Origin of the sequence: Kitasatospora sp. NPDC088391 (genome assembly GCF_044753345.1) — a bacterium.
Classification (GTDB): Bacteria; Actinomycetota; Actinomycetes; order Streptomycetales; family Streptomycetaceae; genus Kitasatospora.
In genome coordinates this window covers 767,659-822,981 of sequence record NZ_JBIVNB010000003.1, presented here as the reverse complement: position 1 = coordinate 822,981, position 55,323 = coordinate 767,659, and the positions used below count along the sequence as shown (strand labels likewise).

Below are 55,323 nucleotides of genomic sequence, written 5' to 3'. Positions count from 1 at the left end.
TCTTCGCGATCACCAGATGACCAGCCCTCGACCCCTGGTCGAGGGCCACGCGTTGGGTAGCCCTTGGGATATCCAACGCGCTGGCGCGCTCCTCTCAAGGGGCGCGGGACGGGGTAAGGAGTCCTTACCCCACAACTTGCTCCGCGAGGCACGCTGATCAGGTCAGCCCTGAGCGGCCCGCGCGGCTAACGCTCGTCGCCCGTCGTACACCAGCGGCGCTCTGCGAGAGCGAAGAACAGCGCACCTCCTTGTCAATCAAGGTGACCCCGGTGAAGTCCCAAGTGCTCCCGGCCGCGAGCGAGAAGCCGCAGATGGCCAGTTGGACGAGATCTCAACTGGAGGGCCTGACCGAGCGATAGTCTCTAGGCGTATCGGCAGCGCCGACTGGCGCGGTGGGGTGGGTGGGAGAACAGTGCCGGCAAGCATCACTCGGAACAGAAGGATCGAAAGGGCGGGGGTCAACGCGCTCCGCGCGCTCCTGGAAGAACATGATCAGATCGTCCAGGAGATCGATGGCGGCAACGACTTCGGCGAGGATCTATTCGTCATGCTCACTCGGGGAGGTGAGCGAACCGGTGCGTCGATCACCGTTCAGGTGAAGAGCGGCGACAAGTACAAGCGGGCGAACGGCTACGCGATCCCGGTTGACGCACATGCGAGTGACTGGAGGAATGCACTCCTACCCGTTTTCGGGGTGGTCTTCGATGTCGGATCACGACAGCTGTTCTGGGTCAACCTGACAGAAACCTTGGAATCGTCCAAGGATGCGTTGACCTGGATCCCTGTTCCTCGCGATCAGGAACTCCATGCAGGTAACCTCGACTCATTCCTGGAAGTCGCGCATGCCTTCGTCGAGAAGCGCTCGAGTCGGCGCACAGGCGAGACGGCACTCCAGGTCGCACGCGTGTCGGTGACATCCCGGTCAGCCCCGTCATGGTTCGTCGGCCGCGCCCAAGAGCGGCTGGCCATCAAGGCGAAGCTGGCCGAGAACGGTGCACGCAGAGTCCTTGTCTCCGGGATGGCCGGCGTCGGCAAGACGTCCCTTGTCGACTGGGTCACTGGGGAACCAGATACACATGCGGTGTTCCTCGGGGGCGTGATTGTCGCGGACATGCATGGCTTCTCGGTAAACCGCGAGCAATTGGCTCGCGCCGGCGCTGCCTACGCCCCACTTCTATCCGCGCTCGGGGTCACCGCTGGCGAGATTCCCCGAGACATCGAGAGCCAGGCCGCTCTCTACCATCGGATACTCGACACGTCAGGTGCAGCGGGCAGTCCGGTACTTCTGGTGTTCGACAACGTAGCTGAGCTCTCGCAAATCGCCGAGTTGCTTCCCCGAGGGACCGGCCATGGCGTGATCATTACTTCGCGCAGCCGACTAGGCATCATCGAAGGTGTCGAGACGATCAAGCTCGAGTGCCTCGATCCCGCGGAGTCGGAAGTCCTCTTCGGAAAGAGCCTGAGCCCCGACGACGATCGTCTCCGCGACTCGCTCCCGATTCGGGAGATCGCCAAGCTATGTGGTCACCTCCCGTTGGCGCTCAGCGTCTCGGCGGCGATCATGAAGGAAGACCCCGACCTAGCCCCTGCCGAGTTGCTGGCGGATCTGGCAGCTGAGAAGACCCGGCTGGACATCCTGCAGTTTGGAGACACGGCCGTCAGGGCGGCGCTACACGTCTCGCTTATCCGTCTCGACGAGAGCCTGCGGGCCCCGTTCTGCAAGCTGTCCATTCATCCGGGCAGTCAGATGTCAGAGCAGATCGTTGCCGCCGTTCTGGGCGAAGACGGCCCACAGGCGCGCTCAGTCCTCCGCAAGCTCGGCCAGGCCAGTCTGGTTTCGCGCGTGCCTGGAGCGTCTCGATGGAGGATGCACGACCTGGTCCATCTGTTCTCTGCCGAACAGTGCCGCGCGACGATCTCCGAGGCAGAACGCCTACTGGCGTTCGCCCGCGTGGCGGAGCTCTACGGCCAGATCTCGCACGAGGCCGACCTGACCCTGAGAGGAATGCCCGGAAGGAAGCCACCGCGGTTCGATGCCGTGGGCGATGCGCTGAGCTGGTTCGATGTTGATTGTGCGAACCTTCAGGCGACAGCCCGGCAGGCCCGGGAGTTCGGCATGACAGAGCAAGCGTTCGAGCTGTCGATGAACCTCCTCGTGTTTCTCGATCTGAGGGGTCGGGTCGCAGAAGCTCTGCAATCAGCGCAGACAGCACACGAGGCCGCGCGCCACGAGCGCAACGCCGAACGGCAAGTGAGAGCTCTGAACAACATAGGTAACGTCCTGACCAGCCTACGCAGGTTCGAGGACGCCATCCTGGCGCTGACCAAGGCGCTCGCCATTGCGGAGAGAATCGGCTTCCTCGACGGTCAGTGCGACGCCACCATCGCCTTGGGCGCGGCGGTCCGCCAGCAGCGCAGCCCCGCAGAAGCCATTCCAATTCTCGTCGAAGCGGTCCGACTTGCCCGGAAAAACAAGGATGTCAACGACCTAGGAACATCGCTAACGAATCTAGGAAGTGCCTATCGAGAGGCTGGCCTGCTCGGCCCAGCAGCCAGAGCATACGCCGAATCCATCCGGTATCACCGGATGTCAGGGGATCGCCGAAAGGAAGCATCCGGGCACGCTGGTCTCGGCACCGCACTGTTCCAACTGGGCCAGCTAGAACAATCGGTGAAATCGTTCCAAGCGGCCTTTGCTGCCTATCGGGAGGTCCAGGACGAGTTCGGCATCCATCTCAACCACCTGAATTTTGGCCATGCTCAGCTCGCCATGGGCAACCTGCCAGAGGCCCGCCGCTCGCTCCAATTGGCCCGCCACTACTTTCGCGATATCTCAAACGAGTTCCAGGAGGCGGCTGCGCTGACCCTTCTCGGCGCCCTCGAATGGATGTCCACCAATCCGAGCCAGGCACAAGTTCACTACACCGCAGCCCTCCGCATGTTTCGCAAGCTCGGTTCCCATCAACACGTAGCAGCCGTAGAGGGCTCCCTCCGTGAAATGTTGGGGGTGCACACGATCCCCGAGTAACACCTATAAACACTGCTGGTGGCTGCGCGCCCTCGCACGGCCGCCATCGGTTCGGCCTCGCCCTCCTGGGTGCGCCGCATGCGTACGGCGGTCGTAGGACCGTCGCACGCGACAACTTGCTGCGCCTGCGGCCCCTTCTCCCGCCATGGGGCGAGGCAACCCCTCAAGGAGCGGCGGATGGAGGGGACATCGACGACGGGTACGTCACGCTGGTCTGTGACGACGTTCCGTATAGCGTCGTGCTTGCCGATCCCGGCACTCGCACCATGGACGTACTGAAGGAGATCCGCCGGCTCACCGGGCTCAGCCTGTGGCACGGCAAACTCCTCATCGGCCAGCTTCCAGCGACGGTTCTCGAAGACCAACCCGAAGACACAGCGCGGGCAGCTGCCAGCGCTCTTCGCGCCGTAGGCGCTGTCGCCCATGCGGTCGAGCAGACCGACTGAGGATTCGTCCGCTACCCACCGCGTTGCAGCCGTCCCACGCGTTGCAGACCTGGTCAGAGCGGTACGGGTGGCGCTCGCGGGACGACAGGACCCGTTGCGGAGAACGAACCCGTCCCCGCCCTGAGCTGGGCGGGGACGGGTGGTACGACTGGCAGCGAGTCAGCTGCCGGTAGTGACCGGCGGCTCGGCGGGCTCGGGACAGTAGCGGCTCCAGGCGTCGAGGAAGCCGTTGCGGGTGAAGCCCTTGAGCTGCACGCCGTCCGGGAAGCGGATGTTCATCGAGCCGATGCCGTAGTCCTTGAGTAGGAGCTGCAGGCCACGGGCGCTCAGCCCGGTCGGTCCGTGCTCGGCCCACGGCGCCTCGTGGTCGGCCTTCAGGGCGGTCAGGAGGTGCTCGGTGGACAGGGCGTCCGGGTTACCACCGGCGGCGAAGACGCGGCGGATGTCGACCAGGATCCTCGTCTTCAGACCGCCGTCCTCGTCCTGCCCGGACTCGAACGCGGTCATGGCACGGCAGGCCGCGCGAGCCCGCACCGGCCACTCACCTCCGGCAAGGTCCGCGACCGTCACCAAGGGCTCCCAGGTGTCAGCGGCACGGTCGTCGACCGGCATGGGCGGCTCCATGTCGGTCGCCGCGTCGATCAGCGGCACCAGCCAGGTGTGAAGGCCGTCGCGCAGCTCGCGCAGGCCCGGGTTGTCCCGGTCAGAGCGGTACGAGGAGACGCGCTCGCCCGGTGCGCGGCGGCGCATGCGGATGACCACGGACCGGTCCATGATCGTGTCCGGAAGGTCCCCGATCCCGGCCAGGGCCGCCATGGCGAAGGTAGGGAACTTGACCACCTTGTGGTCCGGTCCGACGACCCGCAGGGTGGGGCGATTGCGCTGGTGACCGGCGTTCAGCAGGCCCCGAAGGTCTTCGTTCTTCTCAGCCGCCTTGACGGTGCCGAACATGGTGTCGGCCTCGTCCACGAGCAGGGTCGGCGGCTGGTCGGTGATCGACCGGAAGATGGCCGCCGAGGACGCGTTGACCGTGATGAGCGGGTCGTGCACGGTCTCGGTGACGATGTCGAGCAGCCGAGACTTCCCACAGCGCTTGGCCGGGCCGATCACGGCAAGACGCGGGGCATGCTGCCAAGCGGGCTGTAGATGGGTGGCGGCAACCCACAGCGTCACGGCATCCAGAGCTTGCTCGGATGGGAGGATCACGAAGCGAGCTATGGCGGATCGGAGTTCGCAGAGCAGCTCGGCTCCCGGCGATGACGGAGTGACCGGCAGGTCGCCGCTTCCGGTCATCCCGCCGAAGACGTCCGGGTCACCGACCTGTCCCGCCGGGGCACTGACCGGGTCAGCGGTGACCTGACCGGTCAAGGCACCGGGCTCCCGGTCAGTCCGGTCGGTCAGTACACCGTTCTGACCGACCGCCGGTAGGTAGTGACCGGGTTGACCGGGGACGGCAACGGCGGGCCAGCCCTTCGCCGGGTCTCCCGACGCAGGCTGGCGGGAAGTAGAGTTCACGGTGAAGCTCCTCGCTGGTGCGCACGACCTCGACCGTCGCGCTGCCACCGGTTGAACTGATTCGCTGATCTGGGGACTTCGTCCGGCCCTCGGTGTTGGTAGCACCGAGGGCCGTCGCGTTCCCGGCCTGCCGAGCCGATGAGCCGATGAGCCGATTGGGCCCAACTCGCAGGCGGTTGGAGTGCGTTGCGCCGGTTTGCGACCGGCGGGCGACGCGACGATACGACCGCCCTGGCGGAAGATCCACTGCTCGGCCGGCAGTCCTCTCACGGCAGACAAGCTCGTGGCTCGACCTGCAGCCTTGTCGTCACGCCACTGCACCGTCCGGCACAACGTCGATGCCCAGCAGCCGCAGGAGGTCTGCGGTGATCACCCGGTACTTCTTGCCCAACCGCAGCACGCGGCACGGGTAGACGTCCCGCCGCGCCAGTTCGTAGCCCTTGCTGCGGCCAAGGCCGATCGCGCGGTTGGCGGTGTCCAGGTCGATGGCGGCCGGCAACGCAAGCAGTTCCGCCCGGCTCATGCCCGCGAGCTCCTGGTTGCCCGTCTCAGTTCGCACAGCTGTCTCCATTCACGGGGGGCAAGCCCCGGTCGGCGGCCCCGGCAGGTCCGGGATCGAGGAGCAGCTTGCACCGCAATAAAGTGTCGATATGACACACGACGAAGTGGAATCTTGGTCGGCACAGGTCACGAGAACCGTGATCGCCGAGGTTCGTAGGTGCCGGAAGGAGCTGGGCATGACCGCGCAGGACCTGGCCGACGCCTGTGACGAGCTGGGCCACCCCATCCCGCGCAACGTCATCGCGAACTGGGAGTCCGGGCGTCGGCTGACCCTCACCGTCCCGGAGCTGCTCGTGCTCGCCAAGGCAGTCGACGCGCCGCCGGCCGCCCTGGTCTTCCCGCTCGGCGGGAGCACCAACGTGGACTGCCTCCCGCACGAGAGCCGAGACCCGTGGACGGCGTTCAGCTGGTTCACCGGTGAGGACCTGGACTTCGGCGACGCGGCCGTGTTTCGCGAGTACGCGCGCGTCGAGCACCGCATCCGGACCGGGCACCACGACGCCTGGCAACTCCAGTTCTCCGGTGCGAGGAAGGACTGGCCGCACGGCGCCGAAGCCAAGTTCGGCCGCCTCGTGAAGGCCGTTCGCTCGGAGCTCATGCCGATCCGGCACCGCATGCGCGAGCTGAGGCTGACTCCCCCACTGCTCCCCAGCCACCTCGCATTCCTCGACACCGATCACAAGGACGACCAGATGAAGGAGGGAACCCCGTGAAAGGCTCCACCTACCACCGCTGCTACTGCCGGGACGCCGACACCGGCAAACCGCTCGGCAAGGCCTGCCAGAAGCTCAGCAGCCGCAAGCACGGTTCCTACGCAATCCGCCAGGAACTGCCCAACCGTGAGGACGGCTCACGCCGTTCCTTCAACCGCTCCGGCTATGAGTCCCGGAAGACCGCCCAGGCCGATCTCGACCAGGTGCGCGAGCTGCTGCACATCCCGGACGCGGACGATCCCGAGGGCCTCGCGCAGATAGCCGATCTGTTGGAGAAGGTCGCCCACGAGAAGGCGCCGCTGCCCGACGTCGAGGAGACCCGTCGCCGGCTCGCCTCCGGCCAGGACCTCCAGAACCGGCTGACGGTCGGCGAATGGCTGGACCAATGGCTGGCGGGCAAGCACGGCCGCCAGACCGCGATCAGCCGGGACGAGAGCAGTATCCGGCTCTACCTCAAGCCGCGGATTGGTCACATACGGCTCGACCGCCTCCGGGTCCGGCACCTGGAGGAGATGTTCGCAGCCGTCGAGGAGGAGAACGTCGAGATTGCCGAGGCGAACGCCCAGCGGCGAGCCGCCATCGACGAACTGGCGCAGATCCCATGGAAGGGACGGGAGTTCCGCGCGCAGCGCAAGGCTCTCAAGGCTGCCATCGCCGAGATGGAGCCCTTCCGGCGGACTGTCAGCGCATCTACCTGCCAGCGGATCCGCTCCACGCTCCGGGCGGGCCTCAACGCTGCGATCCGGCGCCAGATCATCACCTTCAACCCGGCCTCCCACGTCGAGCTGGAGTCCGCGAAGCGACCCAAGCCGCTCGTGTGGACCGAGGAGCGGATCGAGCACTGGGAGCTGACCGGCGAGCGGCCGTCCCCGGTGATGGTCTGGACGCCGGAGCAGACGGGCCTGTTCCTCGACCAGGCCGCCGGGGACCGCCTGTACGCGTTGTTCCACCTGATCACCTTCCGAGGGCTCCGGCGCGGCGAGGCGTGCGGTCAGCGCTGGGCTGACACCAACCTGAAGGCCGGGCTCCTCACCGTGGCCAAGCAGCTCGTCGTGGACGGCTGGCAGGTCTACGAGGACGACCCCAAGACCGACGCGGGCGCCCGCACCATCGCCCTCGACTCCGAGACCGTGGCCGTCCTGACGGCGCATCGCGAGCGGCAGCGGGCCGACCGCGAGCAGTGGGGCGACGCCTGGGTCGAGACCGGCCGGGTCTTCACCAAGGAGAACGGCGAGTGGCTGCACCCGACCGCCGTCACAGACCGCTTCCGCGAGTTGGCCGACGAGGCCGGCCTACCGCCGATCCGCCTGCACGACCTCCGCCACGGCGCGGCGAGCCTCGCTCACGCAGCGGGCGCGGACCTCCACACGATCAAGGAGATGCTCGGCCACTCCTCGATCGGCATCACCTCGGATACCTACACGACCCTGCTCCCCCAGGTTGACCGGGCCATCGCCGAGGCAGCAGCGAAGCTCGTCCCCCGATCGAACAAGCCGCGCAAGGTTGCCCAGTCCACGGCGGCCACCCAGCCGACCAGGCCATCCGCTCACGCATCGCTCACGCAAACGGCCTCGGACAAGAAGTCTGAGGCCGGCGATGAAGCCCCCAGAAGGCCGAACCTGCAGCTCATCCGGGGTGGTAAGGAGAGCCCCCTGTCGGGTTCGAACCGACGACCCCCGCTTTACAAGAGCGGTGCTCTGGCCAGCTGAGCTAAGGAGGCGCGGTGACCGTGCGCGGGAGTCCGCGGCGGCACCAGTGGGCAGTGTACCGGGCGGGGGCGCGGCGGTGCGGGGGTATCGGGGTGGGGCCGGCGGGGTGGAGGGGGCGGGTGGTGGGGTCGTGACCGGATCGATGCGGAACTCGGGGGCGGCCGAGGGCTGACAAAAGGATGAACGGCCAGGTAGCGTCACGGGGAGTCGCGCCCGGCACCAGTGGTCCAGACCAGTCGGGGGCGGCGGCACCACATCCACCTTTACTCGGATCGTCCGGCACGTTCCTGCCGGTGAAGGAGCGAAGCACCATGGCTTCTGTGACGTACGACAAGGCCACCCGTGTGTACCCGGGTGCGACCAAGCCCTCGGTCGACGCGCTCGACCTGGAGATCGCGGACGGCGAGTTCCTCGTCCTGGTCGGCCCCTCCGGCTGTGGCAAGTCGACCTCGCTGCGCATGCTGGCGGGCCTGGAGGACGTGAACGACGGCGCCATCCGGATCGGCGACCGCGACGTGACCCACCTGCCGCCGAAGGACCGGGACATCGCGATGGTGTTCCAGAACTACGCGCTGTACCCGCACATGACCGTCGCCGAGAACATGGGCTTCGCCCTGAAGATCGCCGGCGTGAACAAGGCGGACATCCGCACCAAGGTCGAAGAGGCCGCCAAGATCCTCGACCTGACCGAGTACCTGGACCGCAAGCCGAAGGCGCTCTCCGGCGGTCAGCGCCAGCGCGTCGCGATGGGCCGCGCGATTGTCCGCCAGCCGCAGGTCTTCCTGATGGACGAGCCGCTGTCGAACCTCGACGCCAAGCTCCGCGTCTCCACCCGCACCCAGATCGCCTCGCTGCAGCGCCGCCTGGGCATCACCACGGTCTACGTCACCCACGACCAGACCGAGGCCATGACCATGGGTGACCGCGTCGCGGTCCTCAAGGACGGCATCCTGCAGCAGGTCGACGCCCCGCGCGCGATGTACGACCGCCCGGCGAACCTGTTCGTGGCCGGCTTCATCGGCTCCCCCGCGATGAACCTGATCGAGGTTCCGCTGGTCGACGGCGGCGTGAAGTTCGGCGGCTCGGTGATCAACATCGCCCGCGAGGACCTCACCAAGGCCGGCGACGCGAAGAACGTCGTGGTCGGCATCCGCCCCGAGCACTTCCAGGTGGTCCCGGCCGGCGGCCTCGAGGGCGTCGCGGTCACCGTGAACGTGGTCGAGGAGCTCGGCGCCGACGGCTTCGTGTACGGCACCACCCAGGTGTCGGGCGAGGACAAGGACATCGTGGTCCGCGTGCACAGCCGGGAGATCCCGCAGCGCGGCGAGACCATCCACGTCGTCCCGGTCGGCAACGAGCCGCACGTGTTCGCCACCTCCGGCGAGCGCCTCAGCCACTGACCCCCTGACCCCGCAGGCCGGCGCCGTCCCCGACGGCGCCGCCGCCCACGGTCTTCCGGAACCCCCTGCCCACGGCGGTCGGCAGGGGGTTCCGCCGTTCCCGCCCCCGGAGGCCCGCGCGCTCGCACACCCGCCCGCCGCGTCAACCCGTTGGCGGAACAAAACGGGACACCCGTCACTCGTTGGGGTAACGCAGCGCTCACAGCACGGCACGCAGCGCTACGCTCTGGGGCGTGAAACAGCTCGTTCGCCGCATCGGCCAGACCGTTGCCCTCACCCTGCCGGTGATCCTGGTGACCACCGGCACGCTCGCCGTCACCCGCGTCCCGTGGGCCCCGCCGACCGGGCTGGACCAGCAGGTGGTCGCGGCCTCCAGCAGCGGCGGCACCATCGGCCGCACCTCCACGACGCCCAACACCGAGGGCCTCGCCCCGCAGGACGCCCTCCGGGTGGACCTGCTGGAGGAGCTGAAGAACCACACCCCGGGCACGGCGCTCGACCTGCTGGAGCGCACCATGCGGGAGAACCCCAAGCTGACGCCGTACTGCACCTCGCTGGCCGGCGACCTCGGCCGCGCCGCGGTGAAGAAGTACCAGGGCGACCTGCAGCGCGCCCGCTCCTTCGCCCGCCCGGTCTGCGACGGCGCGTTCGCCGCCGGCGTGGTCGGCTGAGGCCCCGGAGGCAGTTCCGCGCCGGTTGACGCACCGTCAACACGCGGCACGCGGCAGGGCCCGTCCCCGGGTGGGGCGGGCCCTATCGTGGCGTCATGACTGCCGACATTCCCGTCCCGCCCGGCTCCGTCCCGTCCGGTCCCGCACCGTCCGGTCCCGCGCCGTCCGGTTCCGTCGCCCCCGGGGCGGTCGCCCCCGCCGTCACCCAGGCGGTGATCCTGGCGGGCGGCCAGGGCTCCCGGCTGCGGCCTTACACCGACGACCGGCCCAAGCCGCTGGTGGAGATCCCCGGCACCGGGACGCCGATCATCGGGCACCAGCTGGAGTGGCTGGCCGCCGAGGGCGTCACCGACGCGGTGATCTCCTGCGGGCACCTGGCCGAGGTGCTGCGCGACTGGCTGGAGAAGGCCGAACTCCCGCTCCGGGTACGGACGGTGGTGGAGAGCGAGCCGCTCGGCCGGGGCGGCGGGCTGAAGTACGCGGCGGCCGCGCTGCCCCGCCCCGAGGAGCCCTGGTACGCCACCAACGGCGACATCTGGACCAGGTTCAGCCTGCGCGAGATGGCCGCCTTCCACCACGAGCGGGCCGCCGTCGCCACGCTGGCCCTGGCCCGGCCGCGCATCCCGTGGGGCGCCGTGGAGACCGACCGGTTCGGCAACGTGCTGGACTTCATCGAGTCCCCGCCGTCCCCGTTCCTGATCAACGCGGGCCTGTACGTCTTCGCGCCGGGCTTCCGCGAGCTGCTGCCCGAGGTCGGCGACCACGAGCGCACCACCTTCCCGCAGCTCGCCCGGGACCGCCGACTGGCCGGCTACCAGCTGCCGCAGGGCTGCTACTGGCGGGCCATCGACACCGCCAAGGACCTCACCGAGGCCGCCAAGGAGCTGGCCGCCGCCCGCGCGGCCGCCCAGTAGCCCGGAGGACGAACAAGAGGGCCCCTCCCGGAGAGAAAGCTCCGGAAGGGGCCCTGCCGCCGTACTGAGGGCCCGTCAGAGCCCGTCAGGCCCCACCCGCCCCCGTCCCGGGGCGCATGCCCAGCTCCAGCAGCGGCGGGCCGCTGCCGAGCAGGCCGCCGATGACGCCGTGCGTGGGCTGCGGCGAGCGCGGGGCGCTGGGCGCCGTCCCACCGGCGCCGGTGCCGCCCGCGGACCCGCCGCCCGTGCCGCCGGCCCCCGTGCCGCCGCCGTGCTGCTGCGTCGGGGTGGACCCCCCGGACGGGGTGGCGCCCGCCTTGGGCGCCTTCCCGCTGCGGCTGGGCGACGGGGACGGCGAGGCCGTCGGCGAGGCCGGGGCCCGGCTCGGGGTCGGCTGGGCGCCGGAGCCGGCCGGGGCGGCCGGTGCCGGGGAGGGGCTGCCGCTGGGCCACACCGGGCTGCCGTAGTCGGTCGGCGGCTTCAGCGGCGCCCGGGTGTCCCCGGTGCGGACCGCCGCGCCGAGCAGCGAGCCGGACAGCATCGTCAGGCCGACCACCACCGCGGTGACCACGGCCCGGCGGCGCAGCATCCGCCGCCGGACCGCGCCGGGCTCGGCGGGCCCGTGCCGGCGGAACGCCTCCAGGGCGATCCGGCCGTCCAGCGAGGCGAACGGGGCGCCCGCCATCAGCAGCGGACTCCAGGCCGCGAGGAAGATCAGGTCGGGGGTGTCGTAGACCGGCACCGCCTTCCAGCTCACGGTGAACAGCAGCGCCGCGGAGAGCAGCATCGCCGCCCCGGCCGCGAGCCGCTGCCACAGGCCCAGGATGGAGAGCACGCCGATCACGATCTCCGCGAAGGAGACCGCGAGCCCGGCGCCCACCGGGTGCGCCATCGCGAAGTCCAGCAGCGGCTGGGCGACCTTCCACGGGTGCAGCGAGGACAGCCAGCGCATCATCGAGCCGCGCTCGCCGCCGTCGAAGTACACCGGGTCGCACAGCTTGCTGAAGCCCGCGTACACCGACAGCGAGCCGAGCAGCAGCCGCAGCGGCAGCAGCACCAGGCCGAGGTCGACCCGGCGGCCGGGGTACCAGGCGTGCTTGGAGCCCTCGACGAGCGACGGCACCTCCGGCAGCTCGCCCTCGGGCTGCCAGCGCCGTCCGGCGCCGAGCCGCACCGACTCGTCCAGCACCTCGGGGACGCCCGCGTGCGGGGTCTCCGCCGGGTCGCCGCCGGGGCCGTGCTGGCGCGGGACGGCCTGCAGCTGCTGGGTCTCCTCGCCCGGGAAGGCTTTCGCCGGGGCGGGCACGGTGCTGAGCCGGACGGCCTCCAGCAGCTGGGTCGCGGCGGTGTCGCCGGGCCCGGCCTGGCCGCTCCAGGCGGTGACCACCCGCGCCTTGCGGCGGGGCGCGGCACCGGTGACCGAGGCGGCGGTGATGCCCGCCAGCGCGGTGACCGAGGCCGCGGGCACCACGACCTGCGGGGTGACCAGCGGCCGGACGCCGTGCAGGCCGTACGGGTCGCCGAAGGCGGCACCGGCCGGGGCGTCGATCATCGGGGCCACCGGGGCGGAGAGCCTGACCCGGAAGCTGGCCTGGGTGCTGCTGAGCTTCGACGGGTCGGACGGCACCCGGACCGTGTTGAGGCCCGGACCGTCGTCTATCCCCGCGGGGCGCTGCCCGAGGCGCCGAGGAGTTCTGGTGTCCACACCCCTCTAACCGGGTGACGGGCCCGGAGGACACTCTCCCGGGTGGATTCCGGGAGAGGATTTGAAGTGATCATGAGAAAACCGACCGGGCCCGACCGGACCCGACCGGTTCGCTCACGAAAACGACGGCACCGCCCGCGGACGGTGACGGAGCGTCAGCGCTTGGCGCGCAGCCGGGCGGCCTCGTACAGCACGATGCCCGCGGCCACACCGGCGTTCAGCGACTCGGTCTGCCCCGGCATCGGAATCCGCACCCGCAGGTCGCAGGTCTCGGCGACCAGGCGGGACAGGCCCTTGCCCTCGGAGCCCGCCACGATCACCACGGGGCCGGTCAGCGCGTCCAGGTCGCCGATCTCGGCCTCGCCGTCGGCGGCCAGGCCGACCACCATCAGGCCGGCCTTCTGGTACGCCTCCAGCGCACGGGTCAGGTTGGTGGCGCGGGCCACGGGCAGCCGGGCCGCCGCACCCGAGGAGGTCTTCCAGGCGCCGGCGGTCATGCCGGCCGCCCGGCGCTCCGGGATCACCACGCCGTGCGCGCCGAACGCGGCGGCGGACCGGACCACGGCGCCCAGGTTGCGCGAGTCGGTGACCCCGTCCAGCGCCATGATCAGCGCGTCCTGGCCGACGTCGGAGGCCGCGTCCAGCAGGTCGTCGGGGTGCGCGTACTCGTACGGCGGGACCTGCAGCACCAGGCCCTGGTGGTTCAGGCCGCCGGTCATCTGGTCGAGCTGCGGGCGCGGGGCCTCCATCAGCGGGATGCCGCGCTCGTTGGCGGCCTGGAAGGCGTCCCGGACCCGGTCGTCGGTGTCGATGAACTGCTGCACGTACAGCGCCGTCGCGGGCACGCCGCCCTGCAGCGCCTCGACCACCGAGTTCCGGCCCACCACCAGCTCGGCCGCGCCCGCGCCGCCCCGGCCGCTGCGCGGGCCGCCGGCCCGGCGCATGCCCGCGCGGGACTTGGCGTCGCGCTCGCGCTTCAGCGCCGCGTTGGCGGCCCGCTGCTTCGGGTGGCCCTTGCGCTCCTCGCCGCGCGGGGTCGGGCCCTTGCCCTGGAGCGCCTTCCGGCTGTGGCCGCCGGTGCCGACACTCGCGCCCTTCTTCGATCCGGGGTTGCGTCGGTTCCTGCGCTGGCTGTTGCCGGCCATGGCTGTACTTCCTGTCTCTGCGTCTGCATTCGTGCGCGGGGGCCGCACCCATACAAAGGTACGGCCCCCGCACGCCCCGAGGGGCTACTGGTTGCTACGGGTTGATCGTCCAGCGCGGGCCGGACGGGGTGTCCTCGATCGCCAGCCCGGACGCGCCGAGCCGGTCGCGGATGGCGTCCGCGGTCGCGAAGTCCTTGCGCCCGCGGGCCGCCTCGCGCTGGTCCAGGACGAGCCGGACCAGTGAGTCGACCACGCCGGTCAACTCCTCGCCCTGCCCGTTCGAACCGGCCCACTGCGGGTCCAGCGGGTCCAGGCCGAGCACGCCGAGCATCGCCCGGACCTCGGCCAGCCGGGCCGCCGTCGACTCCTTGTCGTCCGCGCCGAGCGCGCTGTTGCCCTGCCGGACGGCGGTGTGCACCACCGCCAGCGCCTGCGGCACGCCCAGGTCGTCGTCCATCGCCTCGGCGAACGCCAACGGCACCTCGGGCGCGGCGTCGACGAGGCCGCAGCGCTCCACGGCCCGCTCGATGAAGCCCTCGATCCGGTTGAACCCGGTCTCGGCCTCGCGCAGCGACTCCTCGCTGTACTCGATCATCGAGCGGTAGTGCGGCCCGGCCAGGTAGTAGCGCAGCACGATCGGGCGCCAGCGCCGCACCATCTCGGAGACCAGCACCGAGTTGCCCAGCGACTTCGACATCTTCTCGCCGGCCAGCGTCACCCAGGCGTTGTGCACCCAGAAGTTGGCGAACTCGTCGCCGTACGCCCGGGATTGGGCGATCTCGTTCTCGTGGTGCGGGAAGATCAGGTCCAGCCCGCCGCCGTGGATGTCGAAGGCGCTGCCCAGGTACTTGTGCACCATCGCCGAGCACTCCAGGTGCCAGCCGGGCCGGCCGCGGCCCCACGGCGTCTCCCAGCTCGGCTCGCCGGGCTTGGCGGCCTTCCACATCGCGAAGTCGCGGGCGTCCCGCTTGCCGGTCTCGCCCTCGCCCGAGGGCTGCCGCAGGTTCTCCAACTCCTGGTTGGAGAGCGCCAGGTAGTCCGGGTAGGTGGTGACCGCGAAGTAGACGTTGCCCTCGGCCTCGTACGCGTGGCCGCGCTCGATCAGCCCGCGCATCATCTCGATCATCTCCGGCACGTGGCCGGTGGCCCGCGGCTCCGCGCTCGGCGGCAGGCAGCCGAGCGCGGTGTAACCCTCGTTGAAGGCACGCTCGTTGGCGTGCGCGATCTTCCACCACTCGGTGGACTGCTCGCGCCCCTTGGCGATCACCTTGTCGTCGATGTCGGTGACGTTGCGGACGAAGGTGACGTCGTAGCCGCGGTAGCGGAACCACCGCTGCATCACGTCGAAGTTCAGGCCGGACCGGATGTGCCCGATGTGCGGCGGTGCCTGGACCGTGGCGCCGCACAGGTAGATCGAGACACAGCCCGGCACCAGCGGGACGAAGTCGCGTACCTGGCGGGTCATGGTGTCGTACAGGCGAAGGCTCACAGCGACCAGGGTAGTGGGCGGCGGGGGGTGCCCCGCCACCTTCCGCCGCATTGGCGTGCCCGCGGTCGGCCCGCCGGGGTCAGCCCGCCGCGGGCCGCTCGTACACCAGGGCTGTGGCGATCGCCGCGAGCCCCTCGGCCCGGCCGGTCAGGCCGAGGCCGTCGGTGGTGGTGCCGGAGACCGAGACCGGGGCGCCGACCGCGGCGGAGAGCGCGGCCTGCGCCTCGTCCCGGCGCCTGCCGACCTTCGGGCGGACGCCGATCACCTGGACGGCGACGTTGCCGATCTCGAAGCCCGCGGCCCGGACCAGCCGGGCCGCCTCGGCCAGCAGCGCCACCCCGGCCGCGCCCGCCCACTCGGGGCGGGAGGTGCCGAAGTGCGCGCCCAGGTCGCCGATCCCGGCCGCCGAGAACAGCGCGTCGCAGGCGGCGTGCGCGGCCACGTCGGCGTCCGAGTGCCCGGCCAGGCCGGTCTCGCCGGGCCAGTCCAGGCCGGCCACCCGCAGCGGGCGGCCCTCCTCGAAGGCGTGCACGTCGGTGCCGATGCCGACGCGCGGCAGGATCGGGCGGTCCGTCGGGCGGTCAGTAGCCATCGGTGGCCCTCCGTCGGGCGAGTACGGCCTCGGCGAGCACGAGGTCCAGCGGGCGGGTCACCTTGAACGCCTCCTCGTGGCCGGGCACCACGACGACCCGGCCGCCGAAGCGCTCGATCAGCCCGGCGTCGTCCGTCACCTCGGCGCCCTCGGCGAGCGCCCGCTCGTGCGCGGCGACCAGCCCGGGCAGGTCGAAGCCCTGCGGGGTCTGCACGGCGCGCAGCGTGGAGCGGTCAGGCGTCTCCAGCACCGGCTCCGGCCCGGACGGCTGCGGCTCGACCCGCTTGACGGTGTCGGCCAGCGGCACCGCGGGCACCACCGCCTCGGCCCCGGCCCGGACGGCGGCGGCCACCGCGTCCACCACCTCGACCGGCACCAGCGGGCGGGCCGCGTCGTGCACCAGCACCACCCGGGTGCCCGCCGGGATCGCGGCCAGGCCGAGCCGGACCGACTCCTGCCGGCTGGCGCCGCCCGGGACGACCCGGACGTCCTTGCCGTCCAGGCCGTGGCTGTCCAGCAGCTGGACGACCTCGGCCACGCCGTCCGGCGGGGCGCACACCACCACCTGGCCGACCGCCCGGCTGCGGGCCAGCGCCCGGACCGCGTGCACCAGCAGCGGCACGCCGCCGAGTTCGCGCAGCGCCTTCGGGGCGCCGGGGCCGAGTCGCTCGCCGCGGCCGGCGGCCGGAACGACCGCCGCCGCGAGCTGTGCTGAGGCGTTCAGGTTTGGCTCCTTGGTCGAGGTGGGTATGGCCCGTGCCGAACGCGGATTCGCGGGCGGGCAGGCCCCCTTCCTGACTGCACGTTAGTGGAACCGCGTGCTCCACCGCGCCGCGCCCACACCCCTTCCGGGCACGGCGAAGCGCCCGAGGTGCCGCTTGGGGCACCACCGGGCGCTGCGTCAGGACAGCTCGGAACAGCTGAAGACACGTCACCGACGGCCGGTCGGGCGGACCGGCCGGGCGGCTCAGGAGGCGAGCACCTCGTCGAGCAGCGTCTCGGCCTTGTCCTCGTTGGTGTTCTCGGCGAGGGCGAGTTCGCTCACCAGGATCTGCCGGGCCTTGGCGAGCATCCGCTTCTCGCCGGCCGACAGGCCGCGCTCGCGCTCGCGGCGCCACAGGTCGCGGACGACCTCGGCGACCTTGATCACGTCGCCCGACGCGAGCTTCTCCAGGTTCGCCTTGTAGCGGCGCGACCAGTTGGTGGGTTCTTCGGTGTACGGTGCCCGGAGCACCTCGAAGACTCGGTCCAGACCCTCCTGGCCCACCACGTCGCGGACGCCGACGAACTCGGCGTTCTCCGCCGGAACGCGGAGGGTCAGATCTCCCTGCTGCACCTTCAGCACCAGGTAGGTCTTGTCCACACCTTTGATCTGGCGAGTTTCGATGGCCTCGATCAACGCAGCCCCGTGATGGGGGTAGACCACCGTGTCGCCAACCTTGAACGTCATGTGACAGGACCCCTTCCGTGGCTTACCAGAATAACACGCTTTTCGGCTGACCCGAAGGGCGTTTTCGCAGGTCAGGGCGGGTTCCAGGGCTTGACAACCACCCCCGTTGCATGCTTCGACCGATGTTCGAGGAGGGCTTCCCGCAGGTCGGAGGCGGTCTGACCGCGGGACGAAACCTCTGGTCACACTCCCGAAACCATGGTTGGATCTTGAGTTTTTGCCCCCGACGCGCCGGGCACCCCCGATCGTGATCGGATCGCGACACGGGGCCACCCCGTGAGAGCCGGATATGTGCGGTCGGTAGTGTGGCCCTCGACCACCGACCGTGACCCGTTTCCCGCGGGTCATCCCCACCAAGGAGAAGTCGCCGCCGTGAGCCGGAGCCTTCGACGCGGCGCTGCCGCCGCCCTCGTCCTCGCCGCGATCGTCCCGCTGTCCGCCTGCGGCGCGGGCAACGAGCCGGCCACGCTGCAGATCAAGCCGGACAACGCGGCGACGTCGGTGGGCAACGCCAAGCTCAACAACATCGTCGTGGTCGCCCCCGCGGGCAGCGCCGGCGAGTACTCGGGCCCGGCCACCGTCACGGTCAACATCGCCAACACCGGCACCGTCGAGGACGTGCTGACCGGCGTCACCATCGCCGGCGCCCCCGCCAAGCTGGCCGACGCCAGTGGCGCCCCCGTCTCCGGCATCACCCTCAAGCCCGGCCAGTCGGTGCTGCTCGGCGCCGCGGGCGCCCCGTCCGCCCAGGCCGCGAGCGTGAAGGTGTCGGTGGGCGGCTACACGCCGACCGCGTTCACCTTCAAGACGGCCGGCCAGGTCTCCAGCGACGCGCTCGTGCACCCGGCCTCCGACCTGTACAAGGGCTTCGGCCCGAAGGACGCCGCGAAGCCCTCCGCCGCCCCGTCCGCCTCCGCGGGCGCCTCGGCCGGCGCGAGCGCCCCCGCCTCCCCCGCCGCCTCCACGGGTGCGAGCGCCCCCGCCACGGCCGGTGCGGGCAGCTCCCCGAACCCGTCGTCCTCGGCCTCCGCGCACTGACGCCGCCGCGCACCGGCCGGTGCGCGCACGCGAAGGGGCCCCGCCGGTCGGCGGGGCCCCTTCGCGGTGTCCGTCCGCGGCGCGGTCGGCGGGCCTACGGCTCGAACTTGTAGCCCAGGCCGCGGACCGTGACCAGGAAGCGCGGGGCGCCCGGGTCCGGCTCGATCTTCGCCCGCAGGCGCTTCACGTGGACGTCCAGGGTCTTGGTGTCGCCGACGTAGTCCGCGCCCCAGACCCGGTCGATCAGCTGCATCCGGGTCAGCACCCGGCCCGCGTTGCGGAGCAGCATCTCCAGCAGGTCGAACTCCTTGAGCGGCAGGTCGACCTTGGCGCCGTCCACCGTCACCACGTGCCGGTCGACGTCCATCCGGACCGGACCGGCCTCCAGCGCGCCCGGGGTGGCCGCGCCGTCGTTGCCGCCGTCCTCGCCGCGGCGGCGGAGCACCGCGCGGATGCGGGCGACCAGCTCGCGGGTGGAGTACGGCTTGGTGACGTAGTCGTCGGCTCCTATCTCCAGACCGACCACCTTGTCGATCTCGCTGTCCTTGGCGGTGACCATGATCACCGGGACGTTGGAGCGGACCCGCAGCTGGCGGCAGACCTCGGTGCCGGGCAGGCCGGGGAGCATCAGGTCGAGCAGGACGAGGTCGGCTCCGTTGCGCTCGAACTGCTCCAGCGCGTCGGGCCCGGTGGCGGCGATCGCCACCTCGAAGCCCTCCTTGCGGAGCATGTACGACAGGGCGTCGCTGAACGACTCCTCGTCCTCGACCACCAGTACACGGGTCACGATCGGGCCTCCGGGGCAGGAAGTGTGGTTGCTGCTTGGTTTTCGGCGTCCTCGACCGGGGCCTGCCCGGCGGGGAGCCGCAGAGTGAAGGTGGAACCCTGGCCCTCGACGCTCCAGACCGACACGGTGCCGCGGTGCGAGGCGGCGACGTGCTTGACGATGGACAGGCCGAGGCCGGTGCCACCGGTGAGGCGGGAGCGGGCGGGGTCCACCCGGTAGAAGCGTTCGAAGATCCGCTCGCGGTCCTTCTCCGAGATGCCGATGCCCTGGTCGGTCACCGAGATCTCGATCAGCTCGCCGTCCGCCTCGCCCAGCGCCGCGGCGCTGGAGATCCGGCGGGTGGCGATGGCGACCCTGGTGCGCGGCGGGCTGTAGTTGACCGCGTTCTCCACCAGGTTGCCGAGGGCGGCGGCCAGCTGGCCGCGACTGCCGACCAGGTAGAGGCCGGTGGTGCCGCCCGCGGCGATGACGATCTGCTTGGCCGCGGCCGTCTGCCGGCAGCGGTCGATCGCCTCGGCGATCAGCTCGTCCACCGACACCGGTTCGGGGTCGGTCTTGAGCTGGTCGTCCTGCACCCGGGACAGGTCGATGATCTCCTGCACCAGGCTGGCCAGCCGGGTCGCCTCGACCTGCATCCGGCCGGCGAAGCGCTGCACCGCCTCCGGGTCGTCGGAGGCGTCCGCGACGGCCTCCGACAGCAGGGACAGCGCACCGACCGGGGTCTTCAGTTCGTGCGAGACGTTGGCGACGAAGTCGCGCCGGATCGCCTCGATCCGGCGGCGCTCGGTCCGGTCCTCGACCAGCACCAGGACCAGCCGGGAGCCGAGCGGGGCGACCCGGACCGAGACCGCGAGCGGCTCGGCGGTGCGGGCCGCGGCGCCGGGGCGGGTCAGCTCCAGCTCCGCCTGGCGGATCTCGCCGTCCCGGCGGGTGGAGCGGGCCAGCGACAGCATCTTCTCCACCGCCACCTTGCCGCCCCGGACCAGGCCCATCGAGTAGGCCGCCGAGGAGGCCTTGACCACCTCGTCGCCCTCGCCGAGCACGATCGCGCAGGAGCGCAGCACCGAGAGCACGGTGTCCACGCCGGGGGGCAGGGCCGGCTCCTGCTCCAGCTCCTGCGCGGGGGTCCGGCTGTTGCGCCCCCTCGCCTGCTCGCGCTCGCTCCAGCGGAAGGCGATGGAGGCGGTGAGGCCGACCCCGAGCCCGGCTATGGCGCAGGCTGCAGCGGCGGCCACGTTCACGTCCATGCCAGCCAGCGTAAATGGTGGTCGGGCGGGCTCCGTAAGGGTGCGATCAAGGCATCGGCCTGACGTTGCCGAGAATTCACCTTCAGGCTGCTGCCGGTTCACCGCTCCGGCCGTGGGAGGTCGCCCGAACGGATCAGTCTGGGCCGAGCAAGCCCGTGTGGGCGGTGGCGCGGCTACCATTCGCGCCACCAGCAGTGGCCGCCCGCACGGCCCGCCCCCCGGCGGGACGGTCCCGGGCGTCCGGTCGGCACCGCCACCGACACCGGTACTGGAGGAGACAAGCGCATGCGCGACGCGTACCACGAGGAACTGGACTCGATCAGCGACGGCCTGGTCGAGATGGCCCGCCTGGTCGGCTCGGCGATGGGCCGGGCCACCACGGCGCTGCTCGACGCCGACCTCGCCCTGGCGGAGAGCGTGATCGCCGCCGACGAGAAGGTCAACGAGCTGCACCACGACCTGGAGAACCGGGCGATCGACCTGCTGGCCCGCCAGCAGCCGGTCGCCACCGACCTGCGGATCGTGGTCACCTCGCTGCGGATGAGCTCGGACCTGGAGCGCTGCGGCGACCTGGCCCGGCACGTCGCCAAGGTGGCGCGGCTGCGCTACCCCGCGAACGCCGTCCCGAACGACCTGCACCCGATCGTGCTGGAGATGGGGCAGCTCGCCCAGCGCCTGGTGGCCAAGGCGGGCCTGGTGATCGCCACCAAGGACGTGGACAAGGCGCTGGAGCTGGAGGCGGACGACGACGCGATCGACGCCCTGCACCGCGAGCTGTTCTCGCACCTGCTGGACGACCGCTGGCACCACGGCATCGAGACCGCGGTGGACGTCACCCTGGTCGGCCGCTACTACGAGCGCTTCGCGGACCACGCGGTCTCGGTCGCCAAGCGCGTGGTGTTCCTGGTCACCGGCGAGCACGCGGGCGACTTCGCGGCCACCGCCGAGTCCGCCGAGTAGCGTTCCCCGACCGGCCCGCCGGGGGCGTGCGGGGGCGCGAACCCGCAGCCCCCGCGCGCCCGTTGACGCACCGTCGGGGTGCGGCTTCACTCGGAGGGACGGGTGTGCACCGGGCTGCCCGCTTCCGCCGAGGAGAGGCCGCGCGATGAAGACCACCGGCACCCCGACCACCCCGCCGCACCCCGCCGTCCCGGCCGCGGCCGCCCTGCTGCCGGTCCTCGCGGCCGGCTGCGGCTGCGGCCCGGGCTGCGGGTGCGGCTGCCAGTCCGGCGCGCCCTGCCAGTGCGGCGGGGCGACGGGCGGCTGCTGCGGCGGCCACTGACGCGGCGCGCGCGGACGGCCGGGCACCCCCGTGCGGGGTGCCCGGCCGTCCCGTTCGGGCGTCGCGGTCAGGAGAAGTTGACGTCCATGCACTGGTAGAAGGCGTTGCCGGTGTCCGCGATGTCCCAGACGGCCAGGATCACCTGGTGGCCGGTCAGGCCGGCCGGCAGGGTCGCGGTGTGGCTGAGCGTGGCCGGGGGCTGCTTGCCGCCCATCGGCACGGTCAGGATCGGGGTCAGGTTGAGGTTCGACCTGGTGATCTTGGTGGTGGCGTCGTAGCCGGGCTTGGTGATGAAGTACCGGAACGAGGTGGTGGCGTGCCGCGCCTCGATGCTCCAGGTCAGGGTGAGCTGCTGGCCGGCCGTCACCCTGGTGGCGGGCCAGGCGCCGCCGCGCGGGTCGTCCAGCGGGGCCCAGCGGGCGTCGGCCCCGGCGCACAGCTTGCCGTCGGCCGGGCCGGAGTTCGGGAAGCCCTTGGGGCCCTCGACGCTCTGCGGCTCCCACTGGATGTCGCCGCACTTCTTCACCACACCGGCCCCGCACAGCCCCGCCCGGCTGGGCGGGGTGGTGACGTACCCGTGCGAACTGGCCGGGATCGCGGTCGCCAGGACCGCGGCGGCGGCGGCGAAGCCGACCGCCAGGATGTTGCGCTTGCGCATGGTGCTCCTCCGTGGGGGTGGATGGAGTGCACGACCGCGGGCATGCGGAGTGGGCCGCGTGGGGGCGACCAAGATTGTCATGCCCGCGCCGACAGTGCCCCCACGCTAGGAGCAGCCGCCCCACCCCGTCAATGGTCTGAACCAATCGATCTGGTCTGAACCACCTTTCGGAGGAAGGGAGTTGACGACCCGTCGGTCATTCGGCGATCGGCAGCTCACGGGCCCGCACCCGCGCCGCCCGCCGTAGCCCGGTCAGCTCGCCGTGGAAGCCGCCGCCCCGGTTCCCCGCCAGGTTCAGCGGCAGGTCCAGCTCCGCGATCAGCCGGCTCTCCAGGTCCCAGGGCTCCGGCCGGACCGTCCAGCAGACCCGGGCGTGCTCCGCCATCCACGCGCTCAGCTCGCGTTCGCCGGCCGCGCCGAAGGTGGTCCGCCCGCCGCTGCCGACCCGGCGCAGCTCCAGGCCGAGCAGGCAGCCGAGGCTGTAGCGGAGCGTCGACCCGGCGGCGTTCCCGCGGAAGTGGTACCGCACCCGGGTGCGCAGGCTCTGCCGGCTGGGCCGCCCCTCCGGCATGCCGCGCGGCGCGATGCCGACGTAGAGCAGCCGCCCGGCCGGCAGTCCGGGCCGGAGGGCGGTGGTGAAGTGCCAGCCGTAGACCCCGGGGCGGGCCGGGACGGGGGACGGGCGGGTCAGCACCTCCGCGGCGGTCCAGAGCCGTTCGGGGTGTTCCAGCGCGGGGTCCACGGAGCCTCCGGGGGACGGTACGGAACAGCCCCCTGGGCCGGGGCGTCGTTGCGCCGGGCAGGGGGCCGAGAGGTTGGGTGAGGGCGGCGGGGTGTTACTTCTTGCCCTGGTTCTTGACCGCTTCGATGGCGGCGGCGGCGGCCTCGGGGTCGAGGTAGCGGCCACCGGGGGTGAGCGGCTTGAAGTCGGCGTCGAGCTCGTAGACGAGCGGGATGCCGGTGGGGATGTTGAGGCCGGCGATGGCCTCGTCGGAGATGCCGTCCAGGTGCTTGACCAGGGCGCGCAGGCTGTTGCCGTGGGCGGTGACCAGGACGGTGTTGCCCTCGGCGAGGTCCGGCACGATGGCGTCGTACCAGTACGGGAGCATCCGCTCGACGACGTCCTTGAGGCACTCGGTGTCGGGGCGCAGCTCGGACGGGATCTCGGCGTAGCGGGCGTCGCCGGCCTGCGAGTACTCGGCGTCGGCGGCGAGGGCCGGCGGCGGGGTGTCGTAGGAGCGGCGCCAGAGCTGGAACTGCTCCTCGCCGAACTCGGCCAGGGTCTGGGCCTTGTCCTTGCCCTGCAGGGCGCCGTAGTGGCGCTCGTTCAGGCGCCAGCTGCGGCGGACCGGGATCCAGTGGCGGTCGGCCTTGTCCAGGGCGATCTGCGAGGTCCGGATGGCACGGCGCAGCAGCGAGGTGTGCAGCACGTCCGGGAGCAGGCCCTCGGCGAGCAGGAGCTCGCCGCCGCGGGCGGCCTCCTTCTCGCCCTTCTCGTTGAGGTCGACGTCGACCCAACCGGTGAACAGGTTCTTCTGGTTCCACTGGCTCTCGCCGTGGCGGAGCAGGATCAAGCGATAGGTCGTGTCAGCCATGGGGCCAGCCTAGTGGAGGGGGAATTCCGTTGACCGGGCCGTCCCTCCCCCGAGTAATGTGCTCTCAGCAGTTTCGCTACTTACGTTTCCAGCTGTCCGCGGGCGGCCGCCCCGCCCTGCCCGCGGCCGCCCCGGCCCGTCCCGCCCGGGAGCCGCCATGCCGCTGATCGCCCGTCTGGTCACCGAGGCCCGCAGAGCGGGCGGCGGACTCCCGCGCCGGTTCTGGTGGCTGTGGACGTCGACGCTGGTGAACCGCCTCGGCGGCTTCGTGGTGACCTTCCTGTCGATGTACCTGACGGCCGAACGGCACTACCCGCCCGCCTACGTGGGCCTGGTCGGCGGCCTGTTCGGGCTGGGCTCGGCGGTGTCCTCGCTCGGCGCGGGGGTGCTCACCGACCGGCTCGGACGGCGGCCCACCCTGCTGGCCGCGCAGCTGGGGACGGCGCTGTCCACCGCCGTGCTGGGCTTCGCCGACGGGCCGGTGGCGATCGCCGCGGTGGCCTTCCTGGTCGGCCTGACCAACAACGCCTCCCGCCCGGCGGTCTCCGCGATGATCGCCGACCTGGTGCCGCCCGCCGACCGGGTGCGCGCCTACGCGCTGAACTACTGGGCGATCAACATCGGCTTCGGCGTCTCCGCCGCGGTGGCCGGGCTGCTCAGCGCGCACGGCTACCTGACGCTGTTCCTGCTGGACGCGCTGACCACCCTGCTGTGCGCGGTGGTGGTGTTCGTGAAGGTCCCCGAGACCCGCCCCGGCTCCAAGGCGGCGGACGCCCCGGCCGGGCAGCCCCGGGTCGGCCTCGGCACGGTGTTCCGGGACGGCCCGTTCATGGCGGTGGTCGGGGTGAACCTGCTGCTCGCGCTGGTCGTCCTGCAGGGCTCCAGCACCCTGCCGGTGGACATGGCCCGGCACGGCCTGAGCCCGTCCGTGTTCGGCCTGGTGATCAGCCTGAACGGGGTGCTGATCGTGCTGCTCCAGCTCCCGCTGACCAGGCTGATGGAGGGCCGCGACCGGACCGCGCTGCTGGTCGCGGGCGCGCTGCTGACCGGCTGGGGCTTCGGCCTGACCGCGCTGGCCGGCTCCTCGGTCGCGCTGTACGCGCTGGCCGTCGCGGTCTGGACGATCGGCGAGATCGTCAACTCGCCGACCATGATGGCGCTGGTCGCCGAGCACTCCCCCGCCTCGGCCCGCGGCCGCTACCAGGGCGTCTACTCGCTGTCCTGGTCGCTGGCGGGCTTCCTCGCCCCGGTCCTCGGCGGCCTGCTGCTGCAGTACGCGGGCAGCTGGGCGCTGTGGGGCGGGTGCGCCGGGGCGGGCACCCTGGCGGCGGTCGCGTTCCTCCGGATCGGCCGCCGCGGGCCGACGCCGACGGAGCCGACGGAGCGGGTCGCCGCCGGGGCCCCGGCCCCGGCCGAGGTCTCCGCCTGAGCGGTCGTCCGGGCGGCGTCCGGGCGGTCGTCAGGTCGTGGAGCCGCCGACCTCGCTCTGCCGCAGCCGGACCCAGGAGTCGTGGTCGTCCTCGATGATCCGCTGGTACTCGTCGATCAGCGGCGCCAGTCGGGACGGCTCCGGCACCGCCGCGCCGTACTCGGCCTTGAGCAGGGCCAGCCGGCGGCGCAGCGAGGTCAGCCGGTGCACGGTGTCGGAGCGCTGGATCCACAGCGTGCGGTAGCCGAAGAAGGCCGCCCAGGCGGCCAGTACGGTGACCAGCGCGCCGGACACCAGCGCGGCGTCCGCGAACCGGCTGGCGGCGGGCTCGCCGATCTTCAGGCCGAGCAGCACCGTGACCAGCGCCGACAGGCTGACCGTGGCCATCTGCAGGGTCAGTGCCCGGCGGCGGTCCCAGTCGCGGCGGCGCCGGCGGTCCTTCAGCTCGGTGTCCAGTTCGACTTCGAGCCAGGCCAACTTCCGTTGAGTGGAAGCGGTTTCAGCATCCATCAGGTGTCCTCCCCGGGCGGGAGGATACCCGGATCAGCCCTCGGCGGGAGGGGTCTCGGTCGCCAGGTGCGCGAACGCGGTCAGGTTGCGGGTGGACTCGCCGCGCTTGGTCCGCCACTCCCACTCGCGGCGGATCGCGCCGGCGAAGCCCAGCTCCAGCAGGGTGTTGAACGGCTCGTCGGCGTTCTCCAGCACGGTGCCGAGCAGCCGGTCCACCGCGTCCGCGGTCAGCGCCTCCAGCGGCAGCCGCCCCACCAGGTACACGTCGCCGAGCCGGTCGATCGCGTACGCCACCCCGAACAGCCGGGTGTTGCGCTCCAGCAGCCAGCGGTAGACGCCCTCGTGGTTCTCGTCCGGGCGGCGGATCACGAAGGCGTTCACGGACAGCGTGTGGTCGCCGACCCGCAGCGCGCAGGCCGTGGACAGCTTGCGGGTGCCCGGCAGCGAGGCCACCAGCGTCCAGGCGTCGCCCGGGGCGGGCTCCCAGTCCACCCCCGCCTGGTCGAGGGCGGAGGCGAGGAGGGTGCGTGCGTCGTCCTTGGCTGCCATGCCCCCACGCTAGGCCCTGCCGGGCCGGGACGGGGTGTCGACCCGGTCACCCCGCGCGGCGCGCCGCCGGGCGGGGCTCCCCGGCGGCGGGGCGGGCCGGGTGACGGCGCGTCAGGGGCGGGCGGCCAGCCGGGCGGCGGACATCGCGCCGGTGTACACCTCGGCGGTGGCGCCCGCCGCCGCCGACCAGCCGAAGCCCGCGGCGTGCCGGGCCGCGGCCGCGCCGCGCTCGGCCGGCAGCAGGTGGTCGGTGGCGTACGGGAGCAGCGCGGCCGCCCAGGCGTCCGGGTCGTGGCCCGGCACCAGGGTGCCGGTGACGCCGCCGCGGACCGCGACCGGCAGGCCGCCGACCGCCGCGGCCACCACCGGGGTGCCGCAGGCCTGCGCCTCCAGCGCGACCAGGCCGAAGGACTCGCTGTGCGAGGGCACCACCAGGGCCGTCGCCGCCCGGTACCAGTCGGCGAGCTGCTGCTGGCCGACCGGCGGGTGGAAGCGCACCACGTCGCCGATGCCGAGCTGGGCGGCCAGCTTGAACAGGCTCTCCGGCCGGTCCAGGCCGCTGCCGGACGGGCCGCCGACCACCGGCACCACCAGCCGCTCGCGCAGCCCGGGCTGCCGCTCCAGCAGCCGGGCGACCGCCCGGAGCAGCACGTCCGGCGCCTTGAGCGGCTGTATCCGGCCCGCGAACAGCAGCACCGCGGCGTCCTGCGGCAGGCCGAGCCGGTGCCGGGCGGCGGCCCGGTCGCCGGGGCGGAACACCTCCAGGTTCACCCCCGGGTGGACCACGGCCAGCTGGTCCGGGCGGGCCTCGTAGTGGTGCGCCAGCTCGGCGGCCTCCTCGGCGGTGTTGGCGATCAGCCGGTCGGCGGCGCCCACCACCTGGGTCTCGCCGATCACCCGGGCCGCGGGCTCCGGGGTGTCGCCCTGGGCCAGCGCCGCGTTCTTGACCTTCGCCATGGTGTGCATGGTGTGCACCAGCGGGACGCCCCAGCGCTCCGCGGCCAGCCAGCCGACCTGGCCGGACAGCCAGTAGTGCGAGTGCACCAGGTCGTAGTAGCCCGGGCGGTGGCCCGCCTCGGTGCGCAGCACCCCGTGGGTGAAGGCGCACAGCTGGGCCGGCAGATCCTCCTTGAGCAGCCCCTCGAACGGGCCCGCCGTGACGTGCCGGACCAGCACGCCGGGCGCCAGCCGGACGGTCGGCGCGTCGTCCGAGCTGACCGCGCGGGTGAACACCTCGACCTCGATGTCCAGTTCGGCGAGCCGCTTGGCCAGCTCGACGATGTAGACGTTCATGCCGCCCGCGTCGCCGGTGCCCGGCTGGTGCAGCGGGGAGGTGTGGACGCTGAGCATGGCGATCCGGCGCGGCCGCCGGGAGCGGGCCGGGACCGGGGCCCACCGCGACTCGCGCGACTCGCGGCGGGGCGTGCGGACGAGGTGCTGGGTCACCTGCGGAAGCCTCCCTGGGCGCTGCCCGTCTGTTCTCACGGCCGACGCACGGCCGCCCGCGGCGGAGCGCTGCGGGCGGTAGGGCGTCGAACATCCCAACCGGAACGGCGCGTCCTGGTATTCCCGGACCCCGGAACGGCTCCGTCCCCGGTCCGGAACGGCTCCGTCCCCGGTCCGGACCCCCCGTCCGGGACCGGCCCCGCGGGAGGTGCCGGGCCGGGGGCGCGGCGGGCTTGCGTAGGCTTGGCGACCATGGCCGCAAGCGAGATGCCGTCGTCCCGGGGCCGGGCCGGACGGCCGGTGGGGACGATCACCCGGGGGACGACGAACACCAACCGGCTGCGGCGGATGGACCGGTGGATCGCGTACACGGCCGGGCGGGCGCTGCGGGCGCCGGCGGCCGCCCCGGTGGCGGTGGACCTGGGGTACGGGGCCGCGCCCTGGACGGCGGTGGAGCTGGCCGGGCGGCTGCGCGCGGTGCGCCCGGACGTCCGGGTGGTGGGCATCGAGATCGACCCGGCCCGGGTCGCGGCGGCGCTGCCGATGGCCGACCCACCGCTGCTGGACTTCCGGCGGGGCGGCTTCGAGGTGCCGCTGCCGGGCGGGGAGCGGCCGCTGCTGATCCGGGCCGCGAACGTGCTGCGGCAGTACGACGAGGACCGGGTGGCCGAGGTGTGGGCGCTGCTGTGCGGGCGGCTGGCCCCGGGCGGGCTGCTGGTCGAGGGCACCTGCGACGAGGTCGGCCGCCGGCACGTGTGGGTGGCACTGGGCCCGGAGGGCCCGCGGACGGTGACCTTCGCGGCCCGGCTGGGCGGCCTGGACCGCCCGTCCGACCTGGCGGAGCGGCTGCCGAAGGCGCTGATCCACCACAACGTGCCGGGCCGCCCCGTGCACGCCTTCCTGCGGGACTTCGACCGGGCCTGGGCGGCCGCGGCGCCGCTGGGCGCGTTCGGGGCCCGGCAGCGCTGGACGGCGGCCTGCGGGGCGCTGGCCGGGGACTGGCCGCTGCGGGACGGGCCGCCGCGGTGGCGGCAGGGCGAGCTGACGGTGGGCTGGGCGGCACTGGCCCCGCGGTAGGGCCGCACCGGGCGGGGCGGGGCGGGGCGGGGCGGGGCGGGGCGGGGCGGGGCGGGGCGGGGCGGGGCGGGAGCCTAGGGCCCGGGCGGCGGGAGTTCGAGCACTCGTTCGATAGTTCACTCGAACGAGTTATCGATTTCCTCTGGCGTGTTGACGCCCCGTCACGCCACCATGGGAGCGTTCGACCGGGCGGTCGCACCGGTGCCCGTACGGCACCTGAGCGAGCGTCAGCCCCGGCGGCGTCCGAGCTCGGCCCACACCCGCTCGAACGCCTCGTAGGACTCGGCACCGAACAGCACGAAACGCACCTCGTCCAGGTCGGGGCCCACCTCGACGGCGGTCGTCAGGGCGATCCGAGCGGCATCGTCCAGCGGCCAGCCGAAGATGCCGGCGGAGATCGCCGGGAAAGCCACCGTCCGCGCCCCCAGCCCGACCGCGATCCGAAGGGACTCCCGATAGCACGAGGCCAACTGCTCCGCCCGCGCCGCGCGGTCCTCCGGCCGGAACACCGGGCCCACGGTGTGCACCACCCAGCGGGCCGGCAGCCGGCCCGCCGTGGTCGCCACCGCCGTGCCGACGGCCAGCCCCTTGCCCAGGTGTCCGGCGCGCAGCCGGCGGCACTCCGCGAGGATCTCCGGCCCGCCCCGGCGGTGGACCGCCCCGTCCACCCCGCCGCCGCCCAGCAGTGAGCTGTTGGCGGCGTTGACCACCACGTCCACCTGCTGTTCCGTGATGTCACCCTGCACCAGCGTGATCTGCGTCACCGCCCCTCCACCCCTTCCGGCTCCGGCCCTGCGGCGGTGGAGACCCTACGGACACCGGCCACCGGACGCGTGGCAATAACCACATCGGCGCCGCTCAGTCGAAGAAATCCTCGGAGATCACGTTATGGTCGCGGGAAGCTTCCCGATGCCCGGTGCCACGCGGGCACCGCGGACGGACACCAGCCGTTGGCCTGTCGGGGAAAGGAAGGACCGACCGATGCCCGCTACGGGAGACGGGCGGGCACCCGACGCGACCACGAGCGCCGGGGCCGCCGAACGCAGCCGTGCCGACGAGGAGCACGGGCCCACGGCCGAAGCCGGGGGCCCCAAGGCCGAGCGCGTCCGCAAGGAGCGCGCCCGCACCGGCCGGGGCCGGGCGGCGGGCAGCGCCCCGATACCGCATCCGCGCGGCAACCCCGCGACCGCCGAACCCGCCCGGCCCGTACCGGACTTCCGCGCCCCCGACTTCCGGGTCCTGGTGATCGAGAACGACGGCCCCGGGCACCAGCTGTTCGAGTCGCTGGCCGCCGAACTCGGCGAGCACGCCGCCCTGCACCGGGTCGACGGCGTCCGCGAGGCGCTCGCCCTGCTGCCGCCGCCGGGCGGCACCGGCCGGCGCGGGCAGCGCTACCCCGACTTCCACTGCGTCCTGCTCGACCTCGGCGCGCCCGGCGAACTGCCCGCCGGCAGCGACGGCCTGGACGGGCTGCGCGAACTGCTCCGGCGCGCCCCGCAGCTCGCCGTCGTGGTGCTCACCGACGCGGCCGGCGCCGCCCTCGGCGCGGCCGCGGTCGCCGCCGGCGCCCAGGACTTCCTGCTCCGGCAGGACACCGGCGGCCCGCTGCTGGCCCGCGCGCTGCGCTACGCGGTCGAGCGGAAGCGGGCCGACGAGTCGCAGCGCCGACTGGTCGAGGCCGAGATCCGCGGCCAGGAGAACGCCCGCCTCCAGCGCCACCTGCTGCCCACCCCCCTGCTGGAGGGCGCGGGCCTGGCCTTCACCCGCCGCTACCGCCCCGGCCGCCGCCGCGCCCTGCTCGGCGGCGACTTCTACGACGCCGTCCGCACCCCCGACGGCCGGGTGCACGTGGTGATCGGCGACGTCTGCGGCCACGGCCCCGACGAGGCCGCGCTCGGCGTCGCGCTGCGGATAGCGTGGCGGACGCTGGTGTTCGCCGGGCTGACCGGCCAGCAGCTCCTGACCACCCTCCAGCACGTGCTGGAGCACGAGCGCCGCAGCGACGAGATCTTCGCGACGCTGTGCATGGTCGTGCTGGACGCGCCCGGCGGGGCGGACGGCCCCGAGTCCGCGCAGCTCTACCTGGCCGGGCACCCCGCGCCGCTGCTGCTCGGCCCCGAGGCGCCGGTGCTGCTGCCCTCCGACCAGGCCGGCCCCGCGCTCGGCCTGCTCCCCTGCGACACCACCGACTCGGTCTGGCCGCCGCTGCGGGTCGGCCTCGCCCCCGGCTGGCGGCTGCTGCTGTACACCGACGGCCTGATCGAGGGGAAGGTCGGCGCGGGCTCGCCCCGGCTCGGCCAGGAGGGCCTGATCGGCCTGATCGCCGACCACCAGGCCGCCGGCCTGTCCCGGGGCCGGCTGGTCGACTCGGCGATCGCCGAGGTCGAGGAGCTGAACGGCGGGGCGCTCACCGACGACGTCGCGGTGCTGCTGCTGGAGCGCAACCCGCTGCCGGTGATCATGGGCTGACGGCCCGTCGGAACTCCCGGCGGAACTCCCGGTGGCACGAGCAGGAAGGGCGGACCCGCTCGGTGCGGGTCCGCCCTTCCTGCTGTTCCTGCCCGTGCCCGTCCCCGACGGGGCGTCACCAGGGGCCGTACGGGCCCTGGTTGCTCCGGCCGCCGCGGCCGCGGCCGTCGGTCAGCAGCTTGATCGCGGGCCGGACGTCCACCATGTAGACGATCGCGGCGACCAGGCCGACCAGCGTCAGCAGGCCGGTGACCGGGTTGGCGCCGAACAGCAGGTCGGCGCCGAGGGCCAGGGCGAGCACGACCACCCAGAAGGTCTTGGTCTTCTTGTCGGCCGCCCGGTAGGCGTCGTCGCGGCGGATCACCGCGTCGGCGAGCGCGAACGCCTTGTAGCAGATGATCGCCGTGGCCAACCACCAGAACGGGTTCAGGAGGTCGATGTACATGAACTGCACCTGGGGCTCCTCACTCTCCGTCCCATCGTGGCACGGCCGCTGTCCGAGTCAACGGCGCCCGGCGGTGCGGCGTTCCCCCGCACCGGGCGCCCGGGCTCACTCCGCGGACTTGGACGCGCCGCTCTTCCGGGCCCGGGCCGCCTTCTTCGCGGCCGGCTTCGGCTCGGCGGCGGGCTCCTCGTCCACCACGACCTCGGCGACCTCGACGACCTCGACCTCCTCGACCACCAGGTCGTCCTCGGCGGCGGGCCGCTCGGCCTGCGGGGCCTCCGGCTCGGCCTCCTGCGGCTGCGGGGCGTTGGCGGCGTCCACCACGGTGCGGCCGCGGACGGCCAGCTCGTCGTAGACCTCCTTCGCCTTGACCGCGAACTCCAGCGCCCGGCCGACCTGCTGCATCGCGAACTCCTGCGCCTTGGCCTGGAGTTCCTTCACATCGGTGGGCAGCGCGTTGACCGCCTCGGTGACCTTCGCCTGGGCGCCGACCAGTGCGGCCCCGGCGTCCTGCAGGGCGGTGGCGGCCTTCTCCTGGGTGCCCTTGCGGTCCGCGGCCAGCGACTCCAGCTGGGCCGGGACCTCGCGGAGCTTCTCGTACGCCAGGTCGCCGGCCCCGGCCAGCGCGTACAGCGGGGTCGGGTCGGTCAGGGTCTTCTTCAGGTCTTCGGAGATCGGCATCTCGGGTCCTCTCGGAGTGGCGCCGCCCGGTCGGGTCGTGCGGCGTCCGGTCACGCGGGGTCGGCTCCCGCAGGGTCGGTCGGGTGGGCGGCGGAGCCGCCGGGCGGGCCGTCGGCGCCCTGGTTCTCCTTCAGGAACGCCTCGTAGACCGCCAGCAGGGCCTGCTTCTGCCGCTCGCTGATCAGCGGATCGGCGAGGATCGCGGCCCGCAGGCCCGGCCCCCGCTCGTCCCGCTCCTCCAGGATCCCGGCCTGCACGTACAGCGTCTCCGCCGAGATCCGCAACGCCTTGGCGATCTGCTGGAGGATCTCCGCACTGGGCTTGCGCAGCCCGCGCTCGATCTGGCTCAGATACGGATTGGACACCCCGGCGGCATCGGCCAACTGCCGCAGCGAGTACTGCGCGTTCCGCCGCTGCTCCCGGATGTACTCGCCGAGCGAGCCCACGTTCAGTGCCGCCATACCCGCAGTCTGCCCCGTCCTGCTTGCAATTGCAAGCAGACCGCTAGCGCCTGCAAACTCCGCCGCGCCGCCACTTCCCGCGGAACCGGACTCCTCCGCCGTGCCGTCGGTCACGGCATGCATCCGACAATTCGGCGTGGCGGCACCTTCCTCCGACAGCTGCTGCTCTTCGGCCGGCTCGAAGCACGGAGCTGCACCGTCGCCATCGCGCTGTTCGCCGGCATGGCCCTGGTCCGCGTGCTTCCGGCGACTCCCGTCGCCCCCTACGACCTCCTGCTCCTCTACGGATCGCTGCTGACGGTGCTGGCCTGGTTCGTCCGCCGGGAGTCCCGGCGCGAGATCGCGGTGATCGCCGCCTGCCATCTCCTCGGCCTGGCGCTCGAACTGGTGAAGGTCCGCGTCGGCTCCTGGAGCTACCCCGAATCGGCCCTGACCAAGATCGCCGGCGTCCCGCTCTACAGCGGCTTCATGTACGCCGCCGTCGGCAGCTACGTCTGCGCGACCTGGCGCACCATGGATCTGGAGGTCAGCAGGTACCGGCCCCACGTGGTCGCCGCGCTCGCGGGAGCCGCCTACCTGAACTTCCTCACCGACCACTGGCTCCCCGACCTGCGCTGGGCGCTCGCCCTGGCACTGTTCTGGGTGTCCGCGGGAAGCATGCTCCACTTCACCATCGGTCGGACCAGGCACCGGATGCCCTTGGCCCTCGCCTTCGCCCTCGTCGGCTTCCTGCTCTGGCTCGCCGAGAACATCGCCACCCGCCTGAGCGCCTGGCGGTACCCCTACCAACTACCGACCTGGCATCCGGTGTCGGTCGCCACGTGGTCGTCCTGGGCGCTGCTGATACCGGTGATGTTCGTACTCACCCACCGGCTGGTCGGTCCACCAGGACGCCGGAGACCGTGAAGATCGGCACCGGCGCCTTCGACACGGCGTGCGGATCCACCGCTGCCCGACCTCCTTCGACCGTCCTCCGCGACCGGAGGGCATGCGGTAGCGGCCTGCCCGGTTTCGTCCGGGCCGGGGCAGCCGGTCAGTCGGCCGCGAGGTCGCCCCCGGTGACGGTGAGGCCGGGGCCGGCGGTGAGAGCGGCGGCGGAGAGTTCGGGCGTGGCTTCGGCGCGGAGGGCGTCCGGGGTGAGGCGGAGGGCGAAGGGGCCGGTGCGCCGGTGGCCGACCATCCGCCAGGGGCCGGCGGCGGCCGGGGGCTGGGCGAAGTGGAGTTGGACGAACGGCCAATCCGGGGAGGGCTCGCCGGGGGTCGCCCAGCGGTTGGCCGCCTCGTAGTGCAGGATGCGCAACTGCGCGGGGGCGGAGCGCAGTCGGGGTCGGGCGGGCGCCGGGCCGGGGTCGGGCCGACCGGCGGGGAGGCCCGGGCCGCACTCCCCGATCTCGCGGGCGAAGTCGGGGCCGCCCCGGTCGAACCAGGTGTCCGCCAGTGCGCGGAAGGCCGCGTCGCGGCGGCCCGACCGGTGCGCGCCGGCCGCCAGGATGTCGCGGCCCGCGCCGCTCAGCGCGGTCGTGAGGGCGTCGAGCGGGACGCGGTCCACCGAGCCGCTGTGGCCGACCCGCCGGACCGCCAGCATGGCGGCGCGCAGGACCACGGCCGCCCGCACCGCCTCCCCGAACGGCCCGACCACCCACGGTCGGCGGGTTCTGCGAGGTGCGGGCTCGGCGTCCGCCGGGTGGGCCAGCGCGTAGCGGCGGCCGGTCGGGGTGCGGTGCCACTCGTCGTCCTCCAGCCGGTAGGAGACGGACCGGCAGCGCAGCTCCGCGTCCGGCCCGAGCCCGAGGAGGACGCCCGCCGGGGTCACCTCGATCCGCAGACCGGCGGTGTCCCCCGCGCTGTCGAAGCGCAGCCCGGTCGGCTCCGCACCGGACAGGTGCAGCCGGGCCGGCGGCCGTCCCGTGCGCTCCGCCCGGGACGGGAGGACGACCTCGAACCGGCACTCCGAGCGGTCCGCGCCGTGGCGCTCGACCTGCAGCAGGCGGCATGCGGCCTCCGGCAGCAGGTACTCCGCGGCCAGGCCGGCCGCGACCTCGGCGGTGAGGTCGCCGTACACGCTGCAGATCTCGCCGGTGTGGCTCCGCCAGTGCCCGAACTCCGGTGCCGGCGGCCGCAGATGGCGCTCGACCGGGAATCCGGCCGCGGCCGTCGTCTCCACCACCCACCCGCGGCGGGCCGTCCCGAAGTCCGCCGTCCAGCGCAGCCCGCCACGGGCGGCCCGTCCGCGCAGCACCCGGAACGGGGTGGTGGCCGAGGCGAACAGGGCATGGGTGTTGTTGTCCCAGACGTCCGCCAGCCGGTGCACCTCCTTTCGGTCGAAGTGCCGTGCGTCGGAGGCCAGTTCGGCGATCCGGTCGACCGAGTGGTCGAGCAGCGCCGCGTACGCGGCCAGGGCCTCCGGGTGTCGGGCAGCGGTCATGGCGATGATTGTGCGGCACCGGAGGAGCGAAGGAAGGGGCCGGGATGGCGGAGCGGCGGGTCGGGGCGGTGTTGTGCGACCTGGACGGGGTGGTACGGGTCTGGGCGGACCTGGCGGAGGTGGACGCCGCGTTCGGGCTGGCGCCCGGGACGGTGGGCGGGGCGGCGTTCCGGGCCGGGCGGCTGCTGCCCGCGATCACCGGGGTGGTGACGGACCGTCAGTGGCGGGAGGCGGTGGCCGGGGACCTGGTGGCGGTGTGCGGGTCGGCGGGGCGGGCCCGGGAGGTGGTCGCGGCCTGGGGGCGGCAGCCGTCCCGGGTGGACGCGGAGGTGGTGGCGCTGCTGGGCGCGGTCCGGCGGAGCGTCCCCGTGGTGCTGGTGTCCAACGCCACCGATCGGCTGGAGGCGGACCTGGCCGCGCTGGGTCTGGACGCGGAGGTCGACGCCGTGGTGAACACCGCCCGGATCGGCTTCGCCAAGCCCGACGCCCGGGTGTTCGCGGCGGCCGCCGCCGCGGCCGGCGTCCCGGTGGAGCGCTGCCTGTTCGTCGACGACACCGCCGGGCACGTGGCCGCCGCGGTCGCGCTCGGCATGCACGGCCACCACCACCGGGGCGCGGACGGCCTGCGGGCGGCCCTGGCCGGGCACGGGCTGCTCCGGCCGTCGGGCTGACCGCGCCGTGGAATTCCGGGCCGGACGGCCGGGGCCCGTGCCATGATCCGGCGGGTGACGATCTTCGAGGCGTACGACGGGACGGCCCTGCACTACGAACGGTTCGGCGACGGCCCGCCGCTGGTCGCCCTGCCCGGCGGCCCGGGCATGGACGCGCGGTACCTGGGCACGCTCGGCGGCCTGGACGCCCGGCGGCAGCTGATCCGGCTGGACCCGCGCGGGTGCGGCCGCTCCGCGGCGCCCGCCGACCCGGCGAGCTGCGCCTTCGACCGGCAGGCCGCCGACCTGGAGGCCCTGCGCGAACACCTCGGCGTGGACTCCCTCGACCTGCTCGGCCACTCGGCCGGGGCGCTCACCGCGCAGCGCTACGCCGCCGAATTCCCTTCGCGGGTGCGGTCGTTGGTGCTGGTGACGCCGGTGGGGCGGGCCACCCGGGAGCCGGACGCGGCGGAGCTCGCCGCGATCAGGGCGGCGCGGGCCGGGGAGGAGTGGTACGCCGACGCGGCGGAGGCGGCGGAGCTGCTGGAGGCCGGGCAGGGCGATCCGGCCGCGCTGGTGCGGCGGATGACCCCGTTCTTCTGGGGCGGCTGGGACGAGCGGACGCGGGCCGCGGCCTTCGACGACACGCTGGCGCCGGCCGCGCCGTGGATGCGGGAGGTCTTCTACCGCGGCGCGGGTGCGCCCCGGCCGGTGCCGATGCCGGTCCTGGCGGTCGCCGGCGCGCGCGACGGGCTGATCGGCACCGTACCGGCGCGACTGGCGGCGGAGTGCCACCCGCGAGGGCGCTTCGCGCTGCTGGAGGGGGCCGGGCACCGGCCCTGGGTGGAGCGTCCGGGTGAATTCACCGCGCTGGTCGAGGAGTTCCTGAACCCGTAGGCGGACGAGGTGTTCAGGGGCTCGAGAGGTTGCTGGCGCTGTGGCCGGAAACGTTCACCGGTTCGGTGGGTTGGCGTCGGAGTGCCTGGCACCGGCTGGATGCTTCGCACATCCAACCGGTGTTCGGAGGCTCGGTGGCAGAACTGGTCAGGGTCCGCGGGCTGTCCGAGGACGAGGGCCGCAGACTGCAAGGCATCGTGCGTCGTGGGACGACCAGCGCGGTGCGCTTTTCGACCGACCCGGCCGCCCGGCTCACAACTGTGAACGTATCCGGTCACAGCACTGGCCGACGAGCCAGCGAGCCCGGACCGGTCCGGGCCGGTGGGCTACAGCTGGGCGGCCTTGTGCGCGTCGATCCGGGCCTGCCGCTGGGCAGCCATCCGGGCCCGCTCGCTCAGCTTCCGCCGGGCTTGCCCGTCGAGACCAGCAGGAGGACGGACGTGCCCGGTGCCACCAGTTGTGCGCCGCCCCGGGGGTCGCTGCTGATCACCCGCCCGGCGGGAGCCTTCCAGTCCGTGTGCTGCATGATCGTGCAGTTCAGTCCGAGTCCGCGCAGCAGGCTTCCGGCCTGTTCGACCGGCATGCCGGCCAGGTTCGGCAGCGCGATGCCCGCTTCCGCGGTCTGCTCCTGCTTCTGTGGCGGAGTCGGATCGGCGCCTCCGCTCCTGGGGGCGCCGGTGGCGAGCGGGGTGCACGCCCCGTTCCCCGCCGCGGGCAGGAGCGGGGAGGCGCCGGGCGGCTTCAGCGCGAAGAACCCCACCGTGGCGCACGCCAGCACGCAGCACGCCGCAGCGGTGCCGAGGAGCGCCCGGCGGGTGCGCCTGCGGCTGACGACCCGCTCGATCGCGGCCGCGTCGACGACCGGCGCCGTCGGCCCGTCGGCGAAGGAGGCCACCGCGGCACGCAGCTCGGCCTCGAGGCCCGGCTCGAACGGGGCCGGTCCGGACGACGTGTTCCTCACTTCGTACCTCCGAAAGCGGCCGACGGGGTGTGTGGCGCCTGGGCGCCCGGTACGGACTCGCGCAGCTTGGCCAGGCCGCGGGCGAGCTGGGACCTCACCGCACTCGAAGAGATGTCCAGGACGTCGGCGACCTGCCCGGCGTCCAGATCGTGCAGGTAGTACAGGACCACCACGCTGCGCATGCCCATCGGCAGCCCGAGCAGTGCCTCGATCAGTTCCGCGCGCAGATCCACCTGCCCGAACCGGTCCCGGGGGTCGGCCGTCTCGGGCACCCCCGACAGCCCGGGGCGCTCGCCCAGGCGCGACAGCCGCCGCCATCGGTCGTTGGCCAGATTGACCAGCACTTTGCGCACGTACGCCTCCGGCGAGTCCGCCACCGCGACCTTCCGCCACTGTCGGCACGCCCGCTCCAGCGCCTCCTGCACCAGATCCTCGGCCACGTGCACGTCACCGGTCAGCGCATACGCGGTGCGGAACAACGCTCCCGACCGCTGTGCGACGAACTCCGTGAATCCGTTGCCCGGACCACTCCTGCGAAACCTCACCCGCCGACCTCCTCTCCTCGTCCCGTCCCGATCACTGCCCCCAAGACGGCGGAACGGGGCCGGGTGCTGCACCGAGCCGCCGGAAGTGACGTGAATCACAGCCGGGACGGAAGGGTGTCCCCGGGCCTCGCACCGCTGCCGCCCGGGGCGGGGGCGAGGCCCGGCGTCCCGCCCGGGCGGAGCGGAAGCGGGCTCGGGCGCCGACCGGCGGTCCCGCCCCCGCCCCGGACAAACCGGATGCGCCCGGTCCGGACGATCGGCTGTCCCTGAGCAGTGACCACTCTCCACCTTGGCCCCGATGGCCAGCTCCGGCCCGGCCTGTGCCCCAACTGCCACGTCTACACCTGCCTGCACTGCTCGGAGACGGTGACCCTGCACCGGGTCCGGGTGTGGGCGGGGAACAGGTGGATGACGGAGTCGACGCGGCTGGTGTGGCCCGAGGCGGCGCCCCGCCAGCTCGAGGACAACGTGCCGGAGCTGGTGCGCGAGCTGTTCACCGAGGTCTCGCGCGCGGAGAACGCCGGGGCGATGCGGCCGGCCGGCGTCGGCTCCGCTCTGTGCTCGAGGAGATCTGCAAGGAGCAGGGTGCCACCCGGAGCACCCTGCAGGCCAAGATCGAGATGCTGAAGAACAACGGCGTCTCCCCCGGTATCATCTCGGCCCTGGACGAGACCCGGGTCGTCGGCAACGCCGGCATCCACGACGCCCTGGCGTTCTCCGCCGACGAGATCGAGGAGGTCTGCCTGGTGCTGTACGTCCAGCCCGCCGAGCGGGCCCGGATGGCCGCCAAGCGGCAGGCCCGGATCGACGCGCACAAGGCCGCCCAGCCGTAGCCCACCGGTCCGGGCTCGCCGGCTCGTCGGCCAGTGCTGTGACCGGATACGTTCACAGTTGTGAGCCGGGCGGCCGGGTCGGTCGAAAAGCGCACCGCGCTGGTCGTCCCACGACGCACGATGCCTTGCAGCCTGCGGCCCTCGTCCTCGGACAGCCCGCGGACCCTGACCAGTTCTGCCACCGAACCGGTGAACGTTTCCGGCCACAGCACTAGGAGCTGTCCGGCCGATCATGTGACTTACGCTTGCCCTGGTCGTTGATTCGGGCATGGGGCGGGGTGATCTGACAGATACCGAGTGGGAACGGCTGCGGCCGTTCATGCCGGTCAGCAACAGGCGTTGTGGCCGGTGGCGGGACCACCGGCAGGTGATCGACGGGATTCTGCACCGGGTGCGGACCGGGGTGCACTGGCGCGACCTGCCCGACCGGTTCGGGCCGTGGAAGACGGTCTACGAGCGCCATCGGCTGTGGTCGGCCAACGGCACCTGGGAACGCCTGTTGCAGCAGGTCCAGGCTGCGGCGGACGCGGCGGGCGAGATCGACTGGGACATCTCGGTGGACTCCACCATCGTGCGCGCCCACCAGCACGCGGCCAGTGCCCGCACTGATCCGCCGCCGGCGCCCACCGACTCAAAGGGGGACGAGGCGCTGGAACACCAGGACGAAACTCCGTGGCAGAGCCTCGTCGGCCGGCTGGTGGAGGTGGTGCAGGAGGCGAGGGCCTTGGTCGTTCACGCGGCGGCTTCACCAGCAAGATCCACCTGAGTGCGGACGGTTTCTGCCGCCCGCTGTCCCTGATCGTCACGCCGGGTCAGCGGGCCGACTGCACCCAGTTCGTTCCGGTGCTGGAGAAGATTCGGGTCCCGCGGCTCGGGTTGGGCAGGCCCCGCAGGAAACCGGACAGCGTCGCGGCCGACAAGGCCTACAGCAACGGTCCCTGCCGCAAGTACCTGCGGCGGCGCGGCATCCGGCACACGATCCCGGAGAAGGCCGACAGCCGGGCCGCCCGCCTGCGCAAGGGATCGCGAGGCGGACGGCCACCGGGCTTCGACGAGGAGCGGTACAAGAGGCGCAACACCGTCGAGAGGGCCATCAACAAGCTGAAGAACTCCCGCGCCGTCGCGACTCGCTACGACAAGCGCGGCTACGTGTTCCTCGGCACCGTCACCGCGGCCGCCCTGGTCATCTGGCTGCGGGCCTGAAGCCCTCTCACAGGGCGAAGGGCCGGTACTCCAGAGCTTGATCGACGACCTCGGCAGCTGTCAGCTGCCGCCCCTCGGGCCAGAAGACCAAGTCGCTTACGTAGCCGGTCGGACAGCCAAGGGCCCTGTCCAGCGCCTCCAGTGCGCCGTGCGCCTCGGCATCGTCGGCATAGTCCGCATCCATGATCTTCTGCACCAGCGAAACAGCCGTTGCACGAGCCATCACCGTCACAGCCGCCCCTTCCAGAAGAGGGCCAGCCTAGACAGTCACATGATCGGCCGGACAGCTCCTAGGCGGTCAGGTCGCGGTAGGCCGGGGCCAGGGCGGGGCCGAGGGGGTGGGGGGCGAGGGCGTCGAGGGCCGGGGACGGGGGGTCGGGGGGCGCGGTGGGCGGGTGGAGGGTGAACTCGCCGTGCCAGAAGGCGGGGAGGCAGTCGTCGAGGGGGCGGTCGGCGGGGGTGGTCACGGAGGTCACTGTCCGGTGGTGTCGGCGGCGAGGGTGAGCAGGTCGCGGAGGCGGTCGGTGGGGAGTTCGGTGAGCCAGCTCTCGCCGGAGCCGATCACCGTTTCGGCCAGTTCGCGCTTGGTGGCGATGAGTTCGGCGATCCGTTCCTCGATGGTGCCGGTGCAGACCAGGCGGCGGACCTGGACGTCGCGGCGCTGGCCGATCCGGTGGGCGCGGTCGGTGGCCTGGTCCTCGACGGCGGGGTTCCACCAGCGGTCGAGGTGGACGACCTGGTTGGCGGCGGTGAGGTTGAGGCCGGTGCCGCCGGCTTTCAGGGAGAGCAGGAACACCCTTGGCCCGTCCGGGGATTGGAAGCGGTCGACGAGTTCCTGGCGGCGCGGTGCGGTGAGTCCGCCGTGCAGGTGGAGGACGGGGGTGCCGAGGCGGCGGGCCAGGTGGGGGCGGAGCATCGTCCCGAACTCGGTGTACTGGGTGAAGACCAGGGTGCGGTCGCCCTCGGCGAGGGCCTCTCCGAGCAGCGCGACCAGGCGTTCGACCTTGCCCGAGCGGCCGCCCAACGGGGAGTTGTCGTGCAGGAGTTGGGCCGGGTGGTTGCAGACCTGCTTGAGCCGGCCGAGGGCGGCGAGGATCGCGCCCTTGCGTTCGACGCCGCGGATGCCGCCGAGCCGGCGGAGCAGTTCGGCGACCACCGCCCGGTAGAGGCCGGCCTGTTCCGGGGTGAGGTCGCAGCGGACGGTGAACTCCTGCTTGGCGGGCAGCTGTTGGCCGATCTCGGGGTCGCTCTTGAGGCGGCGGAGCAGGAACGGCGCGGTGAGGCGCTGGAGCCGGTCGGCGACCTCGCGGTTGCCGTGCTGCTCGATCGGGACGGCGTAGCGCTCCTTGAAGGACTCGGGGGTGCCGAACAGGCCGGGGTTGGTGAAGTCGAGGACGGCGTGGAGGTCGGCGAGGCGGTTCTCGACGGGGGTGCCGGTGAGGGCGATCCGGGGGCCGGAGCGCAGTGAGCGCAGGGCACGGGACTGCCGGGCGGAGCGGTTCTTGACGTGCTGGGCCTCGTCCGCGACGACGCGCCGCCAGCGCACGGCGCGCAGGATCTCGGCGTCGCGCTGGAGGACGCCGTAGGTGGTGACGACCAGGTCGGCGGCCGGGTCGGGGGCGGTGCGGTCGGGGCCGTGGTGCAGGTGGACCCGCAGGCGGGGGGCGAACGCGGCGGCTTCCCGCTGCCAGTTGCCGACCAGCGAGGTCGGGCAGACCAGCAGGACGGGCCCGCGGGCGCCGCGGGCGTGTTCGAGGGCGAGCAGGGCGAGGGTCTGGACGGTCTTGCCGAGCCCCATGTCGTCGGCCAGGACGGCGCCGAGGCCGAGCCGGCCGAGGGCGTCCAGCCAGGCCAACCCCCGTTCCTGGTAAGGGCGGAGGGAGCCGGTGAAGCCGGGCGGGGCCGGGGTCCGGTGCGCGCCGGGGAGGCGGCCGAGGCGGCCGGCCAGCAGGTCGCCGAGCGGGCCCTCGGCGTGCACGGCGGTGACCGGGAGGCCGTCGACCACGACGCCGTCGGTGAGGGCGAGGCGCAGCAGGGCGGCGGCGTCGAGCTGCGGGTCGTCCCGGCGGGCGGCCAGGAAGCGCAGGGCGGCGGCGAGTTGGGCGGCGTCCACCTCGACCCACTGGCCGCGGAACCGGACCAGGCCCTGCTGGGCGGCCGCGAGTTCGTCCAACTCCTGCTCGGTGAGCGGGTGTTCGCCGATGGCGAGCTGCCAGCGGAAGTCCAGGACGGCGTCCCGGTCGGCCTTGGCCGCGCGTCTCACCGCGCCGGGGGCGGCCGTGGTGTGCGCGGTGGCGGCCAGGCCGAGCCGGGGGCGGCGGCGCCACCAGGCGGGCAGCAGGACGCCGAAACCGGCGGCGGCGAGGACCGGGGCGGTGTCGCGGAGGAAGGCGAGGGCGCCGTCCCGGTCGAGGTCGGTGCCGGTGGGGCGGCTGCGGTGCAGGGCGGCGCGCAGTTCGGGGCGGAGCCGGGCGGCCCGGTCGAGTTCGGCGAGGTACTGCTCCACCGGGTCGCCGAGGGCGCGGTGCAGGGCGGCGGACTCCGGTCCGCCGGACCAGAGTTCGGCTGCCGGGAGGAGCAGCGAGGGCCGGTCGGCGGGCCCGAGCAGGACGTCCAGCCGCCAGTTCTCGTCCGGGGCGGCGGCGTCCGGGTCGCCCGGGGCGGTGCCGAGCGGCTCGGCGAGCCGGAAGGCCAGCCGGACCTGCCCGACCGGCGCGGGGCCGGCCGTCCAGGCGGCGAGGTCGGCGGCCTCGTCCGGGGCGGGCGGCGCGGGCAGGCGGCCGTCGGGCCCGTACAGGGCGGAGACCCAGGCGGGCGCGGCCGGCGGGACGGTGGCCGGGCCGAGGGCGGTGCGGGTCTCGTGGTCGGTGAGGGCGTCCAGGACGGTGTCGAGCAGCGCCGTGCCGGTGGGTTCGCGGCCGGCCTCGGCGCGGGCGATCGGCGGGCAGCCCGCCGCGAGGGCGGTGCGTTCGCGCAGCGCGACCGGGTCCGGAGCGGGGCGCCAGCGGGCCGCCCAGCCCGCGTCCTCCTCGACCAGCGCGGGCAGCACCCGGCCCCGGCCGACCAGCCGCCACGCCAGGTCGTGCACCGCCGTCAGCCAGCGCAGCGAGGCCCCGTAGGCGAGTTCGGCGGTGCGGCCGCCGGGCAGTTCGACGGTGGTGCCGGGCCAGACCGGGTCGAAGAGCTCGCCGAGCAGTTGGGCGGCCTCCGGGACGTCCAGCAGCAGGGCCGGGACGCGCCAGGGCCGGAGCGTGACGCCCCTGGCGGTGGAGCCGACCGGGAGGTCCGGGGACGGGGTGGGGCGCGAGCCCAGCGTGGGCAGCCGCAGCGTCAGCCAGCGTTCGTCCCCGCGCTCGGCCAGGTGCGCGGGGCCGGGGCCGACGGCGGCCAGCAGGCCCGCGACCTCGGCCTGGTCGCAGGCGAAAGGGTGCCGCGAGCCCTCCACCGGCCGCCCGGTGAACGCCGCCGCGTCCTCCGCCCACACCCCGAGCCGGCCGTCGCCCCGCCACTGGGCGTGCAGCACGTACATCGGGCCTCCGGGGTCGGGTCGGACCCTCCAGCGTAGATCGCCGCACGGACAACAGAGGGGTCGGAAGAATCGAACCCAGGGGCCCGGGGAACGGCGGGGCCGAGGGGCTGATTGCCGGGACACAGTGGGGCGCTACGGGGCTGCCGCCAAGGACCTTCGACCCGAAACGGGGTAGCGCCCAGCGGCCCGTCGGACACCCGCCACTCGGCCCCGCCGTTCCCCGGGCCCCTGGAGCTTCGCTCCCGCGAAGCCCCGCGGGTCCTGTGTCAGGAGAGGTGGAAGACGGGCCCGCGCGGGGTGAACGGGAGTGTCGCGCCGCGGGGGACGAGGTAGGCGTGGTCGCGGCGGGGGATGCGGAGGGTGTCGCAGTCGGTGTCGGTGATGATCAGGAGGGGGGCGGTGGCGGGGAAGTCGGGGGCGCGGGCGAGGAGGTCGATGCCGGGTTGCAGGACGGTGCCGCCGCGGCCGCGGACCCGGACCCGGCCGGCGAGTTCGGCGGGCGGGAGGTAGCCGGCGTCGTGCGGGACGGCGTCGCAGAAGACGACCCGGGCGGCGGGGACGTCGCGGGCGGCGGCGTAGGAGGCGATCGCGCCGAGAGCTTTGCCGAGCAGGGTGCGGTCCATCGAGCCGGAGGTGTCGAGGAGGACACCGAAGGTGCAGCGCGGGGTCTCCTCCTCGGGGTGGTGGCGGCCGGCCCGGGGGATGTCGGGGCTGGCGGACTGCCGCCGGGAGGGGCGGGCGTAGGAGCGCAGGGGTTCCGGGCGGGGGACGAACTCGTCGAACCAGCGGGCGAGTCGGGCGTCCCAGGGCAGGGGCGGTTGGGCGAGGGCGCGGATCTCCTCGACGAGTCCGGCGGGGAGCAGGCCGCGGTCGCGGGTGTGCAGGTCGAAGCCCTGGAGCAGGCCGCGCCGGTAGAACTCGTCGAGGTCGACCCATCCGGGGCCGCCGACGCGGGGCAGCGGTTCGCCGAGGATGTCGCCGACGCCCTTGCCGCGGAGGGTGGCGAGGCGGCGCAGGCGGCGCCGGTCGCGGACGATCCGGTCGTAGACCTCCTCGGCCGAGAGGCCCTTCAACTCCGGTTCGTGGAGCAGCCCTTCGGGCATCTCGCCGACGCCCATCTCCAGCAGCCAGCCGTTGATGACGTAGTCGGCGGCGACGTTGAAGAGGTAGGGGTCGCGGCCGCCGGCCCGGTCGCCGTGGCGGAGCGCGGCGTGCAGCATCTCGTGGGCGAGGATGAAGCGCCACTCCTCGTCGGTGTACCGGCGCAGCGGGTTGAGGTAGATCTCGCCCGTTCCGGCGTCGACGGCGGCGACCACGATGCCGTGGGCGCGGGCGAGTTCGGCGTCGGCGACCAGGGTCATTCCGGCAGCGAGGCCGCCGAGCAGGGGGTAGTTGGCGACGAACCAGCCGAGGGCGCGGTCCCAGGGGCGCTGCGGGAGGCGAGCGCCGTCGAGGGTCTCGCGGCGGCCGGCGGCGACGTCCATGGCGGCGGAGACGGTGCGGGTGAGGGCGTGCGCGAAGGCGAGGGTGCGGTCCTCGGGGTCGTGGTGGCCGTGCCAGCGGGCCAGGTGCTGGTCGGGGCGGTCGCCGCCGGTGCCGCAGGCCCGGTACTCGGCGGGGACGCCGTCGCGGCGCCAGCGGGCGGCGAGTTCGTCCTCGTCGCCGCCGGGCCAGTGGGCCGGGAGGTCGTCGGGGGCGCGGCCGACGGTGAAGGTGGCGAGGAAGCGGTTGACGACGGCGCAGCGGGCGGCGAGGGCGGCGGCGTCGGGCTGGACGCGGGGGCCGCGGTCGGCGGGGAGGTGGCCGAAGCCGAGGTGGAGCAGGGTGTGGGCGAGGGCCCAGGCCCACTCCTCGGGTTCGGCGCGGCGGTGCCGGTTGTGGTGCAGGAGGCCGTGCGAGTCGGCGGTGACCCAGCCGGTGGCGGGGTGCAGCGGGCAGTCCGCCTCGTCCCGGGCGCACAGTTCGGCGGGGACGGCGCGGAGCGCGGGGTTGCCCCTGGCCCGGGCCAGGCCGGCGGCGAACGCGGCCTTGACCGGGTCGACCTTCTCGGGCTCGGCGGCGACGGGGCGGCGGCTCACCGGCGGGCCTCGACCAGGCGGGGCAGGTCGCGGGCGGCCTCGATCAGGAACCAGGCCGGGAGGACGGGGTTGCCGTCGGGCCCGTCGGCGATGACGGTCTGGGCGACCTCGACGGAGATCTCGGCGAGCTGGACCAGCAGCGACTTGGAGCGGTAGGCGTGCTGACGGACCGTCGGCGAGGCGTGCTCCTTGCGGGCCGGCAGTTCCTTGACGAGCCGGCCGCGGAAGGAGTCGGCGAGGTAGTAGAGCAGGTCGCGGTCCTCCACCCGGTGCGGCCAGGAGGCGTCGCCCTTGAGGATGGCCTCGATGCCGTACGCGTTGCGGACGATCTTGGCGTAGCCGCAGAAGGCGACGGCGTGCGCGGGGGTGAGCAGGCCGTGCGCGAGCACCTTGAGGGTGTCCTCGTCGAGGCCGGTGCCGAAGGAGTGCAGCGCGTCGGAGAGCATGTGCCAGGCGCGCGGGGTGGAGAAGGGTTCCTCGGTCTTGGGCGGCGGGGACCACAGGTGGTCGGGCCGGTCGGTGAGGTGGTCGGTGATCCACGGGTGGACGCCGTGCCCGGCGGCCCAGCCGAGCCAGTCGTCGGCGCTGGCCCGCAGGTGGACGTGGACCAGGCGGTTGAGCAGGGCGGACGGCATCGGGCGGGCGAGCGCGCCGTCGGTGGCGCGGTTGCCGGCGCCGATCACGATCGAGCCGGGCGGGAGTTCGTAGCCGCCGATCCGGCGGTCCAGGATCAGCGAGTAGAACGCCTTCTGGACGTCCGGGGTGGCGGCGTTGAGCTCGTCCAGGAACAGGCAGTACGGCTGTTCGCGGGCGATGGTCTCGGGCGGGCAGAACCGGGACCGGCCGTCGGGGGTGATCTGCGGGACGCCGATCAGGTCCTCGGGGGCGAGCTGGGTGCCGAGCAGCGAGACGCACTCCAGGCCGAGCGACTCGGCGAACTGGTTGATCAGCGAGGACTTGCCGATGCCGGGCGCGCCCCAGAGGAACACCGGGCGCACGGTGGCGAGGCCGAGCAGCAGTTCGGGGATCTGGGACGGCGACACGCTGACGGCGGACTGCACGGCTCTCCTGGAGGCTCTTCGGGATTCCGGCGGTCAGTGTGGCCCTGGGGCGTCGGCGGCCGCATCCGGTTTTCCACAGGCTGGGGACGGGGCGGTGGACAGGGCCGTTCGGGGGAACGTCGGGCAACTTTCCTCTTCATGGTTGAAAGTTGAACCAGATCGGCGTACGGTGAGGACATCGAAAAAGTTGAAGCCTCAACAAAATGGCTTCGACCCTCACGAGGAGAACGAGCCATGGGCATCTTCAACCGCAGCAAGAACACCGCCGCCACCGCGACCGCCGTCCAGGGTCCGGACCTGTCCCACCTGACCGGCGACTACACCATCGACGCCGCGCACTCGAAGATCGGCTTCGCCGTCCGGCACGCGATGATCACCAACGTGCGGGGCGAGTTCGCCGAGTACGAGGGCAAGCTGCACCTGGACGGCGCGAACCCGGCCGCCTCCACCGCCGAGCTGACCATCCAGGTCGCCTCGATCGGCACCGGCCAGGCCCAGCGCGACGAGCACCTGCGCACCGGCGACTTCTTCGACGCCGCCGCCCACCCGGAGATCACCTTCCGGTCGACCTCCGCCGAGCGGGTCGACGGCGACACCTACCGCATGCACGGCGACCTCACCATCAAGGGCACCACCCGCCCGGTCACCCTCGACCTGGAGTTCACCGGCGCGGCCACCGACCTGTACGGCGCCGACCGGGTCGGCTTCGAGGGCGGCACCACCGTCGACCGCACCGACTGGGGCCTGACCTACAACGCCGCGCTGGAGACCGGCGGCGTGCTGATCGGCGAGAAGGTCAAGCTGACGCTGGACATCTCCGCCGTGCGAGCCTCCTGAGCCCGCCCGTCACCGCCGCGAGCCCGGCCACCGGCCCGCCGGCCGCCGCCCCTCCGGCCACCCCGGCCACGCCCCCGCCGTCCCCCTCGGCGGGGGCGCCGCCGTTCCCGGCCCCGCGGACCGCGACCCCGCGTTCACGGGCAGCAGCGCCACCAGCGCCAGTGAGTCCGACGGCCGGCCGGCGAGCAAGCCCCGCACACCAGCAACGAGGTGATCATGGACATCGACGGCGCGCTGGTCCTGGCACGCTCCGGGAAGCAGGACACCGCCAAGACTCGGAAGAGGACGTTTGGTCAGCACCCGCTGTTCGCGTTCGTCGACCAGGCCCCGGCGGGTCCGGGGAACCGGTCGCCGACATGCTGCAGCCGGGCGGCGCGGGGAGCGACACCGCAACCCATCACATTGCAGCAGCCCGGACGGCCCAGCCCGGTTGCCGAAGAAGTGTCGTCGCGAACACCGGACCCTGATCCGCACGAACTCCGCCGGCGCCACCCATGACTTCCTCAATCAACAGATCGATCACAGCCGATGGCCGTCCCACTCGGTCGGGACGACCATCACCGACCAAGTCCAGCAGGCAGCGCCGAAGATCCCGGCCCGGGCCTGGACCCCGGCCGTCGAACGCGGCCGCCAGGAAGGCTAGGCAGCGATACCGAGCACCTGCTGAATGCCCCGCTCCGCACCGGCCCTCCCGATGGAACGATCGACCGATGGAGTGAAGGCGACTCGCGGGTGGTCTTTGATCAACTGAATCCAGTCGCGAACAGTGGCATCAAGTGGCACTTCAACGATCCGGGTCGGCCTCGCAGGCACCCGCGATGACATGACCGATCCAATGAAGTCGTCACCCACCTTGGTAATCAGTACGACTTGGTGCTCGAAGCCGGAGATCATCCTCATGACCTCAACGGCAGGCTCTTGGGCAGCAGCAACGATGAGTACATGACTGCCCGTCGCATCCGTGGTTCCGTCGAGACTGCTCAAGTAGTTGAGGAAGCCTGGAATGTGCCTGGTGTGAAGCTCTTCGACAACTGCTTTCCGTGCAGCGGCATGCGCCTCGTCCGTCGATGCCACCCGGAGAGACAGCGAGAACATGTTTGCAAGCGCGAAGTCGATCTCTGTCATCTCGGCCCGAGACGGGTAATTCGCACCGTCCGACAAGCCATGCTGCTCCAGCCAGGTGTTCACCTCGCTCCACAGCCAAACTTGAGAGCGCCCCGCAGTCCCCTCGGAGCCAGGGAAGGGCAGGCCTTTCGCCTTCCGCTCGCCCCTCACCCACTGGGCGACGTTCTGACGGCTCCGATCGGTCCGGTCGGCGATCTCGTGCACACCCACGAGATCGCGATCCAGTCGCAGCACCCGCATGGTCGGGACTGCCGCCTTGGCCTGAGCCGCACACTCCAAGGCCGCCTGAACAGCGTTCTCCCCCTCGCAGGCGATGGTCAGAAGATCCAACCCACCGGCCCGCGACAGCATTGCATCCAGCGATTCACGAAGGGATTCCACCGATGATTCATCATCGACATTGACGCCTGACACGACGAACGTGAACTCGTACTCCATGGCAGCCCCCAACTCTTCGGCGAGCCCACCATGACAGACCCGTTGTCAACCGTCAACAGCAAAACCCTACCAAACCAGACATTTCACTATGTGACTAATTGCGCTGCTTGCCCGTGAGGCTCCGCTGGGGAGAGCCTTCCGGGAGGGGGCACCGGGCAGCCAGCCGGGCGATGCGCCGTGCATGGTTCACCTCATTCTTGGGGGTGCTGCTCACGGGAATCGTGGTGCACTGGGAGCCGCAAGGACAGTAGAGCTTCCCCCAGTGACCATCGGCATGGATGGTCCACCCGGCCGCAGTCAGCTTCTCAAGTACTTTCCGGATCTCCTTCTTCGAGTGATCCGAAGCCCGAAGCGATGCACCGACCATCAGGCCACCTCCTTCAACCCACAACCTCCACTGCACTCCTGAGGCGAGAAGATCCCTGGCGGCAGCCGGAACCCCGGCCATGAGGGGACTTACACGCGAGCAAGTGGCACGGCCCCGTGCTGCGACTTCTGCACGCCCGTGGATCTCGACACGAGGAACCGTCGAGCCCCACTACTGCCCAGCGACCGTTCCGACTGTCTGAGTGGACATCAGCGTAGCTGCTGGGAAAGCCACTTGTACGCACCGGCAACCGGATTCGCAAGAACTTCCGATTCGATGGAGCATCGGCGGCCTGCCGCCTGCCGACCCGGATTCACAACACCAACCGCCACCGCCCTTGAAATAAGCGCAACATGTGGCACAAGACCAGGAAGTGCAAGCTGCATGACAAAATCTTCAACCCAGCAGCGCCGCGTCCTCGGCCGGCAGCCAGCAGCCCGGCGGGCGGCGCAACCAGCCCTCGGCGGCGGCCAGTTCGGCCGCGCAGGCGCGCAGCGCGGCCAGCCCCGGGCTGCGGTCCCCGACCCGGTGCACCAGGCCGACCAGGCTGAGCGGCACCGGGTCGACCAGCGCCCGCACCACCCCGCCCGGGACGTCCGGCGCCAGGACCGTGGTGAGCACCGGGCCGCCGTGCCGGACCAGGTAGCGGGCGAACTCGGCCGGACCCACCGGCGGGGTCCGCCCCGGCGCGGCCGCCAGGCCGTGGTCGGCGAGCAGCCGCCGCCCGAGGTCCGTCCACTCCGCCGTGTCCGGCTGCCCCGCGAACACGTCCACCGGATGCCCGGCCAGCGCGGCCAGCGGGACGGCGGGCAGCGCGGCCAGCGGGTGCCCGGGCGGCAGGAACACCGCCATCGGCTCCAACCGCACCGGCACGTGCGCCAGCCGGGCCCGGGCCGCCGCCGGAAGTCCGGCGTACCGGCCGAACGAGGCGTCCAGCCGGTGCGCGGCCAACTCCCGCGCGGCAGCCGTGAGTCCACCGCAGTAGCGGGCCAGCAGGTCGGCCTCCGGGCAGCGCCTCCGGGCCGCCGCGAGCACCAGCTCCGCCGTGAACTCCCGCTCCCCGCCCGGGCTGTTGACGTCCACCAGCAGGGCGCGGGCCGCGCCGAGCGCGAGGATCTCGCCCTGCAGCTCCAGCAGGTGGCGCGCCTTCGGCAACAGCACCGCCCCCACCTCGGTCAACTCCACGCTGCGGGTGGACCGGTGGAACAGCGCACAGCCCAACTCCCGCTCCAGCGCCTGGACATCACGACTGACGGCCTGCTGGGCGAGGTGCAGCCGCTCGGCGGCCCGGCCGAAGTGCAGGGTCTCGGCGACGGCGGCGAAGCTGCGCAGCAGGCGGGGGTGGACGTCTCGGGACACCCCGAGAGATTAACAACGGAATCCGGTGGATCGGGCGGAGCAGGTGTTGGACCCCGCCCCTCCCCCGCCCCGAGGCTGGAGGCACCCCACCACTCCCCCGGAGCCCCTCCTTGCCCCTGTCGCCCGCCCTGCCGCTCGCCCGCTACCGCCCGGTGTTCGCCGCGCCCGGCTCCCTCGCCTTCACCCTGTCCGGACTGCTCGGCCGGCTCGCCCTCGCCATGAACGGCGTCTCCGTCGTCGTCCTGGTCGCCGACCGGCGCGGCTCCTACGCGCTGGCCGGAGCGCTCTCCGCGACCGGCGTACTGGCCGGGGCCGCGCTGCTCCCGCTGCTCGGACGGCTGGTCGACCGCCACGGGCAGGCCCGGATCGCGGTACCCGCCGTCCTCGCCACCGCGCTGCCGACGGCGGGCCTGCTGCTCGGCGCCCGCTCCGGCGCCCCCGTCTGGACGCTCTTCCTCTGCTGGGCCCTCTCCGGCAGCAGCCCCGACCTCGGCGGCATGGCCCGGGCCCGCTGGGCCCACCTGCACCGCGCCGACCCCGCCCTCCTGCACCGGGCCAACGCGCTGGAACAGTCCCTGGACGAACTCTGCTTCATGGCCGGTCCGGTGCTCGGCATGGCCCTCTCCACCGCCGTCGCCCCCGAGGCCGGACTGCTCACCGCCTGGGCCCTGGGCACCGCCGGCACCCTGCTGTTCGCCGCCCGGCGGACCACCGAGCCCCCGGCCTCCGGCCGACGCCCTTCCGGCGCGGGCGGGTTGGTCCGCACCCCCGGCTTCCGACCGCTGCTCGCCGGGTTCCTCGCCACCGGCACGCTGTTCGGCGCGCTGGAGGTCACCACCCTCGCGTACACCGACGCGCTCGGCCACCAGGCGGCCGGCGGCCCGCTGCTGGGCCTGGTCGCGGCCGGATCGTGCGTCTCCGGGCTGGTGTTCGGCGCGGTGCGGCCGCGGCGGCCGGCCGCGACCCGCCTGGCCCTCGGCGCGGGCGCGATGGCCCTCCTGATGCTGCTCCCCCTCGCCGCCGGCCTGACCGGGGCGGGCCTCCTCCCGCTCGCCCTGGCCCTGCTGGCCGCCGGGAGCGGCACCGCCCCGACCATGGCCAGCGGGATGACGCTCGTTCAGGGACTGCTCCCCGCCCGCAGACTGACCGAGGGGATGGCCCTGGCCGTCTCCGCGATCCTGATCGGCATCTCCACCGGCGCGACCCTCGGCGGCACCCTGGCCCAGCACACCGCCCCGGGCACCGGCTACCTCCTCCCGGCGGCCGCGGCCGTCCTCGCCGCAACGGCCTTCCGCCTCGGGCAGGTGGGACGGGAGAAGTCAGGGGCCCGGGGAACGGCGGGGCCGAGAGGCTGATCGCCGGGACACAGTGGGGCGCCACGGGGCGTCGGCCGAGGACCTTCGCCCCGAAACGGGGTCGGCGCTCCGCAGCCCGTCGAACACCCGCCACTCGGCACCGCCGTTCCCCGGGCCCCTGGAGCTTCGCTCCCGACGGGCCCAGGACAGAACTTCGCTCCCGGCGGGCCCGGAGGGTCTCAGCGCCAGCCGTAGGTGAGCTCCGGGAGGGTCGTGCCGTCCGGGAAGCGGGCGGTGCCCGTGGCGAGCAGGCGGGCGCCGTGGCGTTCGTAGAAGGCGATCGCGCGGTGGTTGGCGGCGAGGACGTCGAGGCGGACCGGGGTGGCGGGGTGGCGGTCGAGCGCGGCGCGCAGGAGGAGGCCGCCGAGGCCCCGGCCGGTGTGCGCGGGGTGGACGTGGAGGTGCTCCAGGCGGACGGTGCCGTCGACGGGGACCAGGTGGGCGAAGCCGAGCGGCGGTCCGCCGGGGGTCTCGGCGAGCAGGAGGACGGGGGTGTCGGCGGGCGGGCCGTAGTCGGCGGTGAGGCGGAGTTCCCAGAGCAGGTCCTGCTGGGCGGCGTCGGCGTCGAGGGTCCCGGGCGGGAGGAGTCCGGCGTACGCGTCGCGGCGGCTCGCGGTGTACAGGGCGGCGACGGCGGAGGCGTCCGCGGCGGTGCCCTCGCGCAGGCGCGGCGGGCCGGGGACGGCGGGGGTCGGGGACATCCGGCCAGCCTTCCACAGCCTCGGGGTTGAACGTGTTCAAACGGATGCTCTAAAGTCTCGTCCCGCAGGGTTTTGAACGCGTTCGAAAGCGTTCGGGGCCCTGGCGCCGACCGTGGACCGCAGGGGGCCGCAGAAGGGGGCGGTCCGGTACCAGGGGGGTTGCCGGAGCGGCGGGCGGTGCGCGCGGACGGTGTGGCCGGTGCCGGGGGGCACCGGCCGACCGGTTGGTATCCCGGCCCGCCCTCCGGATCGGGAGTCGTCCCGGTCCGGGCTAGGCTCGGAACCTGCAAACGACCGCGACAGTGAACGGGCAGACGGGGCGAAGGTGCCAGAGAACGACCGGGGACGGCCGGACCAGGACCCGCTCGGGCCGAGCGGCGCGGAGAACGCGACCGGCGAGGACGGCCCGGCGCCCGGCGTGTCCGCGTCCGCGTCCGGGGAGCTGGCCGGCCGGCGGGCCCAGCCGAAGACCGACAAGAGCGAGGCCACCCGGGCGCTGATCCTGGAGACCGCGATGCGGCTGTTCCAGGAGCGCGGCTACGAGAAGACCACGATGCGGGCGATCGCCGCCGAGGCGGGGGTCTCGGTCGGCAACGCGTACTACTACTTCTCGGCGAAAGAGTTCCTGATCCAGGGCTTCTACGACCGGATGACGTACGACCACGCCGCCGACGCCCGGGCCCGGATGGCGCACACCCGGGACTTCGCCGAGCGGCTCCGCCTCACCATCGAGTCGTGGATCGACACCGCCGCGCCGTACCACGAGTTCTCGGCGCAGTTCTTCCGCACCGCCGCCGACCCGAACAGTGCGCTCAGCCCGTTCTCCAACGATTCGCACCCGGCCCGGGCCACCGCCGTCGAGCTGTTCCGGGACGTGCTGCAGGGCTCCGACCTGGCGCCCAAACTGGACTCCGAACTGGTCGAGTTGCTGCCCGACGTGCTCTGGCTGCACCTGATGATCGTGGTCCTCTACTGGGTCTTCGACCGGACGCCGGACACCGAGCGCACCCGCGAGTTCGTCCGCCGCTCCACCCCGCTGGTGGCCCGGCTGATCAACCTCTCGCGGTACCGGGTGTTCCGCCCGCTGGTCCGCGACGCCAAGGGCCTGATCCAGGACTTCGTCCTCCCCAGCATCGGCAAGACGGTGGTCAAGTAGACCCCGCCCCAAGGGCGTTCAGGCCGCTTCCGGCTGCTCCCGGCGGTCCTGCTCGGCGTGCTCGGCGCGCAGGGCCTGTTCGGCGAAGGCCGTCCAGAGCGGGACGACCCTGGGAGTGGCCGCCGGGAGCGGCCCGTACCGGACGGTCACCCGGGCGGCGCGGGCGCGGACCAGCGGGACCTTCGGCACGATCGTGCGGCGCAGCACGTGCACCGGCACCGGGCGCCGGTACGCGGAGCAGATCGGGAGGGTGTCCGGGGCGCGCGGCCGGACGGGGGCGGCCCCGGTTCCGGCGCGGTGCCGTCCGGTCGACCCGGTCCCGGCGACCAGCCACGCCAGGGCGGTGGCGAGGGCGAGCAGGACAATGGCGCCACAGGCGACGGAAAAAGCGGTAGAGTTCGTCATGCCGGAGTTTTCCGTTTCTCTGAACGTGGATTTGATTCGGCCGCGCCTCGGGGGTGTTGCTGCACCCGCCGGGGCATTTCCTTGCCCGAACGCTAGGCAGCGGCAAGGGATCTGTCGATCCGTCAGATTCGAACGGAAGTGGCGCGGACGAATTCGCGTTCACCCGTCGGGGCGGTCGTCCGACAGTCGTTTCCGCAGTTCGGGGCGGAACGCCAGACTTTCGCCAACCCCGCGCCATCGCACGATTGTTCGGCGCTCGGGCGAGTGATTCACGGAATGCGGGAATTGACAGAGCAAGAGGCGGGGGGGGGGGGGGGGGGGGGGGGGGGGGGGGCCCCCGGGGGGGGGGGGGGGGGGGGGGGGGGGGGGGGGGGCGGGGGGGGGCG

Annotated in this window: 53 protein-coding genes, 1 tRNA gene and 1 pseudogene (1 of these 55 only partly in view); 22 read left to right on the top strand and 33 right to left on the bottom strand. The window is 72.9% G+C overall.

All coding sequences use genetic code 11. The features are described 5' to 3' along the window. The 3 genes from ACIQBJ_RS12460 to ACIQBJ_RS12450 form a co-directional block, all read left to right on the top strand. Window positions 1–20 carry the end of a hypothetical protein gene (locus ACIQBJ_RS12460; protein ID WP_400707868.1) on the top strand. The gene continues 814 nt to the left of window position 1, outside the view, so only the last 20 of its 834 coding nucleotides appear in the window; its start codon lies beyond the left edge, outside the window; the stop codon is at window positions 18–20. A gap of 392 nt (window positions 21–412) precedes the next feature. After that, window positions 413–3,028 (top strand): DUF4365 domain-containing protein, encoded by a 2,616-nt coding sequence (locus ACIQBJ_RS12455; protein WP_400707866.1) that lies wholly within the window; start codon window positions 413–415, stop codon window positions 3,026–3,028. Between the two features lie 239 nt (window positions 3,029–3,267). After that, a complete protein-coding gene (locus ACIQBJ_RS12450; RefSeq protein ID WP_400707864.1) occupies window positions 3,268–3,474 on the top strand; it encodes a ribosomal protein L7/L12 in 207 nt (68 codons plus the stop codon). Window positions 3,475–3,633: 159 nt separating this feature from the next. Here ACIQBJ_RS12450 and ACIQBJ_RS12445 read toward each other — a convergent pair whose 3' ends face one another. Together ACIQBJ_RS12445 and ACIQBJ_RS12440 are read right to left on the bottom strand one after the other, a co-directional pair. Then, complete coding sequence (locus ACIQBJ_RS12445; RefSeq protein WP_400708151.1) at window positions 3,634–4,767, bottom strand: DUF3631 domain-containing protein; 1,134 nt, start codon at window positions 4,765–4,767, stop codon at window positions 3,634–3,636. A gap of 529 nt (window positions 4,768–5,296) precedes the next feature. Continuing rightward, window positions 5,297–5,512 (bottom strand): hypothetical protein, encoded by a 216-nt coding sequence (locus ACIQBJ_RS12440; RefSeq protein WP_363640274.1) that lies wholly within the window; start codon window positions 5,510–5,512, stop codon window positions 5,297–5,299. A gap of 127 nt (window positions 5,513–5,639) precedes the next feature. Here ACIQBJ_RS12440 and ACIQBJ_RS12435 point away from each other — a divergent pair, with 127 nt between their 5' ends. Beyond that, entirely contained in the window at window positions 5,640–6,263 is a 624-nt protein-coding gene (locus tag ACIQBJ_RS12435) for a helix-turn-helix transcriptional regulator (protein ID WP_400707862.1), read from the top strand. Beyond that, window positions 6,260–7,855, top strand: a pseudogene (xerC, locus tag ACIQBJ_RS12430) (tyrosine recombinase XerC); the annotation flags it as partial. The gene ACIQBJ_RS12435 and the pseudogene xerC, both read left to right, overlap by 4 nt. A gap of 54 nt (window positions 7,856–7,909) precedes the next feature. Here the strand turns inward: xerC and ACIQBJ_RS12425 are convergent. Further along, window positions 7,910–7,983, bottom strand: a tRNA-Thr gene (locus ACIQBJ_RS12425). 300 nt (window positions 7,984–8,283) lie between these two features. Between ACIQBJ_RS12425 and ACIQBJ_RS12420 the strand changes: the two genes are divergently transcribed. The 3 genes from ACIQBJ_RS12420 to ACIQBJ_RS12410 all read left to right on the top strand — a co-directional run bounded on the left by ACIQBJ_RS12420 (window position 8,284) and on the right by ACIQBJ_RS12410 (window position 10,957). Further along, window positions 8,284–9,372, top strand: a complete 1,089-nt coding sequence (locus ACIQBJ_RS12420; RefSeq protein WP_400707860.1) for an ABC transporter ATP-binding protein — start codon at window positions 8,284–8,286, stop codon at window positions 9,370–9,372. 233 nt (window positions 9,373–9,605) lie between these two features. Beyond that, window positions 9,606–10,043: a hypothetical protein gene (locus tag ACIQBJ_RS12415; RefSeq protein WP_400707858.1), complete on the top strand. Its 438-nt coding sequence runs from the start codon at window positions 9,606–9,608 to the stop codon at window positions 10,041–10,043. 95 nt (window positions 10,044–10,138) lie between these two features. After that, complete coding sequence (locus tag ACIQBJ_RS12410; protein ID WP_400707856.1) at window positions 10,139–10,957, top strand: NDP-sugar synthase; 819 nt, start codon at window positions 10,139–10,141, stop codon at window positions 10,955–10,957. Between the two features lie 85 nt (window positions 10,958–11,042). Here ACIQBJ_RS12410 and ACIQBJ_RS12405 read toward each other — a convergent pair whose 3' ends face one another. The 6 genes from ACIQBJ_RS12405 to ACIQBJ_RS12380 all read right to left on the bottom strand — a co-directional run bounded on the left by ACIQBJ_RS12405 (window position 11,043) and on the right by ACIQBJ_RS12380 (window position 17,338). Continuing rightward, window positions 11,043–12,584, bottom strand: coding sequence for a DoxX family membrane protein (locus tag ACIQBJ_RS12405; RefSeq protein ID WP_400707854.1), 1,542 nt, complete (start codon window positions 12,582–12,584; stop codon window positions 11,043–11,045). A gap of 233 nt (window positions 12,585–12,817) precedes the next feature. After that, the gene (rlmB, locus tag ACIQBJ_RS12400; protein ID WP_400707852.1) at window positions 12,818–13,807 is read right to left on the bottom strand and encodes a 23S rRNA (guanosine(2251)-2'-O)-methyltransferase RlmB; all 990 of its coding nucleotides are present in this window, start codon (window positions 13,805–13,807) and stop codon (window positions 12,818–12,820) included. A gap of 94 nt (window positions 13,808–13,901) precedes the next feature. Next, window positions 13,902–15,296 (bottom strand): cysteine--tRNA ligase, encoded by a 1,395-nt coding sequence (gene cysS, locus ACIQBJ_RS12395; RefSeq protein ID WP_400707850.1) that lies wholly within the window; start codon window positions 15,294–15,296, stop codon window positions 13,902–13,904. Window positions 15,297–15,375: 79 nt separating this feature from the next. Beyond that, window positions 15,376–15,888 carry a 2-C-methyl-D-erythritol 2,4-cyclodiphosphate synthase gene (gene ispF / locus ACIQBJ_RS12390; protein ID WP_400707848.1) on the bottom strand — a complete coding sequence of 171 codons (513 nt, stop codon included), beginning with the start codon at window positions 15,886–15,888 and terminating at the stop codon, window positions 15,376–15,378. Beyond that, window positions 15,878–16,639 (bottom strand): 2-C-methyl-D-erythritol 4-phosphate cytidylyltransferase, encoded by a 762-nt coding sequence (gene ispD, locus ACIQBJ_RS12385; protein WP_400708149.1) that lies wholly within the window; start codon window positions 16,637–16,639, stop codon window positions 15,878–15,880. Before ispD ends, ispF begins: the two co-directional genes overlap by 11 nt. 216 nt (window positions 16,640–16,855) lie before the next feature. Beyond that, window positions 16,856–17,338: a CarD family transcriptional regulator gene (locus ACIQBJ_RS12380; protein WP_014136563.1), complete on the bottom strand. Its 483-nt coding sequence runs from the start codon at window positions 17,336–17,338 to the stop codon at window positions 16,856–16,858. Between the two features lie 372 nt (window positions 17,339–17,710). Between ACIQBJ_RS12380 and ACIQBJ_RS12375 the strand changes: the two genes are divergently transcribed. Next, window positions 17,711–18,376, top strand: a complete 666-nt coding sequence (locus ACIQBJ_RS12375; protein WP_400707846.1) for a DUF461 domain-containing protein — start codon at window positions 17,711–17,713, stop codon at window positions 18,374–18,376. A gap of 94 nt (window positions 18,377–18,470) precedes the next feature. Here the strand turns inward: ACIQBJ_RS12375 and ACIQBJ_RS12370 are convergent, their stop codons facing one another. Continuing rightward, the gene (locus tag ACIQBJ_RS12370) at window positions 18,471–19,163 is read right to left on the bottom strand and encodes a response regulator (protein ID WP_400707844.1); all 693 of its coding nucleotides are present in this window, start codon (window positions 19,161–19,163) and stop codon (window positions 18,471–18,473) included. After that, complete coding sequence (locus tag ACIQBJ_RS12365) at window positions 19,160–20,410, bottom strand: sensor histidine kinase (RefSeq protein WP_400707842.1); 1,251 nt, start codon at window positions 20,408–20,410, stop codon at window positions 19,160–19,162. The genes ACIQBJ_RS12370 and ACIQBJ_RS12365 overlap by 4 nt, the downstream gene beginning before the upstream one ends. A gap of 285 nt (window positions 20,411–20,695) precedes the next feature. Here ACIQBJ_RS12365 and phoU point away from each other — a divergent pair, with 285 nt between their 5' ends. Further along, complete coding sequence (phoU, locus tag ACIQBJ_RS12360) at window positions 20,696–21,370, top strand: phosphate signaling complex protein PhoU (RefSeq protein ID WP_400707840.1); 675 nt, start codon at window positions 20,696–20,698, stop codon at window positions 21,368–21,370. A gap of 145 nt (window positions 21,371–21,515) precedes the next feature. Continuing rightward, window positions 21,516–21,692 carry a hypothetical protein gene (locus tag ACIQBJ_RS12355; RefSeq protein WP_400707838.1) on the top strand — a complete coding sequence of 59 codons (177 nt, stop codon included), beginning with the start codon at window positions 21,516–21,518 and terminating at the stop codon, window positions 21,690–21,692. 67 nt (window positions 21,693–21,759) lie between these two features. On the opposite strand, the gene ACIQBJ_RS12350 is transcribed toward ACIQBJ_RS12355, so the two are convergent. The 3 genes from ACIQBJ_RS12350 to ACIQBJ_RS12340 form a co-directional block, all read right to left on the bottom strand. Beyond that, a complete protein-coding gene (locus ACIQBJ_RS12350) occupies window positions 21,760–22,350 on the bottom strand; it encodes a lytic polysaccharide monooxygenase (RefSeq protein WP_400707836.1) in 591 nt (196 codons plus the stop codon). A gap of 196 nt (window positions 22,351–22,546) precedes the next feature. Next, window positions 22,547–23,092, bottom strand: a complete 546-nt coding sequence (locus tag ACIQBJ_RS12345) for a GIY-YIG nuclease family protein (RefSeq protein ID WP_400707833.1) — start codon at window positions 23,090–23,092, stop codon at window positions 22,547–22,549. A 94-nt stretch (window positions 23,093–23,186) separates the two neighbouring features. Next, window positions 23,187–23,945 (bottom strand): phosphoglyceromutase, encoded by a 759-nt coding sequence (locus tag ACIQBJ_RS12340; protein ID WP_400707830.1) that lies wholly within the window; start codon window positions 23,943–23,945, stop codon window positions 23,187–23,189. A gap of 157 nt (window positions 23,946–24,102) precedes the next feature. Between ACIQBJ_RS12340 and ACIQBJ_RS12335 the strand changes: the two genes are divergently transcribed. Further along, a complete protein-coding gene (locus ACIQBJ_RS12335; RefSeq protein WP_400707827.1) occupies window positions 24,103–25,374 on the top strand; it encodes an MDR family MFS transporter in 1,272 nt (423 codons plus the stop codon). 30 nt (window positions 25,375–25,404) lie between these two features. Here ACIQBJ_RS12335 and ACIQBJ_RS12330 read toward each other — a convergent pair whose 3' ends face one another. The 3 genes from ACIQBJ_RS12330 to mshA all read right to left on the bottom strand — a co-directional run bounded on the left by ACIQBJ_RS12330 (window position 25,405) and on the right by mshA (window position 27,879). Continuing rightward, window positions 25,405–25,851 (bottom strand): SLATT domain-containing protein, encoded by a 447-nt coding sequence (locus ACIQBJ_RS12330; protein WP_400707824.1) that lies wholly within the window; start codon window positions 25,849–25,851, stop codon window positions 25,405–25,407. 66 nt (window positions 25,852–25,917) lie between these two features. After that, entirely contained in the window at window positions 25,918–26,433 is a 516-nt protein-coding gene (locus ACIQBJ_RS12325) for a YbjN domain-containing protein (protein WP_400707822.1), read from the bottom strand. 111 nt (window positions 26,434–26,544) lie between these two features. Next, the gene (gene mshA / locus ACIQBJ_RS12320) at window positions 26,545–27,879 is read right to left on the bottom strand and encodes a D-inositol-3-phosphate glycosyltransferase (protein WP_400707819.1); all 1,335 of its coding nucleotides are present in this window, start codon (window positions 27,877–27,879) and stop codon (window positions 26,545–26,547) included. Between the two features lie 252 nt (window positions 27,880–28,131). Between mshA and ACIQBJ_RS12315 the strand changes: the two genes are divergently transcribed. Further along, on the top strand, window positions 28,132–28,956 hold the full coding sequence (locus tag ACIQBJ_RS12315; RefSeq protein WP_400707816.1) for a class I SAM-dependent methyltransferase: 825 nt from the start codon (window positions 28,132–28,134) through the stop codon (window positions 28,954–28,956). Between the two features lie 227 nt (window positions 28,957–29,183). Here ACIQBJ_RS12315 and ACIQBJ_RS12310 read toward each other — a convergent pair whose 3' ends face one another. After that, window positions 29,184–29,720, bottom strand: coding sequence for an O-acetyl-ADP-ribose deacetylase (locus ACIQBJ_RS12310; protein ID WP_400707813.1), 537 nt, complete (start codon window positions 29,718–29,720; stop codon window positions 29,184–29,186). 217 nt (window positions 29,721–29,937) lie between these two features. Between ACIQBJ_RS12310 and ACIQBJ_RS12305 the strand changes: the two genes are divergently transcribed. Next, window positions 29,938–31,425 carry a PP2C family protein-serine/threonine phosphatase gene (locus ACIQBJ_RS12305; protein ID WP_400707810.1) on the top strand — a complete coding sequence of 496 codons (1,488 nt, stop codon included), beginning with the start codon at window positions 29,938–29,940 and terminating at the stop codon, window positions 31,423–31,425. A gap of 115 nt (window positions 31,426–31,540) precedes the next feature. Here the strand turns inward: ACIQBJ_RS12305 and ACIQBJ_RS12300 are convergent, their stop codons facing one another. From ACIQBJ_RS12300 to ACIQBJ_RS12290, 3 genes are all read right to left on the bottom strand, one after another. Continuing rightward, a complete protein-coding gene (locus tag ACIQBJ_RS12300; protein ID WP_400708147.1) occupies window positions 31,541–31,870 on the bottom strand; it encodes a DUF2516 family protein in 330 nt (109 codons plus the stop codon). A gap of 105 nt (window positions 31,871–31,975) precedes the next feature. Further along, a complete protein-coding gene (locus tag ACIQBJ_RS12295) occupies window positions 31,976–32,551 on the bottom strand; it encodes a hypothetical protein (protein WP_400707808.1) in 576 nt (191 codons plus the stop codon). Between the two features lie 50 nt (window positions 32,552–32,601). Then, window positions 32,602–33,012 carry a helix-turn-helix domain-containing protein gene (locus ACIQBJ_RS12290; RefSeq protein ID WP_400707805.1) on the bottom strand — a complete coding sequence of 137 codons (411 nt, stop codon included), beginning with the start codon at window positions 33,010–33,012 and terminating at the stop codon, window positions 32,602–32,604. Between the two features lie 117 nt (window positions 33,013–33,129). Here ACIQBJ_RS12290 and ACIQBJ_RS12285 point away from each other — a divergent pair, with 117 nt between their 5' ends. Next, window positions 33,130–33,918: a DUF817 domain-containing protein gene (locus tag ACIQBJ_RS12285; RefSeq protein WP_400707802.1), complete on the top strand. Its 789-nt coding sequence runs from the start codon at window positions 33,130–33,132 to the stop codon at window positions 33,916–33,918. A gap of 127 nt (window positions 33,919–34,045) precedes the next feature. Here the strand turns inward: ACIQBJ_RS12285 and ACIQBJ_RS12280 are convergent, their stop codons facing one another. Next, window positions 34,046–35,437, bottom strand: coding sequence for a hypothetical protein (locus ACIQBJ_RS12280; RefSeq protein WP_400707799.1), 1,392 nt, complete (start codon window positions 35,435–35,437; stop codon window positions 34,046–34,048). A 44-nt stretch (window positions 35,438–35,481) separates the two neighbouring features. On the opposite strand from ACIQBJ_RS12280, the gene ACIQBJ_RS12275 reads away from it, so the two are divergent. Together ACIQBJ_RS12275 and ACIQBJ_RS12270 are read left to right on the top strand one after the other, a co-directional pair. After that, a complete protein-coding gene (locus ACIQBJ_RS12275; protein WP_400707796.1) occupies window positions 35,482–36,108 on the top strand; it encodes an HAD-IA family hydrolase in 627 nt (208 codons plus the stop codon). A 54-nt stretch (window positions 36,109–36,162) separates the two neighbouring features. After that, on the top strand, window positions 36,163–36,984 hold the full coding sequence (locus ACIQBJ_RS12270) for an alpha/beta fold hydrolase (RefSeq protein ID WP_400707793.1): 822 nt from the start codon (window positions 36,163–36,165) through the stop codon (window positions 36,982–36,984). Between the two features lie 394 nt (window positions 36,985–37,378). Here ACIQBJ_RS12270 and ACIQBJ_RS12265 read toward each other — a convergent pair whose 3' ends face one another. After that, window positions 37,379–37,945, bottom strand: a complete 567-nt coding sequence (locus ACIQBJ_RS12265; RefSeq protein WP_400707790.1) for a PASTA domain-containing protein — start codon at window positions 37,943–37,945, stop codon at window positions 37,379–37,381. Next, window positions 37,942–38,490 carry a SigE family RNA polymerase sigma factor gene (locus ACIQBJ_RS12260; protein WP_400707787.1) on the bottom strand — a complete coding sequence of 183 codons (549 nt, stop codon included), beginning with the start codon at window positions 38,488–38,490 and terminating at the stop codon, window positions 37,942–37,944. The genes ACIQBJ_RS12265 and ACIQBJ_RS12260 overlap by 4 nt, the downstream gene beginning before the upstream one ends. A gap of 557 nt (window positions 38,491–39,047) precedes the next feature. Between ACIQBJ_RS12260 and ACIQBJ_RS12255 the strand changes: the two genes are divergently transcribed. Then, entirely contained in the window at window positions 39,048–39,323 is a 276-nt protein-coding gene (locus ACIQBJ_RS12255; RefSeq protein ID WP_400707784.1) for a DUF4145 domain-containing protein, read from the top strand. 268 nt (window positions 39,324–39,591) lie between these two features. Further along, a protein-coding gene (locus tag ACIQBJ_RS12250; protein ID WP_400707780.1) for an IS5 family transposase occupies window positions 39,592–40,526 on the top strand; the annotation gives its coding sequence in 2 pieces (ribosomal slippage) (window positions 39,592–40,030 and window positions 40,030–40,526; 936 coding nt in all). Between the two features lie 7 nt (window positions 40,527–40,533). On the opposite strand, the gene ACIQBJ_RS12245 is transcribed toward ACIQBJ_RS12250, so the two are convergent. From ACIQBJ_RS12245 to ACIQBJ_RS12225, 5 genes are all read right to left on the bottom strand, one after another. After that, window positions 40,534–40,749, bottom strand: a complete 216-nt coding sequence (locus ACIQBJ_RS12245; RefSeq protein WP_400708145.1) for an e9imm peptide — start codon at window positions 40,747–40,749, stop codon at window positions 40,534–40,536. A gap of 67 nt (window positions 40,750–40,816) precedes the next feature. Next, a complete protein-coding gene (locus tag ACIQBJ_RS12240) occupies window positions 40,817–40,993 on the bottom strand; it encodes a hypothetical protein (protein WP_400707777.1) in 177 nt (58 codons plus the stop codon). 5 nt (window positions 40,994–40,998) lie between these two features. Then, on the bottom strand, window positions 40,999–44,055 hold the full coding sequence (locus ACIQBJ_RS12235; protein WP_400707775.1) for an SNF2-related protein: 3,057 nt from the start codon (window positions 44,053–44,055) through the stop codon (window positions 40,999–41,001). 266 nt (window positions 44,056–44,321) lie between these two features. Continuing rightward, window positions 44,322–46,133: a hypothetical protein gene (locus ACIQBJ_RS12230; protein ID WP_400707773.1), complete on the bottom strand. Its 1,812-nt coding sequence runs from the start codon at window positions 46,131–46,133 to the stop codon at window positions 44,322–44,324. Then, a complete protein-coding gene (locus ACIQBJ_RS12225; RefSeq protein ID WP_400707769.1) occupies window positions 46,130–47,194 on the bottom strand; it encodes an ATP-binding protein in 1,065 nt (354 codons plus the stop codon). Before ACIQBJ_RS12225 ends, ACIQBJ_RS12230 begins: the two co-directional genes overlap by 4 nt. Window positions 47,195–47,428: 234 nt before the next feature. Between ACIQBJ_RS12225 and ACIQBJ_RS12220 the strand changes: the two genes are divergently transcribed. Then, window positions 47,429–48,031 carry a YceI family protein gene (locus tag ACIQBJ_RS12220; protein WP_400707766.1) on the top strand — a complete coding sequence of 201 codons (603 nt, stop codon included), beginning with the start codon at window positions 47,429–47,431 and terminating at the stop codon, window positions 48,029–48,031. Between the two features lie 639 nt (window positions 48,032–48,670). On the opposite strand, the gene ACIQBJ_RS12215 is transcribed toward ACIQBJ_RS12220, so the two are convergent. Both ACIQBJ_RS12215 and ACIQBJ_RS12210 read right to left on the bottom strand, forming a co-directional pair. Continuing rightward, on the bottom strand, window positions 48,671–49,594 hold the full coding sequence (locus ACIQBJ_RS12215) for a helix-turn-helix transcriptional regulator (protein ID WP_400707763.1): 924 nt from the start codon (window positions 49,592–49,594) through the stop codon (window positions 48,671–48,673). Window positions 49,595–50,357: 763 nt separating this feature from the next. Continuing rightward, window positions 50,358–51,320: a LysR family transcriptional regulator gene (locus ACIQBJ_RS12210; RefSeq protein ID WP_400707760.1), complete on the bottom strand. Its 963-nt coding sequence runs from the start codon at window positions 51,318–51,320 to the stop codon at window positions 50,358–50,360. A 110-nt stretch (window positions 51,321–51,430) separates the two neighbouring features. On the opposite strand from ACIQBJ_RS12210, the gene ACIQBJ_RS12205 reads away from it, so the two are divergent. Further along, complete coding sequence (locus tag ACIQBJ_RS12205; RefSeq protein WP_400707757.1) at window positions 51,431–52,675, top strand: MFS transporter; 1,245 nt, start codon at window positions 51,431–51,433, stop codon at window positions 52,673–52,675. 179 nt (window positions 52,676–52,854) lie between these two features. Here the strand turns inward: ACIQBJ_RS12205 and ACIQBJ_RS12200 are convergent, their stop codons facing one another. After that, window positions 52,855–53,376, bottom strand: coding sequence for a GNAT family N-acetyltransferase (locus tag ACIQBJ_RS12200; RefSeq protein ID WP_400707754.1), 522 nt, complete (start codon window positions 53,374–53,376; stop codon window positions 52,855–52,857). Between the two features lie 325 nt (window positions 53,377–53,701). On the opposite strand from ACIQBJ_RS12200, the gene ACIQBJ_RS12195 reads away from it, so the two are divergent. Continuing rightward, complete coding sequence (locus ACIQBJ_RS12195; protein WP_400707751.1) at window positions 53,702–54,532, top strand: TetR family transcriptional regulator; 831 nt, start codon at window positions 53,702–53,704, stop codon at window positions 54,530–54,532. An 18-nt stretch (window positions 54,533–54,550) separates the two neighbouring features. Here ACIQBJ_RS12195 and ACIQBJ_RS12190 read toward each other — a convergent pair whose 3' ends face one another. Further along, window positions 54,551–54,937, bottom strand: coding sequence for a hypothetical protein (locus ACIQBJ_RS12190; RefSeq protein ID WP_400707749.1), 387 nt, complete (start codon window positions 54,935–54,937; stop codon window positions 54,551–54,553). Window positions 54,938–55,323 lie beyond the last annotated feature (386 nt).

Bases quoted from the DNA above. Each gene is read 5' to 3' on its own strand.
- ACIQBJ_RS12435 (WP_400707862.1), top strand. From the start codon at position 5,640: ATGACACACGACGAAGTGGAATCTTGGTCGGCACAGGTCACGAGAACC.
- ACIQBJ_RS12235 (WP_400707775.1), bottom strand. From the start codon at position 44,055: ATGTACGTGCTGCACGCCCAGTGGCGGGGCGACGGCCGGCTCGGGGTG.
- ACIQBJ_RS12245 (WP_400708145.1), bottom strand. From the start codon at position 40,749: ATGGCTCGTGCAACGGCTGTTTCGCTGGTGCAGAAGATCATGGATGCG.
- ACIQBJ_RS12190 (WP_400707749.1), bottom strand. From the start codon at position 54,937: ATGACGAACTCTACCGCTTTTTCCGTCGCCTGTGGCGCCATTGTCCTG.
- ACIQBJ_RS12305 (WP_400707810.1), top strand. From the start codon at position 29,938: ATGCCCGCTACGGGAGACGGGCGGGCACCCGACGCGACCACGAGCGCC.
- ACIQBJ_RS12410 (WP_400707856.1), top strand. From the start codon at position 10,139: ATGACTGCCGACATTCCCGTCCCGCCCGGCTCCGTCCCGTCCGGTCCC.
- ACIQBJ_RS12325 (WP_400707822.1), bottom strand. From the start codon at position 26,433: ATGGCAGCCAAGGACGACGCACGCACCCTCCTCGCCTCCGCCCTCGAC.
- ACIQBJ_RS12300 (WP_400708147.1), bottom strand. From the start codon at position 31,870: ATGTACATCGACCTCCTGAACCCGTTCTGGTGGTTGGCCACGGCGATC.
- ACIQBJ_RS12315 (WP_400707816.1), top strand. From the start codon at position 28,132: ATGGCCGCAAGCGAGATGCCGTCGTCCCGGGGCCGGGCCGGACGGCCG.
- ACIQBJ_RS12295 (WP_400707808.1), bottom strand. From the start codon at position 32,551: ATGCCGATCTCCGAAGACCTGAAGAAGACCCTGACCGACCCGACCCCG.
- ACIQBJ_RS12355 (WP_400707838.1), top strand. From the start codon at position 21,516: ATGAAGACCACCGGCACCCCGACCACCCCGCCGCACCCCGCCGTCCCG.
- ACIQBJ_RS12280 (WP_400707799.1), bottom strand. From the start codon at position 35,437: ATGACCGCTGCCCGACACCCGGAGGCCCTGGCCGCGTACGCGGCGCTG.
- rlmB (WP_400707852.1), bottom strand. From the start codon at position 13,807: ATGGCCGGCAACAGCCAGCGCAGGAACCGACGCAACCCCGGATCGAAG.
- ACIQBJ_RS12275 (WP_400707796.1), top strand. From the start codon at position 35,482: ATGGCGGAGCGGCGGGTCGGGGCGGTGTTGTGCGACCTGGACGGGGTG.
- ACIQBJ_RS12380 (WP_014136563.1), bottom strand. From the start codon at position 17,338: ATGACGTTCAAGGTTGGCGACACGGTGGTCTACCCCCATCACGGGGCT.
- ACIQBJ_RS12445 (WP_400708151.1), bottom strand. From the start codon at position 4,767: ATGACCGGAAGCGGCGACCTGCCGGTCACTCCGTCATCGCCGGGAGCC.
- ACIQBJ_RS12340 (WP_400707830.1), bottom strand. From the start codon at position 23,945: ATGGCTGACACGACCTATCGCTTGATCCTGCTCCGCCACGGCGAGAGC.
- ACIQBJ_RS12285 (WP_400707802.1), top strand. From the start codon at position 33,130: ATGCATCCGACAATTCGGCGTGGCGGCACCTTCCTCCGACAGCTGCTG.
- ACIQBJ_RS12220 (WP_400707766.1), top strand. From the start codon at position 47,429: ATGGGCATCTTCAACCGCAGCAAGAACACCGCCGCCACCGCGACCGCC.
- ispF (WP_400707848.1), bottom strand. From the start codon at position 15,888: ATGGCTACTGACCGCCCGACGGACCGCCCGATCCTGCCGCGCGTCGGC.
- ACIQBJ_RS12365 (WP_400707842.1), bottom strand. From the start codon at position 20,410: ATGGACGTGAACGTGGCCGCCGCTGCAGCCTGCGCCATAGCCGGGCTC.
- ACIQBJ_RS12215 (WP_400707763.1), bottom strand. From the start codon at position 49,594: ATGGAGTACGAGTTCACGTTCGTCGTGTCAGGCGTCAATGTCGATGAT.
- ACIQBJ_RS12420 (WP_400707860.1), top strand. From the start codon at position 8,284: ATGGCTTCTGTGACGTACGACAAGGCCACCCGTGTGTACCCGGGTGCG.
- ACIQBJ_RS12350 (WP_400707836.1), bottom strand. From the start codon at position 22,350: ATGCGCAAGCGCAACATCCTGGCGGTCGGCTTCGCCGCCGCCGCCGCG.
- ACIQBJ_RS12440 (WP_363640274.1), bottom strand. From the start codon at position 5,512: ATGAGCCGGGCGGAACTGCTTGCGTTGCCGGCCGCCATCGACCTGGAC.
- ACIQBJ_RS12335 (WP_400707827.1), top strand. From the start codon at position 24,103: ATGCCGCTGATCGCCCGTCTGGTCACCGAGGCCCGCAGAGCGGGCGGC.
- ACIQBJ_RS12290 (WP_400707805.1), bottom strand. From the start codon at position 33,012: ATGGCGGCACTGAACGTGGGCTCGCTCGGCGAGTACATCCGGGAGCAG.
- phoU (WP_400707840.1), top strand. From the start codon at position 20,696: ATGCGCGACGCGTACCACGAGGAACTGGACTCGATCAGCGACGGCCTG.
- ACIQBJ_RS12200 (WP_400707754.1), bottom strand. From the start codon at position 53,376: ATGTCCCCGACCCCCGCCGTCCCCGGCCCGCCGCGCCTGCGCGAGGGC.